44 protein-coding genes and 1 pseudogene (1 of these 45 cut by a window edge) are annotated in these 57,671 nt (G+C 42.4%); 18 read left to right on the top strand and 27 right to left on the bottom strand.

Features of this window, described 5'->3' with window-relative positions:
• Positions 1-336: 336 nt before the first annotated feature.
• The 7 genes from M472_RS45695 to M472_RS42705 all read left to right on the top strand — a co-directional run bounded on the left by M472_RS45695 (position 337) and on the right by M472_RS42705 (position 9,135).
• Positions 337-513, top strand: coding sequence for a hypothetical protein (locus M472_RS45695; RefSeq protein WP_021072095.1), 177 nt, complete (start codon positions 337-339; stop codon positions 511-513).
• An 11-nt stretch (positions 514-524) separates the two neighbouring features.
• Positions 525-2,516 (top strand): hypothetical protein, encoded by a 1,992-nt coding sequence (locus tag M472_RS42680; protein WP_144062797.1) that lies wholly within the window; start codon positions 525-527, stop codon positions 2,514-2,516.
• A 302-nt stretch (positions 2,517-2,818) separates the two neighbouring features.
• Positions 2,819-4,945 carry a catalase gene (locus M472_RS42685; RefSeq protein WP_021072097.1) on the top strand — a complete coding sequence of 709 codons (2,127 nt, stop codon included), beginning with the start codon at positions 2,819-2,821 and terminating at the stop codon, positions 4,943-4,945.
• Positions 4,946-5,473: 528 nt separating this feature from the next.
• Entirely contained in the window at positions 5,474-6,007 is a 534-nt protein-coding gene (locus tag M472_RS42690) for a GNAT family N-acetyltransferase (protein WP_021072098.1), read from the top strand.
• A 260-nt stretch (positions 6,008-6,267) separates the two neighbouring features.
• Complete coding sequence (locus tag M472_RS42695; RefSeq protein ID WP_021072099.1) at positions 6,268-7,131, top strand: COG1470 family protein; 864 nt, start codon at positions 6,268-6,270, stop codon at positions 7,129-7,131.
• Between the two features lie 32 nt (positions 7,132-7,163).
• Positions 7,164-8,180, top strand: coding sequence for an ABC transporter ATP-binding protein (locus M472_RS42700; RefSeq protein ID WP_021072100.1), 1,017 nt, complete (start codon positions 7,164-7,166; stop codon positions 8,178-8,180).
• Positions 8,125-9,135 (top strand): ABC transporter permease subunit, encoded by a 1,011-nt coding sequence (locus M472_RS42705; RefSeq protein WP_021072101.1) that lies wholly within the window; start codon positions 8,125-8,127, stop codon positions 9,133-9,135. The genes M472_RS42700 and M472_RS42705 overlap by 56 nt, the downstream gene beginning before the upstream one ends.
• A 63-nt stretch (positions 9,136-9,198) precedes the next feature.
• Here M472_RS42705 and pdeM read toward each other — a convergent pair whose 3' ends face one another.
• The 4 genes from pdeM to M472_RS42725 are packed head-to-tail and all read right to left on the bottom strand — an operon-like array spanning position 9,199 to position 14,870.
• Complete coding sequence (pdeM, locus tag M472_RS42710) at positions 9,199-9,843, bottom strand: ligase-associated DNA damage response endonuclease PdeM (protein ID WP_021072102.1); 645 nt, start codon at positions 9,841-9,843, stop codon at positions 9,199-9,201.
• Entirely contained in the window at positions 9,843-12,290 is a 2,448-nt protein-coding gene (locus M472_RS42715) for a ligase-associated DNA damage response DEXH box helicase (RefSeq protein WP_021072103.1), read from the bottom strand. The genes pdeM and M472_RS42715 overlap by 1 nt, the downstream gene beginning before the upstream one ends.
• Positions 12,274-13,875, bottom strand: a complete 1,602-nt coding sequence (locus tag M472_RS42720) for an ATP-dependent DNA ligase (protein ID WP_021072104.1) — start codon at positions 13,873-13,875, stop codon at positions 12,274-12,276. Before M472_RS42720 ends, M472_RS42715 begins: the two co-directional genes overlap by 17 nt.
• Positions 13,863-14,870, bottom strand: a complete 1,008-nt coding sequence (locus M472_RS42725) for a ligase-associated DNA damage response exonuclease (protein ID WP_021072105.1) — start codon at positions 14,868-14,870, stop codon at positions 13,863-13,865. Before M472_RS42725 ends, M472_RS42720 begins: the two co-directional genes overlap by 13 nt.
• A 196-nt stretch (positions 14,871-15,066) precedes the next feature.
• Here M472_RS42725 and M472_RS42730 point away from each other — a divergent pair, with 196 nt between their 5' ends.
• The gene (locus M472_RS42730; RefSeq protein WP_021072106.1) at positions 15,067-15,429 is read left to right on the top strand and encodes an MliC family protein; all 363 of its coding nucleotides are present in this window, start codon (positions 15,067-15,069) and stop codon (positions 15,427-15,429) included.
• Positions 15,430-15,532: 103 nt separating this feature from the next.
• On the opposite strand, the gene M472_RS42735 is transcribed toward M472_RS42730, so the two are convergent.
• Positions 15,533-16,414, bottom strand: coding sequence for a PorP/SprF family type IX secretion system membrane protein (locus M472_RS42735; RefSeq protein WP_021072107.1), 882 nt, complete (start codon positions 16,412-16,414; stop codon positions 15,533-15,535).
• Between the two features lie 175 nt (positions 16,415-16,589).
• A complete protein-coding gene (locus tag M472_RS44800) occupies positions 16,590-21,221 on the bottom strand; it encodes a BspA family leucine-rich repeat surface protein (protein ID WP_158499945.1) in 4,632 nt (1,543 codons plus the stop codon).
• Between the two features lie 433 nt (positions 21,222-21,654).
• Between M472_RS44800 and M472_RS42745 the strand changes: the two genes are divergently transcribed.
• Both M472_RS42745 and M472_RS42750 read left to right on the top strand, forming a co-directional pair.
• Positions 21,655-23,352: a BCCT family transporter gene (locus M472_RS42745; protein WP_021072109.1), complete on the top strand. Its 1,698-nt coding sequence runs from the start codon at positions 21,655-21,657 to the stop codon at positions 23,350-23,352.
• Between the two features lie 24 nt (positions 23,353-23,376).
• Positions 23,377-24,225, top strand: a complete 849-nt coding sequence (locus tag M472_RS42750) for a universal stress protein (protein WP_021072110.1) — start codon at positions 23,377-23,379, stop codon at positions 24,223-24,225.
• A 52-nt stretch (positions 24,226-24,277) separates the two neighbouring features.
• On the opposite strand, the gene asnB is transcribed toward M472_RS42750, so the two are convergent.
• The 4 genes from asnB to M472_RS44805 all read right to left on the bottom strand — a co-directional run bounded on the left by asnB (position 24,278) and on the right by M472_RS44805 (position 29,380).
• The gene (asnB, locus tag M472_RS42755) at positions 24,278-26,230 is read right to left on the bottom strand and encodes an asparagine synthase (glutamine-hydrolyzing) (protein ID WP_021072111.1); all 1,953 of its coding nucleotides are present in this window, start codon (positions 26,228-26,230) and stop codon (positions 24,278-24,280) included.
• 14 nt (positions 26,231-26,244) lie between these two features.
• A complete protein-coding gene (locus tag M472_RS42760; RefSeq protein WP_021072112.1) occupies positions 26,245-27,333 on the bottom strand; it encodes an aspartate/ornithine carbamoyltransferase family protein in 1,089 nt (362 codons plus the stop codon).
• Positions 27,334-27,516: 183 nt separating this feature from the next.
• Complete coding sequence (locus M472_RS42765) at positions 27,517-28,947, bottom strand: sodium:solute symporter family protein (RefSeq protein ID WP_021072114.1); 1,431 nt, start codon at positions 28,945-28,947, stop codon at positions 27,517-27,519.
• Between the two features lie 7 nt (positions 28,948-28,954).
• Positions 28,955-29,380, bottom strand: coding sequence for a hypothetical protein (locus M472_RS44805; RefSeq protein ID WP_021072115.1), 426 nt, complete (start codon positions 29,378-29,380; stop codon positions 28,955-28,957).
• Between the two features lie 331 nt (positions 29,381-29,711).
• Between M472_RS44805 and chrA the strand changes: the two genes are divergently transcribed.
• Positions 29,712-30,863, top strand: coding sequence for a chromate efflux transporter (gene chrA, locus M472_RS42770; protein ID WP_235049539.1), 1,152 nt, complete (start codon positions 29,712-29,714; stop codon positions 30,861-30,863).
• A gap of 30 nt (positions 30,864-30,893) precedes the next feature.
• Here the strand turns inward: chrA and M472_RS42775 are convergent, their stop codons facing one another.
• Positions 30,894-31,571 carry a potassium channel family protein gene (locus M472_RS42775; RefSeq protein WP_021072117.1) on the bottom strand — a complete coding sequence of 226 codons (678 nt, stop codon included), beginning with the start codon at positions 31,569-31,571 and terminating at the stop codon, positions 30,894-30,896.
• A 4-nt stretch (positions 31,572-31,575) separates the two neighbouring features.
• Positions 31,576-32,958: a TrkH family potassium uptake protein gene (locus M472_RS42780; protein WP_021072118.1), complete on the bottom strand. Its 1,383-nt coding sequence runs from the start codon at positions 32,956-32,958 to the stop codon at positions 31,576-31,578.
• 245 nt (positions 32,959-33,203) lie between these two features.
• Between M472_RS42780 and M472_RS42785 the strand changes: the two genes are divergently transcribed.
• The gene (locus M472_RS42785; protein ID WP_021072119.1) at positions 33,204-34,637 is read left to right on the top strand and encodes an alanine/glycine:cation symporter family protein; all 1,434 of its coding nucleotides are present in this window, start codon (positions 33,204-33,206) and stop codon (positions 34,635-34,637) included.
• Here M472_RS42785 and M472_RS42790 read toward each other — a convergent pair whose 3' ends face one another.
• The gene (locus M472_RS42790) at positions 34,638-35,891 is read right to left on the bottom strand and encodes an outer membrane protein assembly factor BamB family protein (protein WP_021072120.1); all 1,254 of its coding nucleotides are present in this window, start codon (positions 35,889-35,891) and stop codon (positions 34,638-34,640) included.
• Positions 35,892-36,049: 158 nt separating this feature from the next.
• On the opposite strand from M472_RS42790, the gene M472_RS45535 reads away from it, so the two are divergent.
• Positions 36,050-36,193 carry a hypothetical protein gene (locus M472_RS45535; protein WP_158499946.1) on the top strand — a complete coding sequence of 48 codons (144 nt, stop codon included), beginning with the start codon at positions 36,050-36,052 and terminating at the stop codon, positions 36,191-36,193.
• Positions 36,194-36,255: 62 nt separating this feature from the next.
• On the opposite strand, the gene M472_RS45840 is transcribed toward M472_RS45535, so the two are convergent.
• The 6 genes from M472_RS45840 to M472_RS44810 all read right to left on the bottom strand — a co-directional run bounded on the left by M472_RS45840 (position 36,256) and on the right by M472_RS44810 (position 44,509).
• A complete protein-coding gene (locus M472_RS45840) occupies positions 36,256-36,792 on the bottom strand; it encodes a DUF4091 domain-containing protein (RefSeq protein ID WP_021072121.1) in 537 nt (178 codons plus the stop codon).
• Between the two features lie 311 nt (positions 36,793-37,103).
• Positions 37,104-38,621: a RagB/SusD family nutrient uptake outer membrane protein gene (locus M472_RS42800; protein ID WP_021072122.1), complete on the bottom strand. Its 1,518-nt coding sequence runs from the start codon at positions 38,619-38,621 to the stop codon at positions 37,104-37,106.
• Positions 38,622-38,640: 19 nt separating this feature from the next.
• On the bottom strand, positions 38,641-41,985 hold the full coding sequence (locus M472_RS42805; protein ID WP_144062814.1) for a TonB-dependent receptor: 3,345 nt from the start codon (positions 41,983-41,985) through the stop codon (positions 38,641-38,643).
• 93 nt (positions 41,986-42,078) lie between these two features.
• Positions 42,079-43,200, bottom strand: coding sequence for a FecR family protein (locus M472_RS0123275; RefSeq protein ID WP_144062798.1), 1,122 nt, complete (start codon positions 43,198-43,200; stop codon positions 42,079-42,081).
• A gap of 91 nt (positions 43,201-43,291) precedes the next feature.
• Positions 43,292-43,837 (bottom strand): RNA polymerase sigma-70 factor, encoded by a 546-nt coding sequence (locus M472_RS42810; RefSeq protein ID WP_158499947.1) that lies wholly within the window; start codon positions 43,835-43,837, stop codon positions 43,292-43,294.
• A 321-nt stretch (positions 43,838-44,158) separates the two neighbouring features.
• Positions 44,159-44,509 carry a potassium channel family protein gene (locus tag M472_RS44810; protein ID WP_021072126.1) on the bottom strand — a complete coding sequence of 117 codons (351 nt, stop codon included), beginning with the start codon at positions 44,507-44,509 and terminating at the stop codon, positions 44,159-44,161.
• Positions 44,510-45,012: 503 nt separating this feature from the next.
• On the opposite strand from M472_RS44810, the gene M472_RS42820 reads away from it, so the two are divergent.
• On the top strand, positions 45,013-45,777 hold the full coding sequence (locus M472_RS42820; RefSeq protein ID WP_144062799.1) for a leucine-rich repeat domain-containing protein: 765 nt from the start codon (positions 45,013-45,015) through the stop codon (positions 45,775-45,777).
• A gap of 66 nt (positions 45,778-45,843) precedes the next feature.
• Here M472_RS42820 and M472_RS42825 read toward each other — a convergent pair whose 3' ends face one another.
• Both M472_RS42825 and M472_RS42830 read right to left on the bottom strand, forming a co-directional pair.
• A complete protein-coding gene (locus M472_RS42825; protein WP_021072128.1) occupies positions 45,844-46,659 on the bottom strand; it encodes an ankyrin repeat domain-containing protein in 816 nt (271 codons plus the stop codon).
• Positions 46,660-46,747: 88 nt separating this feature from the next.
• Entirely contained in the window at positions 46,748-47,941 is a 1,194-nt protein-coding gene (locus M472_RS42830) for a winged helix-turn-helix domain-containing protein (protein WP_021072129.1), read from the bottom strand.
• 314 nt (positions 47,942-48,255) lie between these two features.
• Between M472_RS42830 and M472_RS42835 the strand changes: the two genes are divergently transcribed.
• From M472_RS42835 to M472_RS42845, 3 genes are all read left to right on the top strand, one after another.
• The gene (locus tag M472_RS42835; RefSeq protein WP_021072130.1) at positions 48,256-48,621 is read left to right on the top strand and encodes a hypothetical protein; all 366 of its coding nucleotides are present in this window, start codon (positions 48,256-48,258) and stop codon (positions 48,619-48,621) included.
• Positions 48,612-49,127: a hypothetical protein gene (locus M472_RS42840; RefSeq protein WP_021072131.1), complete on the top strand. Its 516-nt coding sequence runs from the start codon at positions 48,612-48,614 to the stop codon at positions 49,125-49,127. Before M472_RS42835 ends, M472_RS42840 begins: the two co-directional genes overlap by 10 nt.
• A 124-nt stretch (positions 49,128-49,251) precedes the next feature.
• Entirely contained in the window at positions 49,252-49,863 is a 612-nt protein-coding gene (locus M472_RS42845) for a hypothetical protein (protein WP_021072132.1), read from the top strand.
• A gap of 190 nt (positions 49,864-50,053) precedes the next feature.
• Here the strand turns inward: M472_RS42845 and M472_RS42850 are convergent.
• The 5 genes and pseudogenes from M472_RS42850 to M472_RS42870 all read right to left on the bottom strand — a co-directional run.
• Positions 50,054-51,283, bottom strand: a pseudogene (locus tag M472_RS42850) (TCR/Tet family MFS transporter); the annotation flags it as partial.
• A 91-nt stretch (positions 51,284-51,374) separates the two neighbouring features.
• Entirely contained in the window at positions 51,375-52,250 is an 876-nt protein-coding gene (locus tag M472_RS42855) for a helix-turn-helix domain-containing protein (protein WP_021072134.1), read from the bottom strand.
• Positions 52,251-52,402: 152 nt separating this feature from the next.
• The gene (ltrA, locus tag M472_RS42860; protein ID WP_021072135.1) at positions 52,403-53,677 is read right to left on the bottom strand and encodes a group II intron reverse transcriptase/maturase; all 1,275 of its coding nucleotides are present in this window, start codon (positions 53,675-53,677) and stop codon (positions 52,403-52,405) included.
• Positions 53,678-54,674: 997 nt separating this feature from the next.
• On the bottom strand, positions 54,675-55,181 hold the full coding sequence (locus M472_RS42865) for a YbhB/YbcL family Raf kinase inhibitor-like protein (protein ID WP_021072136.1): 507 nt from the start codon (positions 55,179-55,181) through the stop codon (positions 54,675-54,677).
• Positions 55,182-55,272: 91 nt separating this feature from the next.
• Positions 55,273-56,145 (bottom strand): helix-turn-helix transcriptional regulator, encoded by an 873-nt coding sequence (locus tag M472_RS42870; RefSeq protein ID WP_200859648.1) that lies wholly within the window; start codon positions 56,143-56,145, stop codon positions 55,273-55,275.
• Between the two features lie 144 nt (positions 56,146-56,289).
• Between M472_RS42870 and M472_RS42875 the strand changes: the two genes are divergently transcribed.
• Positions 56,290-57,564, top strand: a complete 1,275-nt coding sequence (locus tag M472_RS42875; RefSeq protein WP_031302051.1) for a DEAD/DEAH box helicase — start codon at positions 56,290-56,292, stop codon at positions 57,562-57,564.
• Between the two features lie 8 nt (positions 57,565-57,572).
• Here the strand turns inward: M472_RS42875 and M472_RS42880 are convergent, their stop codons facing one another.
• Positions 57,573-57,671, bottom strand: partial view of a DUF1572 domain-containing protein gene (locus tag M472_RS42880; protein ID WP_031302052.1) — the end only. Its footprint extends 441 nt past the window's final position; the window shows 99 of its 540 coding nt (coding positions 442-540); its start codon lies off the right edge, out of view; the stop codon is at positions 57,573-57,575.

Below are 57,671 nucleotides of genomic sequence, written 5' to 3' on the forward strand. Positions count from 1 at the left end.
GCTTCAGCGCTACATACTGCAAATAAACTACCATGCTATAGCACCCCTAAAATCATTCCTTCCAGCTTTTAAACATCCTTTGAGTATTTTTGAGTATATAAAGAACGGTAGTTAATTAAACAACCTTCGTTATCTTCGCTAACAAACAAGTTGAATCATTTCGAGTTGAAAGTATTGTACCACTAAAGCTTTCTTCAGAAAAAGCAAAATACCTTAAAATGTATTTTGAACAGCACATACGTAATTTAAGATGCACTTTATTCGATAAAACCTATTCTATATGGATCTACCTCCTTATAGAATATAGGATATCAACTCTTAGCCGTCGCGAAAAACATGAACAAAAAAAAGAAACACTACATCCCGCCACAAATTACTACTGTAAAAATTGAATTAGAACACAGCATTGCCGCCTCATCGGTAAGAGTTAGCCCAGGTGGCGGTGGGACAAACAATCAACCTTGGATAACAGAGGAAGAGGTCGAAACAATCGAAAAAGACTGGGTTTTTTAATGAGAAATAATATGATAAAAACACAATTAGATATCAGGAGAACGGTATCTAGGATATCCTGTTCTTTAACATTAATCACTTTGGTCATTCTAGTATTTTCTTCTTGTTCAAAAGAGATGGACACAGAGGTACTGCCCGATGGTTCGACCAAACTAAGCATCACTGTGGGGAGCGTCACAGGCGAAGATCTTATTCCTGGTACAAAAGGCAGAGCTTCGTCGAGTACTGTCAGACTATCCAGCGGAGAAACTATTTTCAAAAAGGAAACCGTCAAATTGGATGATATAGAAATGGATATCACGGCTGCAGTAGGAGACGATCTTTCTTTTGGAAAAAACAACTTCCAAAAAACCCTTGATAAAGTCAAACAACAGCCGTCACCTAGCAAACAGATGGCAGTTGCAGGAATCAATCCCCTAGCGATAGATATTCCTATGGAAGTAGGGGTAAAATACTGGTTCGTACTTTTCAATACAGCAACTCAAAAGATTGATCATTCGGTACAAGCCGTATCGGGTACTAAGCTCGAACTGGATGTCGTAAAGAACCAATCGTATGAATGGTACGCCTATTCCTACGACAGCCAAGAAAACATCTCCCCTTTAAACTCGAACAATCCAGAAGTACAGACGAGAGCGGACAGGCCTTTTCTATATGCACGAGGAACGGTAACTGCTACCGCTACGGGTAATACCCCTGTAGCAATCGTGTTTAAGCACCAATTGCAACAGGTAAAAGTGCGATTGGATACCCGTGGGCTATTCGGCAACATATCTACCCTATTGGCTAAATTTGCACAGAATACGAGTATCAAGACTGGGGCTTTCAACATAAAAAACGGTACTATGGGGGCTGCACTCTCTACAGTGCCGCTTAATAATCTGACATTTACTGTGGTAGAAGATGATTCGCAGCGTCAGGTAGAAGCTCGGTATTACACAGCAGAGCTCACAGCGCGTAGTTATACACTTGACATAGATCAACTCTCCGTCATACTACCTAACGGGATCACAGAAAACTTACCGGTCGAAAACTTAAGTGTCCAAAACCGGACCTTCGCATTCAGTACAGGAGGAAAAGGAAAGGTACACTATGCCAAAATCGATATCTACAAAGTGATACCTAGAAAGACTATTCTGCATATCGAAGGTAATTCGGTATACAGCTATGCCGCATCCAACCCCGACAAAGCATCAGGAGCATTCCTACGGGATGTAAGAAACTTCAGCTCTGTCAGCGAATACTTACGGGTGGAAGGATTTACACATGATGTACAGACCTCTGGAGCAAATAAGCTACGGGATGCCTTAGCCAATCCGGCAAACTATCCTGACATTATAATAGCTGGTATGTTTTCGGGATTCACAGTGGCAGATTATGATGCTTTGGAAAAATACATCCGACGAGGAGGAGTTGTATTCTTAATGATAGAAAATGCAAATTATGGACGACCGGAAGCTTTCTTCCAACGGATATTTAACTCTTCTGCGGTAACGATGAAATTATATGATGTAAGTGGTTCTATTTACAAATTAAATAATGTAGACTCTGACGTACTGGGCTGGCCATTTGGTGACACCCGCGGAAAATACTGGGGGCAGGATGGTTCATCGACTTTCTATATAGAAAACATACCAGCGAGTGAAAAGCAGAAAATATTTGTTTATACGGAATCAGCGGTGAATAGAAACAATCAACAGCCAGGTAGTGTATCTATGTTCCGTCATAAGACATTTAATTTATTCTATGTAGGTGATACCGGATTTCTATCCAACGAAAAGCAATGGGGCCAATACAGCAGTACCACCATTGAGCCCTATGCAACCAACCAGCAGAACTTCCCCGTCGCGCATACTGCATATGGAAGAGCGGCACAGTCGAGTTCGCCAGAAGCGGGTACTTCTGCAGGAGGATGGCATGTACATAACTCAATCATATTCGGGAATGTTTTTGCTTTTCTCGTAGCCCAGGCACACTACATGGAATTGGATAGATCACCCTGAATAAACAGAAACATTAAATAAAAGAAAGCCGTCCGGAATTAAATTCGGGACGGCTTTCTTTTACAGTACAACCCGTTCTCCGAAAAGTATTCAGTTCTCACTCTCAGCTTTTTATCCGATTATAGAATTCTTAAAACTTTTCCATTTAAAACTTGTTATTCTTTTGATGCCAGGTATCTAAAACAAGGAATAAACGATCGCTATAAAATAGGGGCAATATTTCCCAAACCAAAACCTGATGAATCAAAATACCCCATTACGATTAGAGAATATACAACCAGCTTATAAATAAATATTGTGCCATGAAAAATAAAAACACAAACAAAAAAACAGAAATCATCGATAGCCATGTGATAGATAACAGCAGTAAGCGAATGACAACAAATGATGGGGTTCCTATTCATGACAACAATAACACGCTGAAAGCAGGCGAAAGAGGACCATCATTGTTGGAAGATTTTATATACCAGGATAAGCTGGCCCACTTTGATAGAGAACGGATTCCTGAACGTGTTGTACATGCTCGAGGGTCTGGTGCACACGGAATATTTGAAGCAACGGCAGATATATCGAAATATACTAAAGCTCAGTTTTTGGAGAAAGGGACTAAAACTCCTGTATTTGTACGTTTCTCTACTGTGGCCGGATTTAAGGGCTCTACAGATCTGGCTCGGGATGTCAGAGGGTTTTCGGTTAAATTTTATACGGAACAAGGTAATTATGATCTCGTAGGGAACAATATTCCAGTGTTTTTTATACAGGATGCGATGAATTTTCCCGATGTGGTCCACGCAGTAAAACCTGAGCCGAATAATGAAATGCCACAAGCGGCATCGGCCCATGATACTTTTTGGGACTTCATATCATTGATGCCTGAAGCTGCACATATGTCCCTTTGGATAATGTCCGATAGAGCGATACCGAGATCATTGCGCATGATGGAAGGCTTTGGTGTACATACTTTTAAATTGATAAACGAAAAAGGGAAAGCTACGTTTGTTAAATTTCACTGGAAGCCTAGACTGGGCGTGCATCAGGTTGCTTGGCAGGAAGCTCAGAAAATATCAGGATATGATGCGGATTTCCATCGTAGGGATCTTTGGGAGGCTATTGACAAGGGGAACTACCCGCAGTGGGATCTGGGCGTACAATTGATACCTGAAGAAGATGAAATGAAATTTTCCTTTGATATATTGGATCCTACCAAATTGATCCCTGAGGAGCTGGTTCCTGTAAAACTAATCGGGACGATGACACTGAACCGTAATCCAGAGAACTTTTTCGCGGAAACGGAACAGGTAGCGTTTGATCCGGGCCGGTTAGTCCCAGGAATCGATTTCAGTAACGATCCGCTACTACAGGGACGTATGTTTTCATACGCCGATACACAGAATTATCGCCTGGGTGGTCCTAACTTTCATGAATTGCCTATCAATAGACCCGTAGAAGGTAAGTTCAACAATCAAAAAGATGGAATCGGCAGGCAGGATATTCTGAAAGGCAAGGTGTCCTATTTTCCAAACAGCCTAGGTGGTGGTTGCCCATACCATGCGCTACTGAAGGGAGAAAAAGGATTTGAATCGCATAACGAAAAGATAGACGCAAAAAAAATAAGAGGAAGAAGTCCTTCGTTTGCAGATCATTTTACCCAAGCTAGACTTTTCTACCATTCGCAGACCACACCTGAACAAAAACATATCATAAGCGCATTTAGCTTTGAACTTTCTAAAGTAAATGATATTGACGTGCGGCGTCGAGAATTGGCTGTGTTATATCAGGTGGAACCCGAACTGGCAATTGCGGTCGGAAAGAATCTGGGCTTAGAACCGTCAAAAACCCTAGATGAGCTGACATTGCAATTCGCAAGAGCCAACCATCCCAATTACCCAATCAAAGCGCCTAAACCAGAAATCATGACTTCTGCTGCCTTAAGTATGGCTACGAAACCAGGCCAAGGAACAATAGCGACTCGTAAAATTGCGTTCCTCGTAGCTGACGGGGTCAGTAAAAGCAGTATTGATAAATTGAGAATACCTTTGCAAAAAGAAGGTGCAGAAGTAGTATTGGTAAGTACAAAAGTCGGTATGCTATCTTTTATGGAAGGAGGCCAGGAAGAAATACAGCACACTTATCTGACGGATGCTTCAGTATGCTTCGATGCATTTTATACGCCTGCAGGTGATTCTATCCATCTGTTGGCGCAGGAACCTGATTATATACAGTTTATAAATGAAGCTTTCAGACATTGCAAAGCAATAGCTTTTGCAAAACAGGCAGAAGATTTATTGAGATTGACATTGATTAGCGCAAAGAATATAGATAATGGTATTGTATTGGAATCTGATGGAGAAATCAAAGATCGTTTCATAACGATCATGAAAGGTCATCGGATATGGGAGCGCGAAAATGAACGTAAAGTCGCTGTTTAATATTCTTTTATAATATATGGTCATGTACACTGATTAGTATAGGTTTTATTTTCAGTGTGCATGACCATTACTCATTTCATTAATATGATAAGTAAAATCTGTGCAGATGATAATATCTTTAGCGCCGAAATGCTTACCCCCTTTTCGCTTCAAGAGCAACAACACTACAGGAGTTCTGATGTATACCATAGTCAATTCAAAAAATTGTATGCCCTCTACCTAATCCTGTATCGACATAAATCGTAGGATCTAATTGTACTACTACGTAACCTTGTGTTACAAAAGTCAAAGACAAATATACCCCACTATCCCCTATTCATATCGAATTTCAAAATACCGACAAAGTATATTTATGTTAAATGGTGATCATTTTGTCTCTTCCCTTTGGCAAGTTACTTACTAACCAACAGTGAAGTATAAAGCACAGCACGATCTTTAACAAATTGCTAGTAAAACACAACCCGACTCTGTACAGCGAGGTAATTTTATAATCTGTGCCTTATTTGATATATTTAAGAAAGCAAAATCATGAAGCTGATAGCAGAAACACCTCGACTTATATTAAGAGAACTAGATTTTAGTGATGAAAAAGATCTCTTTGAAATGGATTCTGATCCTGCAGTACACTTATACATTGAAAACAAACCCGTAGAATCAATTGCTGAAATTACGGCGGTAATCAAAATGCTAAAACGGCAATACAAAGAAAATGGAGTAGCGCGCTGGGCTGTGATCAATAAAGAGACGAATGAATGCATAGGCTGGGCTGGATTGAAATATTATAGGGAACCGCTGAATAATCGTATTAATTTTTATGAGTTGGGATACCGATTTAAAACAAAGCATTGGGGTAAAGGATATGCAAGCGAGTCTTCAAGAGCAATTTTAGATTATGCTTTTAAACAGTTAAGGATTGACGTCGTTTTTGCGATAACTGACCCTGATAATAAAAAATCAAAAAACGTTTTGACGAAACTAGGCTTTGAACTTACGGAGACTTTTGACTATGATGGTGACATAACAGATTGGTTTGAACTGAAGAAGAGTCAGTACCGCTCTTAAACCTTTTTGATGTTTATATTCTTAGTAACAGAATGAATACTCTCGAGAACCTTACTGAAATCCAGCATTGAACTGCTCACCATCGCTTTAGGACGGGACAAAAATATTTATTAAAAAAAGTAAGAGGCGCAATTTTTTTAAAATTATACTTGACGCAAATATCTACAAAAGCTAATTTTGGATTCTAGACCTAAAAAGGTACAATTTTATTCAAGACATTTTCTAAAAGCTATTAATATATAATTGTTAGTTATTACATCATGTTTAAAGGATTCATTATTACCGAACATCTGAAGTCGAGAATCGTATCAAAAGCTTTAATTCTCGCATGTATCCCTGCATCACTCGCTGTCCAAAATGTAGCGGCTCAGGAAGCCAACAATGCTTTAAGTCCAAATTTCAAAGTGAGATTGATCAATCTGGAGGCTCCTTCTACAGAGGTATTCCGATATAATGGTTCTATCACTAACCCAAGTGGACAGGAAAAAATATATGAGCTACAATCTAGCTTGCCCCCGGGATGGTCAGTTGCCTATAAAACCGAGGGTATGCAGGTAACGTCAATCAACGTAGAGCCAAATACCAGTAAAGAGATTAGTATAGAAATAACACCATCGTATACTGCGGATATAAAAAAACATATCATCCCAGTTAGAGCTATAAACCAAGGTGATACCGCGGTGGTCAAGCTGGAATCTGTTATAAAGGGCACCTACAAAATGGAAATCTCTACTCAAAACCAGGTACTAAGCGGTAATACGACAACTGGAAGTAAGAAAGAGATATTCCTTACGATAAAAAATACGGGGTCCATGCCTTTGGAGAATATTGAACTGACGACACAATTGCCTTCAAAATGGGAATCGAGCTTCGAAGTGGATAAAATAGACAAACTCGAACCTGGTAAGACAAAGGATGTAAAAGTCAATATTAAAGTTCCAGACAAAACTATAGCCGGTGATTATATGGTCAATGTATCGGCTAAAAACAGTAACCTCGAATCTTCTTTGGCATACCGGATGGAGATCAAAACTTCGCTCCTGACCGGTTGGCTGGGCATGTTATTGATCATTCTGGCTATTGGCTTTATTTATATATTGATTCGAAAATACGGTAGGCGGTAAGCTGGTTAAAAACAATTGAAAATCGAACAGATATGAATAATCCTATTATAAAACTAAGAGGGTTATCCAAGCATTATAAAAATAAAATTGCTGTAGACAACCTTTTCCTTGATATAAACAAGGGTGAAATATATGGCCTTTTGGGGCCAAATGGAGCTGGCAAGACGACAACAATCCTTATGCTGCTGGGGCTTAGCGAACCTACATCGGGACAAGCGCATGTATGTGGGCATGATGCTACACGTAACCCTATTGCCGTAAAACAGAAAGTCGGATACTTACCTGATAACTTAGGATTTTATGGACATATGACTGCGCTCGAGAATCTTTCTTTTATCGGTAGGCTAAACGGTCTTTCTGAAAATGAAGCCCAAATAAAGGCTATCGAATTGCTGGATATCGTTGGACTGAAAAACAATATGCACCAAAAAACTGCTACATTTTCCAGAGGCATGAAGCAGCGCTTAGGGCTCGCTGATGTGTTGATCAAAAAGCCTGAAGTGATTATCCTGGACGAACCTACGCTCGGTATTGATCCGAGCGGTGTGAAGGACTTTCTTGCTCTCATCAAAAAACTGAACGAAGAAGAACAGTTGACCGTGCTCCTATCCTCGCACCACCTCCATCATGTACAGCAGGTCTGCGATCGTGTTGGAATATTTGTGGATGGTAAGCTGTTGGCAAATGGTGATATCCCCAGTTTATCAAAACAATTATTTAATAAAAACGGATACGTCACCGTCCTGCGATTTCCAAGCGACAAACCTGTATCCGATCAATTGGAAAAGGACATGCAAGCTCTATCTGGTGTGCAGGAGGTAATTGTACACGAAGACGAACTGGAAATAATGTCTACCCATGACCAGACCGCTGAGATGGTACGATATGTAGTTCAAAAGGGATATGATTTAATAGGTGTCCAACAGAAAACCTATGGATTGGATGAAATCTATCTCGAATATTTCAAAAACGAAAAAAATCTAAGTGTTAGTAATGAAAAATCTAAAGGAGTCTTTAAAAAGACGTTTTTCAGAAAGCAACGGGGGTAACGAAGTCCGATCTCCCCTGCGTGTCTTGTTGCGCAAAGAAGTGGCCGAGCATATCAGAAGCTGGAGATTCATCATATTGTTAACATTGATTGTATTGACATTTATCGCATCAATGTACTCGTCATTAAGCAATATTAAATCCGCATTTGTAGCCACTGATAACAGCAGTACTTCATTTTTCTACCTCAAGCTATTGACATTGACAGATGATTCCATTCCTGCATTTCATATATTCCTCAGCTTCCTTGCACCTATATTAGGCATTAGCCTGGGATTCGATGCAGTCAACTCGGAAAACAATAATGGATCATTAATACGTCTAATGGCTCAGCCGCTGTATAGAGACAATCTTATCTTAGCCAAATTTCTCGCCCCTTTATTGATTGTCGCTATATTATTCTTCTCTCTGACTTTTCTAATTGTGGGTTATGCTATGTGCATCAGTGGTATCCCTATCGAATGGCAGGAAGTCGTCCGTATACTAGCTTTTAATGGGATGACTGTGCTATACGTAGGTTTTTGGCTTAGTATTGCAGTCCTGTTATCCATTCGCTTCAGGCAACCTGCCACCTCGGCATTGACAGCAATAGGTATATGGCTATTCTTCACGGTTTTTTTTCAAGTGGTTATCAATATTGCGATAAAAGCTTTTATTCCAGATCCAAATTATCTTTCTGCAGACAAAATAGCTTATTATAATGAGGTAATCCTAAATATTCTTCGGATATCTCCAAGTCAACTCTATGTGGATGCTTCTACAACGCTTCTGATGCCGATGGTCAGAAGTTTGGGTCCCGTATCTATGGAACAAATGGCCGGAGCTATACCAAGTAGTATATCGCTAAGAAATAGTTTAATGCTGGTATGGCCTCAATTGAGTGGGCTGATCGCATTTACGCTACTTCTATTCGCCGTATCCTATGCTCTTTTCATGCGACGGGAGATTAGATCCTAATGCTTTCTTCTCATATACATACGGTGGCACTTCATCATAGCGGTGCCCCCGTATAAAAGCAAACTATAACACCTCTACAATTTCGTCGCCCATAATAGCGAACAACCTATTATGGACTGTTTTTCTACATATATGCAGCCCTGTCCACTGACCGAATGCTGGAAGCGTAAGCACATTACCCTGCAGATGATAACAAGGAAGCCTAAAGCGTTGCCTTCCCTTGGCATAGATTTCCGTCCCGGGATGTACATGCCCCACAATATTCAAGATTTCGGGGGACACATGGACCGGTTCATGGGACAAGACCACTCCTTCCTCGAGCGAAAGGCTGTCTACCACGATCAGGGGAGAGTCCCGTAAAAAAGCATCGGGAAGTACATCATGGTTCCCGATGGTTAGAATAAAGTCCACCCCCTTAACTCCCTGCAAGTATTCCATAAGGTCATCCCATTCCCGATTCCAGGCCGAATGAAACAGATCACCCAGAAATACCACCTGCCGTACAGGAAGCCTTTCCAACAATCCACTCAGCCTCGCCAGCTCCCCTTGCAGTTGCATAGGCGGGACGAATATCCCCTCTTGTCTGAAGTGACCTAATTTACCCAGATGCCAATCGGACAACACCAGCATACCATACGCTGAGATATATAAGACCTTGTCCACCAGCATCTGTAATTCCAATCCCCGCCAATACAGTAGCCTTTCCATTATTCGATTTTTCCTTCCAATTGCAATTTTAAGTTTTCCAGGCGACTTTGCCAATCTTCATTACTGTACCGCTCCCGAAACGACTCCGAGAAGATAGGAAATGCAAATGGCGTCAACTTATCGGGGAAAGTCAGGACAATGCGGTGACTACTGATGCGATCAAAGGCACGCTGCATCCGTCCTTCCTCCAGCTGAAAGTCAAAAACCTCATCATAAGCCTGCCGCAATAGGAGATTCTGGGGATCGTAGTCCTCAAAAACCGAAAAGAACAGTCCCGCATTGGCCTGTAGATGCTTACTCTTCATCTGCTTTCCGGGATACCCCTGAAACACCAAACCGGCAATACCGGCAATATCCCTAAAGCGTCGCCGTGCCATTTCCTGTACATTAATACCTGCCGTAATATCCTGATGCAGGTGGCTTGGAGCAAGCAATTCGGTAATCAGCTTTTGGTCGATCGAAAACGGTGTAGCGGACAGCAGTTCAAAGCCATATTCATTACTTGCGATACTGAAAGTCACGGGTTGTATCTTTCCAAAGCGATACGCCAATACCTGCGCCACGCCCTCATGCACAAGTTTTCCTTCAAATGGGTACACAAAAAGATGATATCCATACCTGGTATGGATATACTCGACCAATAATTCATCTTCCTGAGGCAATCCCGATCGCTTCTCCTGCTCCTTAAATAAAGGTTGCAGGAATTTGATTTCGTCGCTTTTCCCCGATCTCTTATGGATATGGCTAAAGCTATGCCGGATAGCGACACCTAGATCCGGCGATATAGAAAAGCGCCCACCCATCCACGAAGGGACTACCCCCGTCTTGCGTGTACTGGGCTTGACGATCGCCTCGATATTGCGAACCTGTATCAGTTCCAGCTGTCTTCCGGAAAACCAGAACACATCCCCTGCTTTCAATCGGGAGATAAAGGACTCCTCGATACTCCCCAAGTATTTCCCAGACATAAATTTCACACGCATCATGAGATCAGATACGATAGCGCCAACACTGAGGCGATGCCGCATCGCCAACTTGCGACTTTCGACCTTATACAGTCCATCGACCAATACCAAGCGGTGAAAATCAGCGTAAGCTGACAATGATTTACCACCGTGGACCAGCATAGCCATACACTGTGCAAATTCGTCCTCCGTGATACTTTCAAAACAATGCGTCTTCTTGACCTCCTCAAAAACCACATTTGCCTCTAGACCATCCCCTACCGCCAAGGTCATCAGGTATTGCAGGAGTACATCAAAGCTGCGGATATACGGTATGCGCTGCTCGACAATATGATGTGCAACTGCGTATTTCAGCGAATCACCCTCAATAATCTCCAGCGAATTGGTAGGGACATAGTAAATATGCGAGGTTTCATAAGGGCGGTGCCCCGAGCGGCCAGCACGTTGTAAAAAGCGCGCTATCCCTTTAGGTGAGCCGATCTGTACGACACAGTCCACAGGGCGAAAATCAACACCCAGGTCCAGGCTGCTGGTACACACCACAGCTTTGAGTTTACCCTCATGCAGGGCCTGCTCGACCCACTGCCTGATCTCATCGCTCAAGGAGCCGTGGTGTATGGCCAATAGTCCTGCAAACTCCGGATAGGCCGTAATGATATGCTGATACCATATTTCAGCCTGCGATCGTGTATTGGTAAAGATCAGTGTCGTTCCATAGCGATTCACGATATCGACCACCTTATCCAAGAGTTTGATCCCCAGATGACCTGCCCAGGGAAATCGCTCCAAATTGTCCGGAAACACAGTTTCGATCGATAGTTTCTTCTGTATTTGCGCCCGTACCAATACCCCTTTATGGTCTTTCCCCAACAATATTTTCTGCGCTTCCTCGAGATTTCCGATGGTAGCCGACACGCCCCATATCTTCAGTTTGGGATTGATGGCCTTCAATCGGCTTAATGCCAACTCGACAAGTACACCACGCTTACTGCCCATCAACTCATGCCATTCATCGACCACGATAAACTCCAGGTGCTTAAAATAATCCGCTGCCCCTTTGGATGCTAAGATCAAGTGGACACTTTCTGGCGTGGTGATCAGTGCCTGCGGCGGAGATGTACGTTGCTTCTGCCGTTGCGCAGTAGTCGTATCCCCTGTACGCAATTCGATCCGATAATCCAGTTCCAGCTCGGCACTCACCGCCTGTGTGGCTTTATATATTTCCTTCGACAAGGCCCGCAGCGGTGTTATCCATAGCGCATGCAGCTTAGTTGTTTTAAATTTCTTCTGCCGTCGGCGAAAGTGTTTGTCTTCATAATAATGCTGCAGAATGCCAAACCACAGGGCAAAGGTCTTACCGAAGCCCGTCGGTGCATTCAATAGGCCGGATCTCCCCGCTGCAATAGCCTTCCAGGTCTCCTTCTGAAAACCATGCGGCTGCCACCCTTGATTAAAAAACCAAACCTCAGCTATTGGATTCATGCTTAGCGTTTATCAAATTTAACAAATCCTGCTTGGTGTTCGCTTCCGCCGCAGTCTTATCCTTGCGCCAGCGCAAGATCCGTGGAAATCGAAGGGCGATTCCCGACTTGTGCCGCGAACTCCGGCTGATTCCTTCAAACGCCAACTCAAATACCAGCACTGGCTGGACACTGCGTACAGGGCCAAATTTTTCTACCGTATGGCGTTTGATCCATTGGTCAATCTGTAACAGTTCTTTATCCGTCAGTCCCGAGTAAGCCTTCGCAAAAGGCACCAAGGCATCCCCATCCCATACCGCAAAGGTATAATCCGTGAATAAATTAGCACGTCGGCCATGCCCCGACTGCGCATATATAAGTACGCCATCTACCGTCATCGGATCCGTCTTCCACTTCCACCAATTGCCCCGTTTGCGCCCTACCTCGTAGGGACTGTCCTTACGCTTGAGCATCAGTCCCTCGGCCTGTTGCTGCCGGGCTTCGACCCGAAATAGATCTGCCGCTTCCCAACTGTCAAACGTCTTTATCTCGGATAATTTCAATCTATTTTCTACTGGGTAGGTCTGTAAGACCTGCTCCAAGAGCGCACGCCGTTCGAGCAGCGGTCGATCACGTTGATCGATACCCTTCCACTCCAGGATATCATAACAGACCATCACCAGTGGCACATCCTCCAGATGCCTTCGGCTTATCTTCTTGCGGCCGATACGGGTCTGCATCAATTGAAAATCCAATGGTCGCCCATTCTTCCAGGGAATGATCTCCCCATCCAGGACGGTACCATCGGGCAATATCGTGGTGAGTTCGTCAAACTCGACAAACTTCTCGGTCATCAAGTCCTCTCCCCGGCTCCATACAAATAGTTCGCCCTGCCGGACGATGATCTGCCCACGAATCCCATCGAGCTTAGGCTCCACGATCCAATCTTCAATCGCTGCACCATCAAAAAGAACAGGATCCACGGGATAAGCCAGAAAAAAAGGATAAGGTAAGAAGTGCTTTTCCTCCAGCAGTTGCTGATGGAACAGGGTATTAAAACTTTCTTCGAAGGGATCCCATTTGCCCATGACACGGTGCTCCACCACGGCTTCTTCCATCGCCAGATATTCCGAAAGCGCCCTGACCACTAATTTTCGCGATACCCCTACTCTGAAATTGCCGGTCAATAACTTGTTGAACAGAAACAGACTTGTACCCCCAAACTTTTTCCAATAGGCCTCTATAGCCTGTCGCTGTTGTGCAGGAGAATAGGTCGGCATCAGCATGATATCCTGCAAAATAGCCCGCAGCTCGAACACATCCGAAGCGTGATCCGCAGTGAGCAGCAGCGCAAGCGTCTCCGCCAGATCCCCTACCACATAATACGACTCCTCCAGCAGCCACAGTGGTATTTCCGTTATCTCAGCAGCCCAGAGCCGGAGTTCGGTTGTCTTGACAGGTCTTTTGGGCTTATACCCCATTAATACGGCGACTGCCAACAATTTTTCCGTTTCATCCGCAGCGTGAAGATAATCCGTTATCGCGGTTACCTTTTCCGAGGTCTTTGTCGTGCTGTCCAGATGTTCAAACAAGGTTACGAAATCCATCCCTCCTCCTCCATCTCATCGTTATAAAGCGTTTTCAATACAGCCGACTGCTTACCATATCGTTCGGCTACCCAACGTGCAAAATTACTTTCATAGCCATGCGTCAGGTAAATATGTGAAGCACCGCTCCGTTCCACAGCGCTGTTCAACTGATTCCAATCGCAATGATCCGACAGCGCAAACCCCTTGTCTACCGATCGTCTTCTCCGCGATCCCCGGAGTTGCATCCAGCCACTGCACATCCCCTCTCTATAGGGCTTTAGCTTCCTCACCCAGGGCGTATTATCAGCCGATGGCGGCGCCACGATCAACGCCCCCTCCATAGTACGCCGGTCACTATCTGTCGCTATACGCCTACCCGGGAACTGATAACCGACCTCTTCGAGCGCATCATTGACATTCGCAACTGCCCCATGGAGATAAATATCACCAATCGCCCCGTCGAGATGAGCCAATATATTCTGCGCCTTACCCAATGCATAACCGTACAGCACGGTATTATATCCCTGTTGCGCATTAGACCGCCACCAATCATTAATCTCCTGATAGAGCAGGGTCTGTGCTGGAAAACGATAGATAGGCAGGCCAAATGTACATTCAGAAATAAAGTGATCGCATGGTACCGATTCAAACGGCACACTAACGCCATCGGGTTCCATCTTATAATCCCCGGTAAATACCCATACCTCACCTTGATAGGAAAGTCGTATCTGTGCCGATCCAATAATATGTCCCGCCGGATGAAAAGAGACCGAGACGCCATTCATCTCCAATGCCTCGCCGTATTCCACTCCCTCTACCGACTGTTCTATGCCCAATCGCAATTTCAGGATAGGTACCGTGTGGTGATGGCAGATATAATGTTTCATCCCCCACCGCATGTGGTCGCTGTGTCCATGCGTGATTAACGCCACTTTTACAGGTCGCCAGGGATCGATATAAAAATCCCCCTGTTTGCAGTACAATCCATTTTCATTTACCGTAAGTAAAGACATAGGCAAGTCGTATCTGAATAATTGTTACTTTATTTAAGCTAACAAGCCATTGGCGTTATTGTTCAGTCCTTTCCTTACTTTCTCCCTATTGTTACAGATAAATTTAATTATGTTAAACAGAAGAAAAACCACATTAGTTACCTAAGCAATTAAATGCTTTTTTTTTATAACTTTGTATACAACAAATATATGTACAATGGAAAAAAGATACTGGAGCCTATTGCTCATGGGCGCTTTATTGGGTACAACCGCTTGCCAGAATGGCAATAAGCAAACTACGGAAGATCAATCTACAACCATAGAAACTCCTGTAAAGACAGAGGAAACCAAGCTTATCGTGGATTCTTTGACCGACGACAAGGGAAACAAGCTCAACTTGACGTTTGACAATACAGCTGGTACCGCTACTGTTGTTTTTGGTCAGGACACGATTCATATGACGCAAGACACTACTGCTTCGGGTATTCAGTATAGCAATGAGAACTATACCTTTACCGAACACCAGGCCGAAGCCATCCTTACAAAAAATGGCACCGTGGTATTTTTCAAAAGCAAATAATAAACCGTGTTAGATTGCACGATCTACACGCCGCTATAAAATAAAACCGTAAAGCTTCATCGCTTCACGGTTTTATCTTATCAGCTTGTACGGCCTAGTCTCCCTACAATAATCCTATTCCTCCAATGCGATAGCGGAAACCTACCTCATGTGTATTGGTCGATATCTTTTGGTTGAGCGTATGCCCATTGACACTGAACTGATAACTGTAGCCCACGCCAAAGTTGCCAAAATTGAGCTGCAGCAGTCCCGATAGATCACCCTGATTCTGTACGCCCATCCCCAGGCCGATCTTCGGCCCCGCAAAGGCCAGCACACTGATATCATATCGTGGCGACATTTCCTGCATGTGACTCACCAAGAAAGACGGGCGCAGCTTGAAGGTATCATCCAAGCGGATCAGCATCCCTCCCGTCACATAGATCACATCCCGGAATTCGTACTCCCGATCTGTATTCCGCTTGAGGGAAAAGCGCGGCATCGCCACACCGATATAAAACTTATCTTTTTGGTAGTAGGACGTACTGACACTCAGCACACCCGCCGTACCCCGTACATCTTCCCAGAAGGCGGGATCCTGATCGTCCAGTTGGCGGTAATTGCCCTCGTACAAGAGTACGCCTCCCCCCATGGACAGACTCAGGTATTCATTTTCGCTCAGCTGTACCGCCTTAGCTGCGTAGGCTGTGATTTCATTCTCCCGTACCACGCCCAGTGAAGCGTGCTTAAAATCTCCACCGATGGCCAGTCCCAAGTTTTTGATCATACCATGCCCGGTAACCCACACCGATTTGGGCGCCCCATCGACCCCTGTCCACTGGCTGCGTCCCAGCGTAGCAAGGCTTCCTCCTTCATCCATCGTACTGAGGGACGGGTTGAACGAGTTACGAAGTTGCCCAAACTGATTGTAACTCACCCCGTGCTGGGCTATCCCCGCCAAAGGAAGCAGGGACAGTATACCTAGGATTATTTTCTTTGTTATCATGTTATCAAGTTATCGTGTCTAGTGTCTTCCGATTTATCGGAATCCCGATTTTTCATCGGGATTATCTTGTTATCTTGTTATGTAGTTATCGAGTAATGAGGTTACGTAGTTATGGAAGTCATAACCTCCATAACTACGTAACCTGATAACCTAACTTTACAACCTTATCTCCATATTATCTCCTTACTACAAAATATCCTTTCTCCCTTCTCCACTTACCGTTCTCCTTGACATCCAAGTAGTAATAATAAGTACCGTCCCGGTGCCACTCGCCGGTATACTTCTTATCCTGATTGTTGTACCCGACAATTTCCGCCATTACCACACCGTTCTTGTCGAAGATCGTCACCTTATTGTCCAGATGATCTTCAATACCGTCCAGTTGGAAGAATTCATTGATACCGTCATAGTTAGGTGACACAGCCCTATGTGGACGAATGACCGTACTCTTTTCGTCATCGACAATACGGATAGTAGCTTCCACTGGAACAGCCGCCTCATAATTCTCATTGCCTGGTTGTACTGCCGTGACTACCAACGTCGCCCCCTTCAAAAGCTCTCGTATTTCCTCCTTGGTCGACATCTTGATTGGTGCTCCATTCACATGTAGAGCTACCTGTAACCCCGACGTAGCAATAGCCTCCAAAGTGATCGTCGGTGTACTTCTTTTGATCTCCTCTGGCGCATGGAAAGTAATGGTCTGCTTAGCTTTATGGATCAACAAAGTTGCTGTAAACACACCACCCTCATGATTGGCATTCGCCTTTACTTCGGCAGTCACTTTATAACTGCCCGCATTGATCTGATTATTGCCATGATACTCTACATCCAGCAGTTCAATTCCTGTTCCTTTCAACAGCAGGCTTTTTGCCGTACCATCGTAATCGAACTCAACGTCCTCTAGCAGAAGCCCCGTCAACGCAGCTTTGGTAATCTCCAAGTTGGCACCCACGTAATCAATCGTATAATTGGTTGCCTCTAGGCTGCCAAGTTCGATGGGGTAAGTTCCCACGTCTTCTCCTGGGATACGGGTCAACTTACCGGTAAGCACCGCATCGGTATCCCCGTTCTTCAGATCATTGGTATTAACCATATAACTAAGTTCCGGATCACGATCACCGTACATCTTTGTTTTCGCTTGTGCAGCAACAGTAAGCGCTGCCGGTTTGACGGTCAATTCAAAAGTAACATCCGGTGCGGCCAGGTACTTAACGCTGCCCGGTTGCTGAGCGGTAATCCTTACGACACCTACTTTTTTGATTTCGATTACTTTATTGGCGCTGTTGTACTCAGCAATACTATTATCAGCCGACACATAGCTCACTTCCAGCCCTGATGTCGCCGTAGCTCCAGGGTCAAAAGCTGGATCGCCGTATATTTTCACAATATCCGCTATCGGATCAATAGTTTGCGCTACCTGTGCGGCACAGTATTCCATTCCGGCGATATCGTCAGGGATATCCCACCCTTTATCAGAGACCAGCCTATCGTGTGCTTCCGTAGCACTAAGACCATAGGTGAGCCCTGCTCCCCCCAGAGGCAGGTCAACGGGCGTATTCAGATTCGCTGCCCAACCGTTGAGCGTACTTGAGTAATTGAAACAGTCCATACCCGAACTGTCCAAGATAAGATACAAGTCAGTAACAGCACTCAGATTCCATCCACCCAGATCCTGGTTGAATGCTTTGGCATTATACAACATCATTGTCATCGCCTGTACATTCTGGACATCCCACTTGCTCAAGTCTTGATTGAAGACTGACGCTTCCGAAAACATGCTTTCCATATTCTCTACTTGCTCGATATTCCATCCTGTTATATCCCGATTGAAAGCCGATGCACCAGAGAACATCGATCCCATCGTTGTCACCTTTTGGGTATCCCAATTATCGATATTCCCATTAAATAATGACGCATAGTTAAACATCCGCTCCATATTTTCTACACTTCCAACATTCCATTTATCAAGGTTCTGATTAAATGCTTCGGCCTCCGAAAACATAGTCGACATATCCTTTACTTTTTCAGTATTCCAGTTTCCAATATCCTGATTAAAGGACTTTGCCCACAAGAACATCGCTGACATATCCTCAACATTCTTCGTATTCCAGCTACCGATATTCTGATTAAACTGAGTAGATCCACGGAAAAGACAAGCCATTTTCGTGATATGTTCTGTATTCCATAATTCCATATTGGTTACAGAAACCAATGTTTTACAACCATCGAACATATACCACATACTCCTCACTTGCGATAAATCTGGGATATCCTTTGCCGTAACTACAGTTAGACTTTCCGCACCTGAAAAAGCCCATTCCATATTCGTCCATGTACTGGTTCCCCACTGCCTGACATCGACCAGGTGCGCTTTAACACCCCCTGAAATCGAGAAATATTTTAAATTTTGAGATTCTAGATTCAACACGACTTTACTCCCCACAGGCAGTCCTGAAATATAAACATCAGTCTGTCCGTTAGATATCGTCCCGTCTCCCGATTTTGTACCGTCCGTGGTGACCCATGTATAGCTTACCTCTCCCGAAACCTCAACTTTGAAGCGAATATAACCCGCGATTAAATTTTTACTGAGATCCCATTCCGTAATAAACAAATTGGGTGACACACAAGCCTCTATACCTGCTACATCATCTGCTATTTCCCAGCCCTTAGCTACCGTCAAGACATTGTGGGCAGCTTGGGCATTGGTACCGTAAGTCAGTCCTTCCCCACCCAGGAACAGGTCATCTGGTGTATCGGGGTTCGTAGCCCAGCCGATCAGTGTGTTCGAGTAATTGATACAATCCATACCCGAATTATCAAAAATATTGGATATACCATTTACATTGCTCAAGTTCCATCTACCAAGATTCTGATTGAATGCCTTGGCTTCATTAAACATGAAGCCCATCACCGTGACATTCTCTGTGTTCCATTGGCTAAGATCCTGATTGAATACTTTGGCATGCTGAAACATATACTCCATATTATCAGCTGCATCTATTTTCCAATTGCTGATGTTTTGGTTAAAGCTCTCTGTACTTTCAAACATCATTGACATATTGGTTACATTTCGGATATCCCAACTGCCTATATTTCCATTAAATGCCTTAGCTCCTTCGAACATACCGTGCATATCTGTCACGCTGCTGGTATTCCAACTGTCAAGATCTTGGTTAAACACTTCTGCACCACAAAACATATTCGACATGGTAGTTACATTCTTAGTATTCCAACTGTCAAGAGCGTGGTTAAAAGCTCCTGCCTGCCAAAACATGAATGACATATTCTCTACATTACTGGTCTTCCAATGGCTAATATCTTCATTGAACAATGCTGCAGAGCTGAAAAGACTTGACATATTCTTTACGTTGTCGGTATCCCATAGCCCGATATGTCTTACCGACAACAAGCTACCGCTGGAACGAAACATACCTTCCATACTTGTTACCCCTGATAAATCAGGAATATCTTCAGCACTGACATTTTCCAGGCTGGAATTGGAATAGGCATTCTCCATCGACTTCCATTTACTGGTCCCCCACTGCTTGACATCGACCAAGCGTCTGGAATCGGCATTATATAGAGCAAAATAGGTTAAATTGGAAGATCCCAGACTTAATACAAATCTACTACCTACTGGTATATTTGGGATCGTAGCTCTAGAGTTGTTCACAGCAAGGACACCAGACTCCGTTGTTCCATCCAATGTTGTCCAAATATAATCGACAGGCCCATTTGCCTCCACATTAAATGTAATAGCTGTAGGACTATTTACCGCTGAGCTCCCCGTTTTGCTCATATCCCATTCGGTGATAAAGTCTCTTCCAGATTCACAAATACCTTTACCGTCAACATCACCGTAAATCTGCCATCCGTTTTCACCAGTCAACTTCGTACGTGCAGCTTGAGCATTGGTACCGTACTCGATCCCCGTAGCGCCCAAATGGAGGCTACCGTCGGTAATGATATTCGTATTGGGATTCGCAGCCCAGCCCATCAATGTCGCTGAATAGTTCATACAATCCATACCTGAATTGTCAAACACTCCAATCAGGTTAGTAACTTCTTTCAAATTCCACGAACCAAGATTTTGATTGAAAGAAGTGGCTCCCGAAAACATATCGGACATATCTGTGCCGGAAGAAACATCCCAAGCACTGATATTCTGGTTGAAGGAGCTCGCATCTTTGAAGATGCCTGACATATAAATCATTTCGCTTATATCCCACGCGGCTATATTCTGAGGACCAGTTAAGGAACTACATCCCGTAAACATTTCCTGCACACTGCCTGTACTGCTTAAGTCAGGTATATCCACAGCATCTATATCTAGACTAATACATCCGTAGAGCATATACGCCATAGACGACCATTTAGCAGTACCCCATTGTGCTACATTCACCAGTCGCTGTTTATCGTCTGACTTATTCATATAGAACCCCGTTAAATTCGCGGGCTCGAGTTCTAACGTAATCTTACCATCTTGGGGCAGCTCACGTATCTCAAGTTTTGGCGTACTGGCAGTGATAGTCCCTGAACCACTCTCACCTGCACTACTCCTCCATGTATAGTGAACTGTACCACTGACATTCACACCAAAATTGATGCTCGTTGTCACCCCCGCACTAGGATGTCGCGGTTTACTCAAATCCCATTCTGTAATAAAATTACCTGAAACTAGGCTGTTTTTACGTTTTGCTTCTCCATCTTTTGCATAGGCCGCGCCTGTCCCAAGACCAAGACCGACAAAAAACAGCATAACAAACCTGCATACGGTCGAAATACCTTTTGTTGTTGTTTTCATATTTATGTTTTTCATAGCGTCATCCTGTAGATGAGATGACTCTTTATTTTAGTTTGGATTTATGTCTTCATACACACAGCGAATGGGCATGTATATAATGTAATACAATAAAAAAGAAAGAATTGTTTTAGTTTTTATTTTTTTCTAAAAAATAAAAATATCCATATCTGAAATTGACACTTAATTGGATATAAACATTGACAAACAGGACAAGAAGCCCTATATTTGCTGACGAACTATATTAAAATGCCTTTGGCATGCTCTTATTATGTTTAGATTCCCAGTGATCTAGACATTCTTTTTAAACCGAGTTTCATCACTGCTTTACAAAAGTGTTTTTCTGTATGCTACCATACGGGAAACTATTTTTTTTAGCCTGATCTACCTACGGTACTCGTGTTTTCTATGCCGAGAGTTTAATAAAATAAAATCTATGTCTGCAAAAAAAACATCATCTACACCCCAAAAAACATCAAGATTTGTTGTACACAAACCAGTCTTCATCCCCACGCTGATCATTATTGTGGTCAGTGTGACTCTCGCCTTATTATTCCACAAAGAATCCGAAGTCGTCTTTGCGCGCATGCAGGACTTTGTTTCTGAAAAAGGCGGATGGATCTACACCCTTTCTGTCAATTCCTTTATTCTATTCTGTCTATACCTGGCTTTTGGCAAATATGGCGATGTGCGCATCGGTGGTCCCGATGCCAAGCCCGAGTTCAAAGGAATAGCCTGGTTTGCCATGCTATTCAGTGCCGGAATCGGGAATGGACTTGTCTTATTCAGTATCGCCGATCCCGTACGGGATTTTATCGATCCACCCCGACTTGCACCAGATGCCGATCCTTCACTTATCGCTCAGGAGGCGATCAACTTCTCCTTTCTGCATCACGGTATTCATGGGTGGGCCATCTACTCTGTAATCGGTCTTGCATTGGCTTATTTTACTTACAACCGTAAGATGCCTCTTACGATACGTTCGGTTTTCTATCCTATTCTTGGCGACCGCATCTACAGTTGGATGGGCGATGCCATTGATGTCGTCGCCGTCGTGGCCACCCTATTCGGCCTTGCCACGACACTGGGTTTTGGGGTAGGCCAGATCAATGCCGGTATGAGCCACGTATTTGGCATTCCTAGCTCCTTGTTATTCCAATACGGCATTATCCTAGCCATCACTGGGATAGCTACCATATCGGTCGTCTCTGGTGTCAATAAAGGTGTCAAATTCCTCAGCGAACTCAATATCGGCATTGCCGTCGTCCTCTTTCTTCTCGTTTTATTCCTCGGCCCTACCGCCTTTATCCTGAAAGGGTATATACAGAATATCGGCAGCTACCTCCACAACTTTGTGGATATGGCCACCTGGTCCGGTAATTATGGTGAAAGCAACTGGCACAATAATGTAACCCTTATGTATTGGGGCTGGTGGGCTTCCTGGTCTCCTTTCGTAGGAACCTTTATAGCCCGTGTATCCCGAGGACGTACCATCAAGCAATTTGTCCTAGGCGTACTGCTCCTGCCTGCCTTAGTTACTTTCCTTTGGTTCTCCGCTTTCGGTGGCACCACCATGCAGGGATTGATCGGCGGGGATTATGCACTTGTAGATGCTGTCAAGGAAAACATCTCTACCGCGCTGTTTGTATTCTTCGAAAAGTTCCCTTTCGCCATTATCTTCAAGATCCTGGGCATGCTCCTGATCTGTAGTTTTATCATCACTTCTGCCGATTCAGGTGCGCTGGTTGTAGACAGCATTACCTCCGGTGGACAGCGCCGTACACCCGCGATACAGCGTGTGCTCTGGGCATCACTATCCGGGATTATTGCTGCGGCACTACTGACAGGAGGTGGCCTCAATACCTTACAGGCGGCGGTCACGATATCGGGTATGCCATTTGCCATTCTATTGGTTGTCATGTGTATATCTCTCCTTATCGGTATACGCGAAGATTATACCATGGAACAGCGGCGTGCCAAGATGAAGCAGACCGAATCGTACAAAGCTTCTATCACCAAGATTATGCGCGAAGAAGACGCCGTCACTACTGCAAAAGAGAACAATGCCGAGCTATCGAATGGAACTGCAGTGGAATCAGATACAACTCCCTCTACGGATAATGGACATAAATAATTAAAACGAACAAACGACAGAGACATGAACAAGATATTAGTAGTCGCATTAGACCTTACGGATCACGACCACACATTGATACGGTACGCCAAACAGCTGCAGTCCCATTATAATATCGGACACATCCATTTTATACACAACATCAAAGTATCCGAATTGGACGAACTCCTCACCGAGATGCTCGAAGACATACAGATCGCTCCCATTATACAGCGCAATCTAGAACACAAAGTACAGCAGATATTCCACGATGAGACCACATACACCCTTACCCTTTTAGAGGGCGACAACACCGAGTTTGGGATCAACGAATGGGTAAAAACACATAAGGAAACAGCGACGATTCTATTAGGCTGGAAGACTGCCGAAAACGGCACTGGCGCCATGGCACAGAAACTTATCCGACTATCTCAGGCCGATATTCTATTGGTACCCAAGGAGCATACTTTCGCTATCGAGCGGTTGCTTATTCCAAGCGACTTCAGTGCCACCTTTTCCAAAGTAAAGATTAAAGTCGAAAAGCTGGGCGCCCAGCAGGTGCAAGTATTGAAAGTATACAACATACCGAGTGTATTCTTCCCTTTCATCGACGATGAGGCTACACAGCTGAAAGCTGAAAAACTCGCAAAGACACAGTATGCAGAGTTCAGCAAAAAACTGAATATACCACCGACCTGGCAATTAAAAACACAATATCGAAAAGAAAAGAGTGTCGCCGATATCATTGCCCGGGAGAGCAGGCTATTTCAGGCAAACCTAGTCGTTCTAGCAGCAAAAGGCAGTAACAGTATTCCCTCTATATTTCTGGGTAGCACCACCAATGAACTGATCAATAAAGAGCCCTTTCATGCGGCCATCTATGTGGTCAAATAATTTTTTTATATATCCTTTAGCTATGTGCAGAACACATAGCTAAAGGATACCACTATTTCACAAACTGATGCCAAAGGATGTGAAGTCCAAGAATATGGTTCAATAAAGCATCCTTTCGGGTCAACGAAACCGGATTTTTATCTTTTTTGTACAGATCCACAAAAGTATTGAGCTTCTTTATATCGAATATCCCTACTTCTCTTATACTTTCTTCGTTCATATAAGTGGCCATGAGCTGTTGTAAGCCATTCTGTTTATTCGTATCAGTATGACCGGGTGGAGCCATAAAAGCAAATTTCTCCCGGGTATACAGTTCCTGCGGGATAATACGCTTCATCGCTTCACGCAGCACCCATTTTTCCGTATTTCCATTAATCCGGAGATGAGGCGGGATCTGTACAGCCATATCGACCACCTCCTGATCCAAAAAGGGAGGTCTCGACTCCATTCCATTTGCCATATCTACGCGATCACCACCCCAGTTCAATATCTGACACTCCAGCATCGTTTTACACCAGGTATACTGCGCCTTATCCAATACATGTCTATCTTCGAGTTTCTTCGTATCCAAGGAATCTGCTATTCCTGCTATAGGATCATAACCCTGCAGTTGATCTGTAAGATCGTCGTGCAGTAACGGTCTTGCCAATTCCAGTGTCTGCATCCAAGGTTGAATCCACGAAGGCGTAAAACCACATACATCGTCCATAGCTTCATGAGCAAGTACCCTATCTGATAAAATCGCTCCAGTAAATAATTTATTGGTCTGATCCATCAGCTTATGATAAGACTTAGCTTCATCGCCCTGTAGCTGGTTACTCATCCCATACCTCAACATATCTCTTTTAAAACTGGGATAACCCCCAAATAATTCGTCCGAACCTTCGCCCGTCAATGCCACGCGGCACCCCTTTCCTACTACGGTATGGCTCATCAGTTTTTTAGCAACGCCCAGTGTATTGTAAAACGTGCGTTCGGAATGCCACACCGTATCGACATAGTTAGGTCCGTACAGATCTTCGGCTGTGAGTACAATTTTAGTATGGTCAGCACCCACACTATTGGCCATCCGCTTGGCAATAGCGGCCTCGTCATAATCTGCATTGTCAAAGCTGATCGTAAAAGCTTTCAGCGGGTCCTGACTCCACGCGGATGCCATTCCCAGTATGGCGCAACTGTCTATCCCTCCCGATAGATATGCTGCTACCTCGACGTCTGCATCCATCCTTACCGCTACAGCATTCGAAAGCCTTTGCTGCACTTCTTCTATATATACCGCATCTGGAATGCCCTGTAACCTTTCTTCTTTTTTGGGAAAATCCAGATCCCAGTATTTAACTTCGTTGGCCTCGATACTACCTGTTGAAAAATCCACTATCAGCATATGGCCGGGACGTACTGCGTGAATATCCTTAAAAGCGGTAGAGCCCGATACCATGGTCTGCATCAGCTGATGCACAATCCCCTTAGCATCCAGACTACGCCTTACAGCAGGATGTGCAAAAATTGACTTTATTTCCGATCCCCAATACAGCGTTCCATCAGCGATATGATAAAACAACGGTTTGACTCCAAATCGATCTCTCGCCAAAATCATTTTTTTATTTTTCAGATCCAAAAGTGAAATCGCAAACTCTCCATTTAAATGCTCCACGAATGCCTGTCCATACTTGAGATATAGCGGAAGTATGATTTCATTATCATTTTTGGATAGAAACCGATGACCTTCAAACTGTAGCTCCAAACGGGTCCTTTTATAATCATAAAACCGTCCGTTGGCCGTTACGATGACCTCATTTTCTTTTTCAAATATTGGATTTGCGGTAGCACGATCACCATTCACATGCAGGTACTGATGCCCCATAGCTATCCCTTTCTGACTATCTGCATACCTATACGCTCCATCTGAACCGCGATGTGCTATCGCTTTGAGCATCCCGTTTAATAGGTTCTTACTATTTTCTCCAATTCCTTTAGGATTAAAAAATCCGGTTATTCCACTCATTAAATATTATACTTTTAAACAGTTTGTAATTCCAGTTCATTTTCTTTCACCACATTGATCCTATCACCAATATCTTTTACCCTATCCAGTACCGCCATATACAGGGCCTGCCGCACAAACACAGCACCATGTGCCTGATCAAAGTAAAGATTGTGTCTACTATCATCAAGGCTATGGTCCAGTTCGCCGAGACGCGCCAGCGGATGCAAGATAATCGCATCCTCTTTCAGTGGACTACCAGCGTGCAGCTTGAAGTTGCTATCCATCGCCTTGTACGAATCCCCCAAGAATGCAATTGAATTCATATAGATGACATCAAGCTCTTCAACTGTACCTTCCATATCATGAGTACACAACCATGGTATTCCAGCCTCAGATAACAGCTTATTTAATTCGTCCCCTAATGGATCTGCCAATTCCGATACGATCGTTATCTTTTGGATATTATCCTTAAATAATAGTGCCATGCGCAAAAAAGAGTTGACGGCACGCATACTTCCCGGACTCCCTAGTATACCAAGGTTTATTTTCTCTGATTCAGGCAATTCCTCATTTAAGATAGTCGGTTTCCATTTCAAGATGGCGTACCAATCTGCTAGGGCCTGCGTAGGATGTTCGCCTGAGCCATTGCCCGCATTGACAAGAGGAATCCGTAAATTCTCTCCAATCGCTGCAATCGCATCCGTTTCCGTATGCCTCAATACTACCAGATCTCCATAAGCGTTAAACATTTCACCAATATCTGATAACGACTCCCCTTTGGCCACCCCGGTATTACGGGCACCTTCAGGTATGCTTATAATCTTGGCTTCTTGGCGCAGGGCTGCACTTTCGAAAGACAAACGTGTACGCGTACTGGGTTCGAAGAATGCTGTAATAATAATATTTCCTTTCAGGGCATCGGCCAGTTCCAGCTTTTTAGATTCCAATAGGGCAGCTAACTTACACAGCGTACCGACCATCTCCCTGCTGAACTGATTCACACTGACTACAGACTGCCCGACAATTTCTCCCAACAGGGAGAAGTCTATATTGGCATTCCGAATTAAGTTTTCTGGATCAGGTTTTATCCCCTTAAACTTGTTTGTTGTTCTAGACTTCATGTTACTCTATTTATATCACCACACTTGTTTGTTGATCACATCCCTTATAAATAATACGATAAGTATCATCACACTGATTCCAATTATCACTATAGCTGTAAGAATCAGGACCTGAATAAAATTTTCAGAAAAATTCATATATACGTTGTTTAATCGTTAAAAACCGTCAATCAGCGACTGTACCTAACTCGTAGGCTCCTCATCCAATTTCTTCCAATCAAAATCTGCAGGGAATAGATACGTGCAGAGTACCACCGTAATCATGGAAACCGCTGCTCCTACCAGCGACGAGGTGTACCATCCGATGTACATATAACTCCATAATCCGGCAACAGATCCCAGTATCATCCCCCATAATGCGCCTTTAGTATTGGCTTTTTTCCAAAACAGTCCTGTTGCAATCGGCCATATCGTACTTCCCACCATAGGCCCTGCTAGAAACAGGATACTTGCGAGTGTACCGATATTGGGGAGACAGAGCATCCACGCCACAAAACCAACAAGAAGTATCATATAAGTAGCAAACTTCTTAAGCTGTCGTTCAGTAGCCTGTGGCCTAAACAATTTTCGGTACACATCCTGGGTAATCAGATCCGATATCGCCGCCAATACCGCATCGATACTGGAAGCCAGCGAACAGAACAATACAATAAACACCACAATAGCACCTACAGGTCCTAACACTTCGGCCGCTACTGTAGGGCCCACCATATCCGGACGTGTAATATTGATACCCAGCGAATCACTCGCCAAAGCGATAAACCCTGCTGCAATGGGGATCGGTATCCATAATAATCCTGCCAGGCGGAATGCTTTCTTCCCCACGCCCTTGCGTAGCGCAAACGTACGGCTCCACCATACATTGCTATGGAAAACCTCGCCCATGCTAAATAACAGGTTGTTAAAAATAGCCATCAGCGCTGCTGGGAAAAAGAGGCTCAGTAACATAGGCCTATCCTGCTCAAGGCCAGTGTATATCGTATCAAAATCGACATAACTATAGATACCTATACCGACCACCACAATACCTATCATAATTAATAACGATTGTATATAATCTGTACCAATCACAGCGTATAGCCCTCCAAACAGGGTGTATCCCACGCAGACTGCGATAATGACCGTCATTCCCATGTCGTAGGGAATACCCGCTATCGAATGCATCAATATCCCTCCTGCCATCCCCATACTGACCAACCAGATCAGACTGTAGAATACACTGATAAATAGAAACAATATCCAGGCTGTTTTGCCATATCTCAACCGTATAAAGTCGCCACTGGTATATCCTTTGGGCATCAATTGACGGATACGCTGTGCCAATGGTGCAAACAGGAGAAGGCCTATCGCTGCCGTAGCATAGGCCAACATCCCCCACGCCCCCATTTCCAAGACAAATTGAGGTGCGAGCATGGTGGTATTGGAAGTCACCCAAGTAGCCATTACTGTAGCCGTTCCCAAGGCCATGCCCACATTACGGCCAGCCAGCATATGTCCATCCAGATTCTTTGATTTACGTCCCCAATAGAGCCCGAGTCCAAGCCAAAGTATACTCAAAACAGCGAGCAGCCCCCACCCGACAGACGAAGGTACTATGTATAATATATGTATCATTTAATTACTAATTAGGCGAGTTAAGATTTAAATAATTTCTCACCACCAACACTGTGGTGAGAATAAATACCAAGGCACCGAGCATGAGTAGAGAAATTGCTAATTGGATGGGATGATGTTTGACTTCTAATTCGACTACATTAGAATAATCACCATGTTGGTTACGTAGGCGGTAATAATAGGTTCCATCATTTAGGCCTGATAAAAAGGTTCCCTGGTCAGGCCCTGAATATCTTATTTTAGGTTCATAAAAGCGTTGATCACTAGCCTCTTCGAGCTCGTACAGCTGTTTGTCGGAACTTTTCCAAGCGAGCTTAATAATGCCCTGTTGAGTCTGTGTCCCCTTGACCACTTCGAGCACAGGAATATCCGATCGTGCACAACGCACGAATAAAACAAAAAATACAGCAATCAATAAGTAATACTTAAGCATAATTCTTATTTAATTAATAAAATTTTAGATTATTGTTGACGGGAGCTTATTACGGCCGGGGTCAACACCCATGAATTTTGTAGAACGTACTACAAAGGTTGAAGTAATGATCTGGAATTCCAAAGAATAATCCGACTTTTTTCCCTAAAAAGTAAGATTATTTTTTTCAAAAAAGCGTAGAAAATAGGGTACTTTTTTTACATGACCTAGCATTGCTGATCACTTTTCTTTATAGTTGAAAAATGATTATATTGTTTGTCACTATTTCATAAAAAACCGAAACAATAACTTAACATACAATCTTTGTCTAAGGGGATGAATTTATGTAGGTTTGGCTAATCAAGAATATCTTATGCACGAACAGGTTCGTCTTTGGGACATAGCCATACTTTTTCTAAAACTTGGGATCATCGGATTTGGTGGCCCTGCTGCCCACATCGCCATGATGCGGGATGAGGTCGTACACAAAAGGAAATGGATGAACGACCAAAAGTTTGTTGATCTATTGGGAGCAACCAACCTTATTCCCGGTCCCAACAGTACAGAACTTGCAATCCATATCGGATATGATAAGGGAGGATGGCGCGGACTGATAATAGCTGGTTTATGCTTTATTCTGCCAGCAGTACTGATTACTGGTGTATTTGCCTGGTTATACAAAAAATATGGACATCTCCCCGTAGTACACCAATTCGTATACGGCATAAAGCCCGCCATAATCGCTGTTATACTGAACGCCCTGATTCCCCTGCTCAGGACATCCTTCAAAAATGCCCTATTGATAACCCTCGGCGTATCCGTTTTTATCCTTTCATTTTTAGGTATTTCTGAACTCTACCTGATGTTTGGAGCAGGTCTATTGGCTATGGTCATCCATCACTACCGCTATACGAACCGCAGTCACTTTCGGAGTATCGCACCCTTATTTCTGATGACCGGATTCCAACAAAGCTTCTTCAGTTCAAAAAACATCGAATTGTTTTGGATATTCCTTAAAATAGGCTCGATACTTTACGGCAGTGGCTACGTCCTTTTTGCCTTTCTCGACACAGAATTGGTTGCGACAGGCATGCTCTCGCGCCAAGAGCTTATTGATGCCATTGCCGTGGGACAATTTAGTCCCGGTCCGGTATTTTCATCCGTCACATTTATAGGCTATCAGATTAATGGCTTCACAGGTGCAGTCCTATCGACTATCGCTATTTTTACCCCTTCCTTTCTACTGGTGGCTCTACTCGTTCCGTTGGTCAAAAAGATGCGCAATTCCGCAGCTTTCTCTTCGTTTTTGGACGCCGTAAATGTAAGCGCTATTGCTATGATTGCTGTTATATGTTTCGAAATGGGAAAAGAAACCATCTATAACTGGCAGACATTATCTATTGCACTACTCACTATGGTCATACTTCTTCGTTTTCGAAAGACAAACAGCGCTTTTATTATTATAGGAGGCGCAGTGATGGGCTACCTCTTAACGCAATTGTAAGTTCCTATTTGTTCGGCAAAGTACTGATTACTACAAAAAAGATTTTATATGATCGTTGTAACCATAAATTGCTAAGATATCCCCTCTTTCCAGCTTGGTATCCGGTTTGGGTATACCATGCAATACTGTAGTGACCACACTTCGTCCAAAGGTAGTTTCCTTTTCCGTACTTTTTAATATCGTCAGTACCAGCAATTCATACTTTTCCCGGAAACCAATTTCCTGAATCGTCTTGCCAATATACTTTTCAGGCACCAAAGCCTCTACAATCGAGTAGTTGCTGTTCAATTCAAAAGAATCTACCAACCCCGACATGCATAAGCGTTTAGACCAGCGCTCGGCCGATTCCTCTTCTGGGTGGGCTATTTCTGAAACCCCCAAGGCACCCAAGACCTTTTCATGCAGTCTATTCACGGCTCTACTGATGAGCCGCTTTACATTGGCTTCTTTACACAATGCCGTAACCATGATATTAGCACCTTCATCCTCGCCTATTGCCACGATAAATACATCCGTATTTTTGTGAGGCAATGAATAGAAAGCAGCTTCATCTGTGGCGTCTAGGCAGACTGTATGCGTTATTTTTTCCTTGAGTGCGGTTACCTTTTCAAGGCGGCGATCCACACCGATTACCTCATTGCCCTGCATGGTCAGTTTTTCTGCCAAAGAGGCTCCAAAATTACCAAGACCTATAATTATAAATTTCATCTTCTTAATATATTGTAAGCTCTTCTGGAGCGTATCTATACTGTATATAATTCACTTTTTTTATAAATGCAATCAATACCGACAACATAGTGACCCGTCCGATAAACATAAGCATGATCAACACTATTTTGCTCCCTGTCAAAAGAGTCCCTGTAACTCCCAGGGAGAGTCCTACTGTGCTATAGGCCGAAAAACATTCAAATGCAATATCCAACAAAGGTCTCTCTGGTTCAATAAATGAAATGGCAAAAACCGCCAATCCTATCACCATCAAAGACAGGAACATAGTAGCAAAAGCACGTTGGATCGTGATCGAAGCGATCTCCCGGCGAAATACATCTGTCCTGTTCTTCCCCCTTGCCATACTCCATACATTCAGCACCGCTACAGCAAACGTACTGGTCTTGATACCACCACCTGTCGAATTCGGTGAAGCCCCAATCCACATCAACAACATCACAAATAAGATACTGGAAAAATGGAGCTGTGCGAAATCAATACTATTAAACCCTGCGGTCCTCGGTGTAGTTGCCGTTGCAAATGCAATGACCAATTTGCCCAGTCCCTCATGGCCGGAAAATACATGACCATATTCATTGAGATAGAGCACTATCGTAGCTATCACTGTAATCAGCCCCGTCGTAATCAGGTTGACCTTACTGTTCATCGTCATAATCCAAGGTCGGTAATAGTTTTCATTGAGCGTCCATTTTTTCAACAATCTATTGACCACATGCTTGAGGTATTTCAGCACATTGATTACAATGGGGAATCCCAAGCCTCCAAAAATATAAATACAGGCTATGATAAACTGAAAACCATAATTATGAATCACCATACCATCCATAAGCCCCAAGGGTAAGGTTGAAAAGCCTGCATTACAGAAAGATGAAACGGCATGAAATAGCGAAACAAAGATCTTTTCTCCTACGCCGATATAAGTCAGCCCATGGAGACTCCAATAGATTGCAGCGGCACCCACTAACTCGATACCGAATGTTATTAATATCGTACGTTTTAACAAAACAAACACTTCTCCTAGACGTTCGGTATTCGAAAAATCCCGTATAGCCAACTGATTTTCGTAGCTACTCCCCCCCTTTAAGAAATACGTAAATAATCCGGCAAACGATAAAATACCGATTCCACCTGCCTGTATCAACAATAGAATAAAGAGATGGCCCCAACCTGTAAAATGACTCGCCGTGTCTACAACGACCAAACCTGTGACACATACCGCACTAGTAGCCGTAAACAATGCATCTACCCACGAAATCGGTTCTTTCAGTGCTATAGGTACCTTTAACAAAAATGTTCCAAATAGAATCAGCCCCAAAAAACTAGATATAAATAGCTGCGCTGGATTAAATAGACGTTTTCGAATCACCGTTTTAAATTATACACAAAACTAAAAAAATATCATAAGCATCACCGCTCATATCAAAAGAAAATAACACCCTATTTTCTGTCTATCAAGCTGACAAACCTAGAAATAATTAAACATTCCTTTTCATCATAAACATTACATATATATCAAAAGACATTCCATAAACACAATCTATGCAGTAATTCAAGCAATGCCGAACTGTTTTAATTATTTTAGCAAGCTATGAACCTATGCAACTGCAATACATGGAAGATTTGATAACCAAAGTTTATAATGTGATATGGAGTGATGCGCTGGTCTATCTTTGTCTTATCACAGGTATCTATTTTACGGTCCGGTTTAAATTTCCGCAACTCACACAACTCCGAGAGATGGTACGTCTCCTTTTCAAAGGCAGTAGTTCGGACAAAGGGATATCCTCCTTTCAGGCCTTTTCACTAGCGATCTCAGGCCGGGTCGGCACGGGTAATATCGCAGGTGTCGCTACCGCCATAGGGATGGGAGGACCGGGCGCCGTATTCTGGATGTGGATCATTGCATTTCTAGGCAGTGCATCGGCTATCGTTGAGGCTACTCTGGGACAGATGTACAAGGAAGTAGACCAGGGAGAATATCGCGGAGGGCCGGCGTTCTATATCTTAAAAGGACTACGTTCCAAAATATTTGCCTGGACATTTGCCATCGTTACCATCATTAGCACAGGCTTCCTTCTTCCGAGCGTACAGAGCAATAGCATTAGTGTCGCTGTCGAGAAGGCATTCGCTATCCCTCCCCTCTTCACCGCCCTATTCCTAGCGGGTTTATTAGGCTTTATTATCATCGGTGGGGTAAAGCGTATCAGCAAGGTCGCCGAATTTGTTGTTCCTTTTATGGCCGGAGCCTACATCCTTATGGCTATCGTTATTATCGTCCTCAACCTTCAAGAGGTGCCCAGTGTTTTGGCACTCATAGTTAAATCGGCCTTTAACATGGAGGCCACTTTTGGTGCCGTGGCCGGCAGCGCCATAGCCTGGGGCGTAAAACGCGGCATCTATAGCAATGAAGCCGGTCAAGGTACTGCTCCTCACGCAGCAGCAGCGGCCGAGGTTTCGCACCCGATCAAACAAGGTCTGGTACAAGGTTTTTCGGTTTATGTAGACACTCTGTTCGTATGCACCGCCACTGCATTGATGATTCTATTCACTGGACAGTACAATGTACAGACACCCGAAGGAGGCTTTATCGTCGAACATATTCCAGGTGTAGAAATGGGTCCTGCGTTCACGCAACAGGCCGTAGCGCATCACTTCCCGGCGTTTGGGAATATCTTTGTAGCCCTGGCACTGACATTTTTCGCTTTCACCACGATCATGGCCTACTATTACATCGCCGAAAGTAATGTCAGCTTTATCAGCAAACAGGCCTCAAAACGTATTATCGTCTGGTTACTACGTATACTTATTCTTATCTCTGTCTACATGGGCTGTGTGAGCACTGCCGAATCTGCATGGACTTTGGGTGATATCGGTGTAGGAATGATGGCGTGGCTCAATCTTGTTGCGATCATACTACTCCACAACAAGGTGTATAAACTCTATAAAGATTATCAAGAACAATTGTCTCGTAAGGAAGACCCTATATTTGACAACAGTAAATTAAACTTTAGAAATATGGGCTTTTGGTCGGGAAGAAAAGAATAATTATTCTCCTGGCGCCGACGGGCTTCTAAATATGCCGTTATCCGCTATTATCAAAGGATCCGTATTACTGATACCATTCAAATCGGCGTTAATCCATTCAAGCGCACCGTTACTCGCATTCAATGCCATCAGTCCTACGGACTCACTCTGAGCCGTCAAATTATTACCATAGGCATACAATCGTCCGTTGGCATAAGTCGCAGAGGCATCCAGTCCGATATTATCATTCTGCCATAGTTTGGCACCGTCTTCCAGGTGTACCATATAAGGCCGGCCGTTGGCATTAACAGTACTTCCATTTTCGTAGATTCCGAGGACATACTTGCCATCGATTACAGTTGGCGTATAATATCCTACCATATCCCCCCCGCTATCCTTCTCCCAGACGACCTGTCCGTTATTAATGTTTATGCAAAAAAGCTTACCTCCCATACCTACACTACGGCTCCCATGTAAAAGCACTTTGCTACCCGAAATAATTGGCGTACCTGCTCCATAACTTGCATCGGGCATAGGTATCCGCCACAGCTCCTTACCGCTAGAGAGGTCTATCGCCACTAGATCATTCATAGGTACGAGCAATGTATTCCCTGAAATCTTGGCTCTACCGGTTACGGCCGTCTCGGCTGGAAGAGTAAATGTCTGTATAGGCTTGCCATTTGTTTTATCCAATAGATATAGCTTATTCCGTTCGTCGCCCCAGAATGCGGTACGACTTGACCCCACGATCACATATTTACCCTGCACGCTCAGGTAAGTCGGATAATAACTGTTGCGTGCGCCATCGAAATCAGGATCCAGGGGGCGCGACCAAAGTAACGTGCCGTCACCTTTCAGAGCAACGGCTATTCCCGAATGGCCGATGCTATAGCAAACACCATCTTTGAAGCCAGTCTGCACCTCGCTGGCTGTTATGGACTCTTCTTTAAAGAAAGACTTACGCCATAGCAGTTGTTTGCTATTCAGATCAATAGCGTTGATCGTATTGCTTTCATCTCCATTGTAAATTTTAGTTCCATCCGAATCCAGCCCCGATACATCATTTTGCCGTCCGAAATCAAATAGCATATTAGCCTTACCATCAGTAGCACTGACACGATACACCTTTCCATCACTGCTGGTAAGAATAGATTTATTGGTTCCATTGTTATCAAATATCGGTTCTTTTTCTGTATCTGTTGAACCATCCTTGCTGCAGGATATTAGAAATGGAATAAATACCATAACAAAAGGTACGGTTAAGAATTTCTTCATAAGTAAGACGTTGATCGAATAAAAGGACTACTAGTCCCCACCATTAGATATACAACGAAAACAACTGTAATATAGTATATTACAAATCAAAATTAAGGCTCAAATATTTCAGGATCGGACATCAAGAAAAACAGAAAATCTACTCAACTATCTCCAAAATGGGAAGACATAGAGAATTTATCACATCAACAAGCTATGTAGATCCTTTAGAACGGGAGATACCGACACGTACAGAATATCAGTATCGTTTTAGCGAGAGCTTTAGATATCCCCGCAACGACCTAATCCGCCTCCCTAGCTAGCGTGGCATCACTTAATCCAATAAAGCTTTTGCCTGATTAAGGTCATCATTCCATGTATCAGTTCACTTCGGATTATCCAATTTCTTAATAGCAGCATCCAGCGCCCTCAGTTTATCCTGATCTTTGGTATCGGTCCACTTCTTACGCAGCAAAGCTACTTTTTCGTAGTCTTGTATACCTTCCAGCATACGCTCAAAGCGTATTGAGCTTCTATTTTGCGGATATACAATGTAGGTATCTCCAGCAGGCCATGTCCGGAACCGGGAATCCTGCAGGGGTGTTTCGACCCAGGAATTATAGGCCCAATGCAGCACCCCATCTAAACCTGCGGCCATATATACCTCCATCATATCAAAAAGATTAACAAGGAATGGTACAATGGCCTCTCGCACATCATTTACAGCGAGGATGGCGACGGACCCCGTGTCATCTGGAAGAAGAAATAGGCTCCGAAAGGTACGACACGCAAAACAAGCCAGTCGCTCTTTGCCATGCTCAAGCAATGGGTAGCTGACGGTTATTTCAACCAGAACCGAAATGTATTGGAAATATACAAAAAGCTGAAGGTTGAAAATGTAGCATTCCGCATCAGCTAGCACAAAAATTACCTCAAGGTATTATGTGGTACAGGCAAACGGCTTTTACAAAAAGAATCTATTGACGAGGTGTTGATGTATTGGAATCCATTATGACAGACTATTTGATTTCTATATCATTTACGTAATCGGTTAGTTCTGTATACATAATTTCGGAATACATGGTCTTACAAAGTGTCCAATAAATAGGCGGAACAATATGAAGTTGAAAAATATATTTTTAACCTCTTTCGATCAGAGGCTGCCCTTTCAGGACAGCCTCTTTGATATTTTTTTCGCATTAAGAGTTTGAATTATGACTCATTGTAGAAAATCTATTTACTGAAATTTGGATTCTGAATCCACTCTGGATTCAACAAAAACTCATCGTGTGGTATAGGAAACAATTGATGCTTTGATTTCACAAAATTAGCAACATAGGGTTTATTATGAGCTTTCAATGCCTCTTCTGTAATCCCCCACCGAATCAAGTCATACCACCTCCCTCCTTCCAATGCTAATTCGCTAGGTCGCTCAATATCCTGTAGGTGTTTTAACACTTGTTCTTTTGTCAATGAAGAGGCTATTGGAATAACATTAACTCGGCCTCTGACCGTATTAATCAGATCGATAGCTGTTGTCGTTGCCCCCCTATTATTCAAACACTCGGCATAAAGAAGTAGGACATCAGCATAACGCACTAAAGGAAAATTAAATGCACTCTGCGTCCAGTGCTCGCTTAAAGAAGGATCCCAGGAAACAAATTTTTTCCAAAAGATCTCACCATCGCGGTGGTAGTCCAAAAAGCTTTTGCCATTTTCAAAATAAAAGGCATCTGACTTGGGATCATTAAAAATTATTGTTGAATATAATCGATCGCTGTACCCTCCGTTAAGAGTCTTGTCCTTTTTTAACGTTTCAAAAAGCCAGGTCGAGGGATAAGCTTCCTCGTAACCTTCGGCATTGGATGACGCCAAATGCAGGGCTATCCGATTGAATTCCCTACGACCAGCGGTGCGATCTCCTGAATACTGCACTTCAAAAATGGATTCCTTATTATTCTTGTGCAATCCATCAAAGTTGTGCTCGTAATTGTCCATAAGTTCAAACTTGCCGATGATCTTCGCAAACTCGGTTTCGGCCTTGTCTAATTGATGGACAAACATATATAACTTACCTAGAATTGCCGATGCTGCATATCTATTTATTCTCCCTGCGTCCTTGGCGGAATAAAACCCAGGCTCTGGAAGGATGGCCTGAATTTCGCTCAGTTCCTTGACAAGAAAAGCTATTATCTCTCCTGGAGCTGCTTGTTTCGGAAAAAACTCCTCATCTGTTCCTTTAATCTCTTTGGTATAGAGTGGTATGTTCTCCCCATAATTTAAGTACAATCGATAGTAATAATAGGCTCGTAAGAACCTTGCCTCGGCAATAGCCCTGGCACGGAAATCATCCGCAGCGCTAACAACTTTTGGAATATTGTCTATACATTGATTGGCATAATTAATACCTCTATACAATAATGTCCATTCGCTTTTGGAAATGCTATTAGTAGATGTATTCACAAAGGTTGCAACCTGTAACCAAGCTGTCACATCAGCTCTAAAGTCTAGTTCATCGCTTCGATAATTGTCTACAACGATATGCCTCTCAAATGGCGTTCCCCAACTCATATTGGGCTGAAGGTGTGAATAAGCACTAGTCAATCCTTTTATGATATCTCCTTCTGTCTTCCAAAAATTAGTCAACGTCAAATAATTGGGATCAGTTTCTTCCTTTAAAAAACTTTTACTACAGCTGGTCGTTCCTAGAAAGATGCTAACGAGATATACTATTATATATTTTGCTTTCATGATTTGTCCTGTTTTACTTTTAAAACCCTATTCGTAATCCCAACATGAATGTCCTACTTAATGGATAGATTGCATCATCGACTCCCATAAGTCCGTTTTCGGCTCCGGTCCCCGGATCGTATCCTTTATACTTTGTTAAGGTAAATAAGCGTGTAGCCCCTGCGTAAATTCTACAATCACTCAATTTTAGCTTATCCCTAAGTACTACTGGCAGATTGTATCCAATCTGCAGGTTATTTAATCTTAAATAATCTCCATTTTCGACAAACCTATCTGATGTACTGATATTACCGTTGGGATCGCCAATAACCGCTCGCGGAATATCCGTATTGGTATTTTCTGGCGTCCATGCAGCTAAAGCATCTTTACCATAGTTAAAATTCTTGTCCATACGTTGCAGTTGACGTTTCATGTAATTGTAACGTTTGGCCCCAAAATTACCGTAGAAATTGGCCGTCAGATCAAAAGATCTGTAACTTAAGTTGACATTGAAACCTAATACTAAATCGGGATTTCCACTACCAATAAAAACACGATCATAAGAATCCAACTTGCCATCTCCATTCTGATCAATAAAACGGATATCACCCGGTTTTGCGGCCGGTTGCAGTGGTATCCATTGTCCTGAGGCGTCTTTCGATCCATGATCCTGGTTCCAGCGATTTACTTCATCCTGATTTTGGAAAATACCGGCTGTCTGCCAGACCCAAAACTCACCTATCTCGCCCCCGACATACGTCCTCGCAGGGCCTGACTCATATCGATATCCTGGATCAGACATCTTTCTCAATACGCTCTTGTAATGAGAAAGGTTGATATCAAAATTATACTTAAAGTCGTTTGAGCTGCCTTTGTAGCTCGCCTGTAACTCCAAACCCTTGGTTTGCAGCTTTCCTTCGTTGACTATTAATGGGCCGAACCCTGTAGCTAAACTAACATTTTTTGAAGATAACATATCATATGTATCTTTAACATAAGCTTCTATGCTAACATCTAATCTGTTTTTCAAAAAGGCCATATCTAATCCTATATTTTTATACCTGGTCGTCTCCCACTTGATATTCGTGGATGGCAGCCCTGTCACGGCATAGCCAAGATTTATACCATCACCGCTTAATGGATAGTTGGTGTTATCGGTATTATACGTAAGTCTAGAGATATACATATAGTTTCCAATAGATTGATTTCCTAAATTACCAAAACTTGCTCTCAATTTTAAGGTGCTAACTTTGTCTTTGATACCTTCCCAAAAGCTTTCGTTTGCTATGTTCCATCCCAAAGAAGCTGAAGGAAAGAATCCCCATTCGTTGCCTTCTCCAAAACGAGAAGAACCGTCATAACGGGCCGACAACATAGCCATATATTTATAATCGTAGTTATAGTTCAACCGGCCAAATGCCGAGCGTAATGCTCCACGGAGATACCCTCCTTTAACAGCGGCATTTTCCTGTCCATGAATCAGATAACGCATGTCGTTATTTTCGAATCTGGAAACACTACCTGTCTGATCATCAAAAACACTTTCTTCCTGTGAAAGACCAAGTAATCCTTCAATATGATGCCTATCCCTAACCACGGTAACATAATTAGCTGTCAACTCCAATATGTCCTCCATATTTTTACTCCTGATTTCAGATAGGGAAGCGATTGTATTGACGCTGTTTGCTCCAACATAGTAGGTCGGTCTGAAGGACTTGTAATGACGGAAGTCTATATTTCTACCTGCTTGAAACTTGACAGTAAGATCTTTGATAGGGCTGTAAGAAATATAGCCTGAAGCTGAAAGATAATCATTTGCATCTTTTGTGTCTATCAATTGATTAAATGCTACTGGATTGGCGGCATCTGTCATTCCTAAACCAGGTATAGCGCCCCCAAAACCTCCTTCATTGTCGGAATTATATACATGGATAAGGGGCTGTATATTGGTAGTCTGATACATCCCTGGAAATCCCGTATCCGCTTCAGGCTTTTCGGTCTTTCTTCCATAATTGATCGACTCTCCTATTTTGAATTTACCTCGTCTGATGTCCGAATTAATACGAAATCCATATTTATCCGCCTCTGTCCCCGTCACTATGCCCTTTGTTTTGGAATAAAATCCGGAAAATGCAAGATTCATGTTCTCACCACCTGCACTATATCCCAGATTGTATTTACTATTGCTACCACTTCTATAGTATTCTTTTTGCCAATCAGTGTCCGCAAAATCCGTTGGATTGGCTTCGTAAGCTGCAATGTACTTGGGCCATCTGCTTTCCACTATTCCAGCATTCTGCAGTGCCATTTTATTAATCTTAATGTACTCTGCAGAATTAGCAACTTCCATTCGCTTAGGAAGGTCATTAATACCATAATAAACCGAAAAACTGAGTTTAGGAGGCTTATTAACACCTCGATGGGTCTCGACGAGAATAACCCCAGCGGCTGATCGGGCTCCGTAAATGGAAGCGAGAGCCGCATCCTTTAAAACACTTACAGATTTAATATCCTCCGGATTAACAAACGACATATCTCCAGGTATCCCATCTATAATTACCAGAGGATCATTACTAGACCCCCAGGTAGTCACCCCCCTAACCATCATTGTAGGCTTAGCTCCAGGAGCTCCGCTTCCCATATTAATGGATAACCCTGATGCCATACCTTGCAATGCTTCCTCTGCACCTGCTGTTGGAAGGTTAGCAAGCTTGTCGCCAGAAACGGTCGTTACAGAACCTGTTACATCAGCTTTTTTTTGCGTACCATAACCTATAACCACTACTTCATCCAAATTAGAAACATCTTCGTCCAATGTGATTTGTACATACCGTGTATCGTTCAATGATATTTCTTTAGCAAGATATCCAACGTAACTGATGACCAGTGTTGGCTTTCCGCCATACTCGATAGAAAACTCTCCCTTTTGATTAGTTGAAACCCCTAAGTTAGTCCCTTTAATCTTAATACTAACACCAGAAAGTGGCACTCCTTGCCTATCAACAACCAATCCTGATATGGTCTGTTGCATAAAGACAGCCTCTTTAATCGTCTTTTTCTTTATCACAATAGCTTTATCTGTGATAGAATAGCCTAGGGGATGATCTTTCAAAAGCTGTGGCAACGCGTCAGTCAATGCTACGTCTTTGAGGTCAACAGATACTTCGGCAATGCCTGTCAGGGCTGTACGATCTAATACTAAATCGTGTTTGCTTTGTTTACTAAATTCTACAAGTGCATCACGCAAAGTGATATTATCTCTTACCAAATTAATTTTTTGAGCATATGAAAAAGCTGTCGGAGTTAAGAACGCTAAACCGACTACTAGTGTTCGCTTTATCCAAAGGGGACTTTTAAAGAAAAGAGCATAGTCTTTCCTCTCCATGTTTTGTTCCATAATTTATAAGTTAGATGTTTAAAATAGGTTTCTACACTCGAACAATCTTGAGTATGATTTTTCGAAAGATATCGTTAAGTATTATTCTGTGACTATTACCCTCCTTCCTTCAATTTTAAAACGAACTGTTTCTGTTAATTCGATGATGGTTAGAATTTGATCAAGGCTCTTTTTCCGTGAGACAAAAACGTCAAATAGCCTGCCATCGAGGTTTCCTCTATATTCTACCTCAACATCATACCATCTTGAGATTTCCTTCATTATAGTTTTAATATCCTGGTTCTTGAACACAAAATCATTGTTCTTCCATGCGATAATTTCTTCTAAGTCGGCTCTGGACGTTTCCATCTTATCTGAAACTGAATTCACAGCGACACGTTGACCTGGTAGTACAGTCTGTTTTTTGATTGATGACTGTAGCTCTATGCTTCCTTCAATCAATGTAGTTACATTTTCGTTTTCATAGGCATTTACATTAAAAGATGTCCCTAAGACTTTAATCTGAGTCTTGCCTGTATGAACTATAAAAGGCTTATTCTTATTTTTGGCGACTTCGAAATAGGCCTCGCCTTTAATAGCGACTTCACGCGTAGAAGCGACAAAGGTATTAGGAAAAGTCAGCGTAGACGCACTATTCATCCAGACTTTGGTTCCATCAGCCAACACAACCGTCAATCGTCCACCCATCGGGGTCGTGAATGTATTCTGTATTAAATGATCCTGCTCTCCATCTTCTGCTACGCTTGAAAAAAAATAAGATATCTCACCTTCCTCATTTCTACTTATAGATATACCTCCCTGTTCAAGACTTTCGCCAACTTCAAGACTCTCCAGGTTAATACATAAGCCATTGCTCAATGTTAGTGTACCTTTTTCAGAGCCGGGTAAGATGACCTCATTTGCTATTATATCAATAGGCACATTACGTGTTGACTTTTCATATAACAACCAGGATACCGAGATAATAACGAGAATAGCCGCGGCATACTTTACTGACGATGGCAGTCGGTTGAAGATATATTTTCTTCGCTTTAATCCATTCAAACGGTATCTTAAATTGCTTTCTAGTCTTTGTCTGACCAATTGCTTTTGTCCCATAGCGTCTTCATCCCATTCCGAGCTAACTGCATGCTGGCTAAAGTAGTTCTGGACAAACTTTTCATCCTCATCAGAAGCTTGTCCGTCAATAATTTTTTTTATCAAATAGGAAATTTTTTCTTTCTCTTCCACAGAATTGGTTATTTAATACAGTGAAGAGTAAAAAAAGCAATACTATCCCCTACGCCAATAAAAATTATTTTAAAAATTGAAACAAAACTGTAGCTAATGGTACATTTGCTAGGGATTTTCTTAGTATCCGAAGTGCTTTGGTTAATTGGTTTTCTACTGTTTTTGTAGAAATATTCATCAATTGGGAAATTTCTTTATGTGACAACTGCTTTTCACGACTTAAGATATAGACCTCCTTACACCGAATAGGTAGACTCTCTACGACCTTATTTATTTGTGCCCTTAAATCCTTATATATCAAATTATCAATAAGTGACTCACTTACTGCGATCTCTAATTGATCTATAGTCTCACCTTTCTCTATAAAAATGCGTCTCCATTCTTTATAAGAAGCATACCTGACAACAGAAAACAGATATGCCTTTAATGAATGTTGAATAGCTAATTCCAAACGTTTATCCCAAATGGTGATTAATGTCTCCTGTACAATATCTTCAGCAGATGAACGATTCTTTACAATATTAAATGAAGTAAGAAATAAACTCTCCCAATAAGTATCAAATATCCTCCACATGACTTCCTCTTCACTGTTTTGCAACTGAATTATCATCTCATGGTCTGTGTAAGTTTTTGAAGCCATTTATTAAGCTTTGGTCAATTGGTATGAATTCTATAAATACAGTAATAGCCTACAATATAGGGTATTTAGCATATGTTTCCAAACTAAGATAAATTCCTAACAAGCTCGATCTGCTAGAAATTTATCTTACGTATCAGCTTTAAATAGGTATTCGTTATTCCATTTTGCTTTTTCTTCTTTTGGCTTCCCAACTAGATTTACTTAATAAATCTCCTTTTATAATGTTCACTTTAATTATTTATCGAAACTAGGAGTGCCGCAAAAACGGATAAGTCTACCATCGAATAATTCTTAAATAGTATTATCGGATTCATTTTTTGTATGTATATCTATTTCCTCTTTTGAAGACACATTAAACAAACCTTTTAATCCAAAACTATGCGTATTCCAGCTTTGTTGGTATAGAATCTGCAAAAAGGCAAAAATCATAGCAGTCGACCAGCCAATCAGCATGATTCCGTTAACTGCTTCCAAACCGGCCATAATACGCCATTCTGAATTAATAGTAACATCGCCATAACAAATTGTCGTAAAGGTAATCATGGAAAAATAAATCGCCTGATCGAAACTACTAAGGTCAGATATATAGGGGTAAAAATAGTAAGCTACAGCCCAAAGTGTACATTGAGAAGCATGCAACAAAGTAAGATACGAAAAAAATAGACAGTGGAAAAGACTTGTACAATGACATTTATGGTGATAATTATTAAGCCTGTAAAAATTGCTATCAACATAAGTTACACGAAGTAAGAACCTCTGAGACTGTTCACGTCTCTAATAGGTTATCTATTATATATAGAAATATAATTAAATATCCTTTATTTTATCAGAGTGTTAGGAGATACGCAAAATTGAATAGTACAATGAGGCGATAAACATAAACTACTATTTTTAATGAATCCACCATATCCAGTAGCCTGTTCCATGTTAAGGATTTCACTAATGCTCTCCAAGATTCTATGACCTTTATATCAATTTACTATGTAAAAATAGATTTGGCACAGCTTTTGCTATTATTTTAGTATTCATAATTTAGGTTAATAATTGGTTAGTTAAAATACCTGAAGCTCCCCGCTTCAGGTATTTTTTATATTGATTATACCTGACGAATGTTTAATGCTTATATAAAGAGGGAACTTTATCGAATGAAAGATATTGAATTTGAGGAATACTGGAATAGCTTAAGCTTGCTTTGGCAGGCTAATATCAGTCACGGATTGGGAAATGATTATTCTTTGCGAGGTAAAATACCGTCATCGTTTGAAGAGTTTGACAAGGTCAAGCAACTCGATCTAAGTCAACATGCCAACTTAGAACCTTTGTCATACTTTGCTAATCTCGAGGCGCTGTCCCTATCAGCATGGACAGATATAGATTATACAAATCTAAGTAAGTGCATAAATTTAAAGGAACTGGAATTGGCCAATACAGACATAAGTGATCTGAATTGGATCAGCCCTTTGAAGAAGTTAAAGAAACTGCGGATAAGTAAAACCAGTATCAAAAGTATTGCCCCCTTGTCCACACTGCCAGAACTTCAAAAGATAGATATATCGGAAACTGAAATCGACGACTGGAAGCCATTAGAAAGTATCCCTAAGCTGTCTGAGTTGTATGCCATACATTGTAATACAGCTATAGACCTGGACACTGTATCAAAACTCAAAAATCTTAAACTACTCGATATACGTGGTAATGAAATCGAAAGTCTAGATTTTATCGCTGCATTGAAAAAAATAAAATGCATATGGGATGTAGACTGTAACGACAGCAATTATGAAATACTAAAAACCCTTCCAAAGCTTAATCAAATAGGTTGTCGCAAAGAAGTGTTTGAAGAAATTAAAGATTGGTTTGCCGACAGAAAGATGTATTATAATGTGGAAGGAAAAGAAATTACGTTGGCCTAATTTTTCGTTGACCGAGAAAAAGCTATTGTAAATTTTGGTGCAAAAAAACGTTTAGAGGTTAACTTATCAGCTGTATTGTTCAAGCAGGTCGGCTATTTCTTCCTGTTTATTTTTTGTTGCAAAAGTAAGGGCTTTATAACCGCCTTTTTCCTCGGCGCGAACATCCGCCCCAGCTGAAATCAATAATTTGACACTTTCAATATCCCCCTTAATGGTTGCTGACATTAAAGGTGTAATTCCCTTTTTACTTTTGACATTAACATCTGCCTTACCTTTGATCAGTGCACGTATACTTTCTGCTTTTCCGTTTTGTGCTGCCCATGTCAATGCCGTAAACCCGCCTTTGTCTTTGATATTCGGATCAACCCCTGCCTCTAACAGCGCATTGATCAAGTCTACCCTCCCATTATAGGCGGGTAAAAACAAGGCTGTTTGTTTATCTTTATCTTGTACCTTTAAATCTGCCCCTGCATCGATTACCATTTTCAGGATAGCAACATTCGGCTGTGCACAAGCATAGTGCAGAGCAGCCTTTCCGTAAATATCTTGGATATCGGTCTTCGCATTTGCTTTTAACAAGCTATTAACGACATCGATATATCCTCCTCTCAACGCTCCTTTTATAGCGGTAAATCCCTGTATATTGGAAAGATCGACATCCGCTCCAGACGCTATCAATAACGACACCAAATCCAAATAACCAAAATTCGAAGCTATCATCAGGGCTGTAGTGCCAGTATGGAATGGCTCATAATTTTTCGCTTCTCCTTCTTGCAATGTGGCATTCAGGCCATCTGCGATAAGTTTCTTAATCTCAGGAATTCCTTTGTCCGTCTCGGAATAGGCATCTATCTGTGCTAACAGTTGACTTGTATGACTCACTATAATGAAATAATATGCTTGTAGGGCTAAGATAGGCAAAATATCAACTTAATTGATCATACGGAGTATTTATGCTGAAGAGAACATGTCAAAATAGCCCCTCTAACAATTTTCTCAGTGCTGATGTTCTGTTGGAAGGGCTCACCTGTGATAGCTTCAAAGAAGTACATCCGTTAAAAAGGACAAATTGCTTGATGCGTTCCGCAAAAGGCTTTGCCCATAAATCAAGGTCAACCGACTGATTTTCCACATGCAGATGGATAATTTCAAATTGCTGCTGCTTTCGGTGCGCCTTGCAGTCTACACGACCTACAAATGTATTACCAAATAAGATTGGCAAACAAAAGTAACCATACTGTCGCTTCTCTTTTGGTGCATAGCATTCCATACGATAATCAAAATCAAAGAATTGCTTGAGTCGATCGCGGTGTATGATCGCATTATCGAATGGTGATAGAAGTCTGACCTCTGGAATATTTCGTTCTGCTTTTACCTCCATCAAATCACATCGTACGAATACAGGCGGATAACATTTGATATGGATTGATTCGACCATTCGTCCTTCGAGCATGACCGACAAAACTTCTTTTACATCTTTCCTTACCCCCTCTCCGGTCTTGAGATGCATAATCTGCTTGACCGTAGTCCATCCATAGGCATTCAGATAGGTCTTGACCAGATAGTTTGCGAACTCCATTGGACTAGGCACCGTTAGGTCTAGAGTCGCAGGTAAAACCCGCTCAGGCAAATCGTAAGTCTTCTGCATACCTTCACGTCCTGAAACCATCAAATCACCTTGTAAAAAAAGGCGTTCCAAAGCAATCTTTGTTGGCTTCCAATCCCACCAACTCCCTTTTTTCTTAGCTTGATTTTCAAAGTCACGGACCCTTTTTGGTCCTTCTGCGCGAATCGTATCTATGATGTATTGCATCACCGTAGAATCGGCCTTATAATAATGAGAATCATTATCCCTAACTTCCAGCATCTGTGCTTGAGCAAAACGATAGTCTCGCATCGGAAGATAAGAAGCAGCATGAAACCAGTACTCGAAAATCTGGCGTTCTTGCACCAACTCGTCTAAGTAATCTGTCTTGTAATCAGGAATCCGCGTCCAAAGCGTGTGATGATGAGCTCTTTCGACAACCGATAGGGTATCTATTTGTAGATAACCGAGCTGTTCTAGCGCCTGGCCTACAGCAGCTTTTCCCTCTCCAAATGGAGCATCATAACGTAATCCCTGTCTTTCTAATGTAATAGACTGTAACTCCTCTATCGTCAACATTTTGTGCGCTATAATTAAGCAAAATTATTCGTAAAAGATAAGCTTCTATGAGCGTATCTCAGCTATCTCTTTACTTTTTATTTGCTTACAAGGTAGGTGTATCTGTGACAGCCCTATGGCAGGAGGATATTGAGCCATGGTCCAATGCTGGCCTGTGCAGATGACCCGAAGCTCGAAAATGACACGAGTTGCTCTTCACCAAGAGACGAATTGTAAATACTGCTCTTCGAATCGAAGATAGGTCTTGCCCCGTAGCAGTAATTGGCATAAGTTTGGTTAACTATTTTAAAACACATAACAGCAAAACAGAATATATGAGTTACGATATCGCCTTATTTAGGATAGAGACCAAAGAAAAGGAGGAAATCTCTACCAATGACGATTTTTTTGAAAGTACTGACAACCTGCTCCCATTTACAGAACAGCAGTACCTCGACCTCAAGCAGCGACTCTTGAACTACGACTATCTACTGGCTGAAGAAACGAATACAGGACTACACTTCAACCATGAGGACGAAGATTTTGGGCAAGCCCTATTGACTGCACATGCTCTTTATTTCACCGCGGCATGGGGTGAAAATTCCATCTTTGAAGTAGGCATAGTCGCTTCCGAATTTACCGATACCGGAGAATACGCTAAGTACGATTTTCAGAATGGAGGATGGGAAACATGGGACTAAGGCTACGCTATCTAAAACAGGTGCTGGCTCTGTCCTTAGCGATGCTGGCATTGCCTTTTCATTCCTGTACACAGATGAACAAACAGGCAACGAACGAGACCGAAGAACTCCTACCAGCGAATCAAGGACAGTTAAATGACTCTCTGCAAGAACTCGAAGAACAGCTGTCCCCCGACCAACCGCTACCACTCCCAACCTATACCAAACTGAAGGCTGATATGTTAGCCCGATTTAAGCTGTTATTGTCCGAAGAAATGATCACTTCCTTGGAGTACAGACACTACACAGAAACCATAACAAAAGATATTAGATTCTGCGAAACCAACACTGATACGGCAAAGGTAAAGTTACAACTGTTGGATGGTCTCCAAAAAATGGAAAATGCAGAACTCGACACCGAAGACAGAGAAGCTATTGTAGATTGTTACTTCATACTTTCAGAAAAGCATGGAATCGATATAAAACGACAGCTCCATAAATGGCTCTATGGCTCCATAATACCCTAACCATGTGCATACTGCAAGATATTTCGATATGCTATATCTTAAAGAAAAAATGTATATTAGTTGTGTATAAAAAAGTAGAATGAAGGGTTGATAATGTGGCAATTAATCAAAAAGAAGCGTATATATGAAAATACTTATTATCTTTTTAATCACACTGGCTGTGGCACCATCATTTGCACAAATGACAGTAAGTCAAAAATATGATTCATCGACTACGGAGCGAAGAGACACTGCATTTCGTGTTATAAATATGAATAACACCAAGAAACCAGTCCCAGTAGCGTTTTTTCTCAATGGAAAATTTATCGGCTCTCATTATTTCATCAAACCGGATCTTATAGAGAATATCAACATCGTAAAGCGAGACACGCTGATCGGAGCAAAAAACTATATGGCCCAAATCTACGTCAAGGTAAAAAGTGATTACACGCCCAGGCTTATCTCTCTAGCCGATATAAAAGCTAAATATACCGATTTTAAACAAACGCCCGTTGTATTTATGCTTGATGCGGATGTTATAAATTCCGAACCCGACAGCTATTTCGTAGACGAAAACATGCTTCTATCTGTAGTCGTCGACAACCTGGATACTATTGAAATAGGTGTAATAAAATTGATCACAAGGACTGAAGAAAACATAAAAAAACGTAATAACATTATCCTTCGTGGGAAAGAACTCGCGGATAATAAAGAGACAGCTGCGCTGAGCAATGACAGAACATCTAAAATACTATAAATTTGGCCTTTGAGTTGATTTAACAGATACCATCGTCCATCTTAATCCTCTGGTGAATAGGCCAGCTATCTCTTACAAAGCATAATTATCGGAATAACGAAGCTCTATAAAACACAATAAGCTTTTTCGAGAAAATACTTGGCTCTAAAGAAAACAAAGTGGCGCGAGCAGAAAACTCGCGCCAGTCCGATCACAAGGTCCTATTCTTGGCTTGAAATGCAACATATACAATAACTCCGCTAATCGCTGTCAATACGAAACCGAGAAAAAATGGGGCTCCAGCAAATTCAAAAGAGGCATCATCAAGCGTAAAGCAGTAAAATAGATTGGTCATCACGGGAGGACCTATCATCGAAGCAGCACTCATCAAACTTGTAAGTGCTCCCTGAAGCTCTCCCTGTTCGTTTGCAGGCACACTTTTAGAAATAACAGATTGAAGAGCAGATCCACAGATGCCCCCTAGACTATAGGGTATGAGAAATACGAACATCATCCAGCCCTGTGTAGCAAATGAGAACAGAAGCAACCCAAATGCATAAAATGATAATCCATAATAAATACTTGCTCGTTCGCCCAGCTTGGGAATCGTCCAGCGGATCAAGACCCCTTGGACCAAACCCAACAATAATCCCAACAGGCCTAACGAAAGACCTACGATGCGCTCTGTCCAATTAAACTGGTACATCGTAAAAAAATGCCAGTTGCTCTGGACGGCATGTAATGCGATATACGTAAGGAATAATGCGATAACCAGTCCCGATATTTGGGGATGTCGGCGTAAGAACTTAAATGAACCTATGGGATTGGCCCGCTTCCACTCAAATGGACGTCGACTCGCAGCATTCAGACTCTCGGGCAGGACAAAGTAGCCATACAGGAAGTTTAGGAAGCATAAAGCAGCAGCCATATAGAAGGGAACTCTCGCTCCATATTGTCCCAATAAGCCACCTATCACTGGTCCTATTATAAACCCCAGTCCCATTGCTGCGCCTATCATTCCAAAATTCTTAGCCCTATTTTCGTCTGTGGATATATCCGCAATATAGGCAGTAGCAGTAGACATACTGGCTCCGGTCACTCCTGCAATAATCCGTCCTAGAAACAGCCAACCTATAGAAGGTGCAAGTGCAAGGAAAATGTAATCTATGGCAAAGCCAAAGAGGGAGAGCAGAATGATGGGACGCCTGCCATATCGGTCGCTGAGATTACCTATAATGGGAGAGCATACAAACTGTGTGAATGCATATGCAAAAGCTAACCATCCGCCGTAGGTGGCGGCATCACTGATATCACTATGGATCAATTCTTTGATAAGCTTAGGTACAACGGGCAGTATGATACCCCATCCTATAATATCAAGCAACAGCGTGATAAATATGAAGCTAATGGCGGCTTCTTTTTGTGATTTTTTCATGCTGTAAAAGTAAACAGCATCTGGAAGGCTTTTTTGTCAATTCTTGGGTGACTTCATACCATTTGTAAGATGAAGGCAGTATTTTTGGTTTGATCTGCTACATTCCGTTTCTATAAGCTTTGGGAGATAATCCGGCAATCCGTTTAAAAAATCTAGAGAAGAGACTGGTGTCTCCAAAATTCAGTTCGGCGCTTATCTGCTTTATAGACAGATCAGAGGATTTGAGTAATGTTTTGGCGTGAATGATCATGATGTGATCGATCCACTGCAAGACTGATCTTCCTGTATTTTCTTTTAAAAAGGAAGTTAAGTACTGCGGAGTGAGATTTAATTTTTCGGCATAGAACTTTACACTACGTTCTTGGTGTGCATACTTTGAGATCAGCGTATAAAAATCATCGATGATCTCGTGCGTACGATTTTTGACGGTATTGTTCTTGGGTATGGAGCCTATATATTTTTCGGAAATCATACACATCAGCACCGCTACCAGATGTTGCAGCATTTCCATTTTTTTATGGCTATGGCGCTTGTTATAGAATCCCTGGAGCAATCCTACCAGCTCAGTCTGTAACTTGACTTCTTCTGGATCAAGCCTTACAACAGGTTGCCATCGAATCTGATTGTTCATGACAAAGTCGCGCAGTATGGGAAGATTGGTCAGAAAATCCAAGGAAAGTCCAATACTTACTACCTCCGCATCGTCACTCAACTCCTCTGTCTCAATCATGAGCTGAGGCTGCAATACGGCTATATCTCCTGCACTGATGGTGTACTCTAGAAAATGTATACGAGCTTTCATTGTACCCTTTACCATAAATGCCAGCAGTAGACCGTCAAATAGCCGACTGTGGGTATGGTAACTCTGTTCGGAGTCATTGGACTGATGTAAAATAACCAGTCCTTCCGTTTTACTGGATCGGTCAATACCATAAAGCTTGTGGATATTTTCCAACGTGATCAATAATGCCATATTCAAATTTCGAAAAAAACAGGCATTTATTGCAAGAAAGTAAAGAATATACCAGGTCAGGTATTACAAGCGAATCGAGTAGGAAAGTAGGGATTATTTCCCTACTTGTCCTCTCACACCACCGTACGTACCGATCGGTATACGGCGGTTTGTTAGAATAACTTCGTTTGATGTGTTGTTTTCCAGTAATAATAGTCCGCAAATCCTTCATAACCTAGTCTAGTGAAGTAGCTGTTCGTTAGGGTTGTTTCAAGTATGACACTAGTCCCTGTTCGAGTGTAGGATTTACGAGTATTCGCATGCTGGTAGGCGAGCCAGTGTTTCGTTCCTAGTTTCACTAAGTTTCTAATTCGATTATCAATTGTTTTCCATTGTTTCCACAGGAGAACACGTAAACGTCTTCGTACTAGCCTGTCCAGTGCCATCATCACGGTCTTACCCCTTGCAACACGGAAATAGTTCACCCAGCCACGGCTGATCTGTCGAAGATTACCCAGACGTTCACGCATAGGAGTCGCCGAGTTTCGTCGAGTATTTTGGCGTACCTTCTCTCGGATACGCCCGATACTCTTGGGCGAAATCCGAATCTGCCAGCGTCCCTGAGCTTTGAAGAAGCTAAAACCTAACAGACTACTCTGAGTGGGGCTACTTACTTTACTTTTCTCACGGTTTACTTTCAGCTTGAGCTTGTCTTCGATGTAACCAGTGATATTCATCATAATACGATGTGCAGATTTACTGCTCTTCGTGTAGATGCTACAATCATCAGCATAGCGTACAAAAAGGTGGCCCCGTGAGCTGAGTTCCATATCCAGTTCATCCAAAATGATGTTAGACAGAAGAGGACTTAGGGGGCTTCCCTGAGGAGTACCTTGGTGTCGTTTCTGCTCAAGACCGTTTTCCATAATACCACAGCGAAGGTATCTTCCGATCAGCTGTAACGTCCTGCGATCCTTGATCTTCTTGCTCAGAAGATGCATAAGTTTATCGTGGTTAACCTGATCGAAGAATTGCTCCAGATCAAGCTCTACGATCCAGATATAGCCCGAATTGAGGTATTCCTGTCCTTTAATGACTGCCTGATGAGCGTTCCGATTGGGACGAAAACCGTAGCTGTTGCCATGAAAATATCCCTCGTACTTTAACCCAAGCCATTGGGAAATGCTCTGCTGGATAACACGGTCAATAACCGTAGGGATACCAAGCATACGCTTACCCCCGCTTGCTTTAGGAATCTCTACTTTCCGAACAGCTTGCGGACGGTAAGTACCGGAGAGAATATCCGATCGCAGGATTTCCCAGTGCGTGTTTAGGTAGTCACGAAGTTCATCGATCTGCATACCGTCAACTCCGCTGGAACCTCCGTTGGAGATAACACGATTGACTGCGTGTTCAACGTTACGGATGTGTAATATCTCTTCCAGCATATTATTACTAAAAAAAAAAAAAAACTCAGGCATTGTGTCCATTGGCTGCACGACTCGGCTAAGCTCCTCTTACACTTTACTATCAGTTTCCGGCCTACCCTCATGTAAGCAGTTCTCTTATGTGGTTCTGCTCTTGACGCTCCGTCATAAACTTATTGGTTCCTTTGCCATTCTAACATTCAGCCCTTCCCTTGTTCGTAATAGAGAAACAGGGTACTATGGCATCTGCTGACTTCTGACTAGACCATCATCGCATTGCTGCGGGATGTTTCTTCGTAGGCATTCGCGCATACCCTTGACAGAATTTAGTCAGATCTCCCCAGGTAAGAACGATAACTTTCATCTCATATATCCGCTACATTTACCATAGTGCTTCCGTACAGTATAGGACTTCGGTTTGTTCAGCAACCTCATCCAGCACTTGCGGCCTTATATGTAGTTTCTGTTCGTCGGACCGAGATTTTGCCGCCGACTTCCTTCAGATTCCACCTCGCGGTGGACACCCTTGTCTTAAGCTAACACTTCCAACTGTAATGGCGTGTTCGGGACTTACACCCTAGAGTTATCGCCCATGCTGGGCGCACTAAAAAAGCCGCTCCAAATTTGAAGCGGCTTTCGATATCTTATTTAGCGCAGGTGCCGATATAATCCAATATTACTTGTTTCACATGCTATGAAGAAACATCCTTCGGGTATGCTATAGGGAGGTAATTTAGAATTTTAAAATAGGATGAAGTGCGAGTTCTATACCTAGAATTGCAATAAATACAAAAAAACAAACCCGGCAATAAAAAAACGTTATTAAGATTAATAGAATATGTAAGGTAGAGTCATCGCCCATGCTCGAATATTTAGTTTATTATCACAATCCAGCTTATGTCTCTAAAGTAAACAAAAAGCACCAAATACAAAAAGCATTTATTAGCTATCCTGGATAATTCGGTGACAGAAGCTGGATTGAACAATAATAGCGTGACGATATACTATACCTACGATTTTATCGCTGATAATAAACGACTATGCTTGCCTTGGCGAGTGTTTGATTCCAAAGGTTGAATCCTACAATAGCTGGATTTATATTTTCGTCAAGTCCTATTTTTTCTGTTTTCAGGGCATGGACGGTTATTATATATTGATGAAATCCGTGTCCTACTGGTGGACAGGGCCCTCCAAATCCCTTGATACCATAATCGGTCAGGCTTTGGATAGCTCCCTTTGGCGCTAAATCGAGTGTTGTATTTCCGGCGTTCGTTACCAGTTCGTTGACACTGGCCGGAATATCGAACACGACCCAATGCCAAAACCCGCTTCCCGTGGGCGCATCAGGATCGTACATGGTGACAGCAAAGCTCTTGGTTCCTTCGGGGGCATTTTCCCAAGCCAACTGAGGTGATATATTGTCTCCTGAGCCACCAAACCCGTTGAATTCCTGCGTCTTTGTTGCCTGCCCACCCACGTCTGTGCTCGTGAGGGTGAATGTGTGTTGTCCGTTTGCTTGTTTCATTTTATTACGATTTTAAATTTTAAGCAAATCTAGCTAGTGTATCGTCAACAAAACCTTGAAAACCGTTCAAAAACTATCGCAAAAAGTTCAATTATTTATGGTGTTGCTTGGGTGTAACTCCATACTTAGCTTTATAGGCGTGGATAAAGCTAGATAGATTTTCATATCCGACTTCTACATATATCTCCGACGAAATCTTTTGTTGGTGCTGAAGCAAATAATGTGCATGTTCTAGTCTTTTATTTTGAAACCATTTAATGGGCGATTCGGCGTAGTGCTTCTCAAATTCTCTTTTGAAAGTAGAAGTGCTCATATTACACAGAAAGGCCAGCTCTTTTAGTGTCAATCGGCTCAATTGATTGCTTTCTACGGTACGTATAAATCGCTGTGTCACATCGTCATTTTTTTCTACTAATGCATATAGAAAATCAGGCCCGTATAACTCGACCAGATACCACATAATCTCTCTAAACTTGATTTCAAGCAACCTGTGCTGGGTATCTTCTGAAAGCATAGCGATATCCAGTAAGCTCTGTACAAAGCGTAGGATAAATTCGTCATATTTGAAAGAAAAAACGGACGGATTGTCGCTCTGCAGAGGTTTGCTAAAACCACCATCTCTGATAAATCTCGCTAGTGATTCATTGTTGAAAAACAACAGTAAACTTCTGTAATTATTTACCTCCGAAAGTCTCTCGGTCATCAGACAATGTCCATTCCGCATGATAATGAACTTGGAATGATCTATCGATAGTGCTGAATTATTAAACAGAACTTCTTTCTTCCCCTCGATCAAAAAACTAATCGTATTTTGATTCAGCACGATCTGTTGTCTGGACATCTCTCTGGAACTGTGGTAATCGAAAATCTGAACGGGATGACCGTTTTCTATATTCAGGGCGTCAGGTAGCGTAATCGTCTTCATCAGTACCGACAAGATAAGATGATATCTTAAAAAAACCATAAAAACATTCCTAAAATCTGAAAGAATCATGCTGATCTAAAGAGTGACGAAAATGATAGTTTTTTATATAGGTACAGAAACAGCAATCGTAGCAAATATATTTTAGTTAACTTTGCTGTTTCATATTCATTTAACAATTCAACAGTGTCCTTAGATAAATTAAAGCTCAGTAAACGTCTTCATAGATCCATGAATGATCTAGGGTATTTTACAGCAAAAGAATTTCAACTACAAGCGCTATCCCGTATCATCGGTGGACATAGTATTATTGGTATCGCACCTGAAGGTGCGGGCAAAACGACCACGTATGTACTGGGGGTATTGATGCGCTTGAAATATACACGTGACGAAGCTCCTAAGGTATTGGTATTGGCACCGAACGAGGAGCGTGTCAACGAGATCGTAGATCGGTTTAAAACCGTAAGCGCAAATAAAGATCTTTATATCATGGGCCTCAAAGCAAGTGGTAGTACGGAAGATGAAATCATAGATTTGGTACGCGGGGTAGATATCGTGGTGGCCACACCTAACCGCGCACGAGCTATATACCTCAAATTAGGCCTTAATTTAAACCGTATTCAGACATTTATCATTGATGATGCTGAGGAAATCGTAAAACAGGGTATGTCGACTCCCGTAAGAGAGTTGGCACAGAGTTGTGGCAAGGTGCAATACTTGGCTTTCAGCACAGTGGAACATGATAAGCTGCATCACATGATCGATGATTTCATGTCACTAGCTACTGTCGTGGAGGTCGATGAACTGAGCGGGAAGACTGCAGAGACACACGAGCTCATGCTGTACCATGTTCCCAATTTCACGACGAAGGTCAACTTACTCAATCTCCTGATGCGCGATGAAGAGGTTTTTGATAAAGTAGTTGTATTTGTCAATAGCCGCCTGACAGCGCAAAAACTAAGTCAGAGCTTGCACGCTAAAAAAGGAGAAGTCACGGTATTGAATCCTTTTTTCCATGACGATGCTGGTATTGACAATATCGATGATTTCAAGCAGATACCGGAATGTCGGATCCTGATCGTTGCCAATGAAGGTACCACGTCTATTGATCTGAGTGGAATTCCATTTATATTCCATTTTGAGATCCCTGAAAGTGGAGATGTCTTTATGGAGCATGTCGCGAAGACCAATGAGGAAGATGTGATCGCTATCACATTTGCTACTGATCTGGAACTTCCAGAGGTCAAAAAACTGGAACAATCTCTAGGGGAGAAAATACCTGTTGTGCCGCTTCCGGATGATCTTACCATCTATAGACCATCGAACGCACCAAAGAGTAAACCCGCGATAGATGAGTCCCAGGGAGGAGCTTTTCATCAGAAAAAAGAAAGTAACAGCAAGACATACAATTATGGTGGTGGCGCAAAAGCCAAAATGACCATGAAGAACAAAAAAAGGTAGGCTTTTGCCTACCTTTTTTTGTTCCTTCCGACGCGGAACTTGTCCGCGTTATAGGATTCAGATTGTCCTTTGGGGATCGATAAGGACTGCCATCTCAAATCACAAAG

This window comes from Sphingobacterium paucimobilis HER1398 (assembly GCF_000416985.1).
Lineage (GTDB): Bacteria > Bacteroidota > Bacteroidia > Sphingobacteriales > Sphingobacteriaceae > Sphingobacterium > Sphingobacterium paucimobilis.

What these genes read in the sequence shown, in the direction of transcription:
- M472_RS42805 (WP_144062814.1), bottom strand. Translation starts at nt 41,985, where the DNA reads ATGGAGAGGAAAGACTATGCTCTTTTCTTTAAAAGTCCCCTTTGGATA.
- M472_RS42765 (WP_021072114.1), bottom strand. Translation starts at nt 28,947, where the DNA reads ATGATACATATATTATACATAGTACCTTCGTCTGTCGGGTGGGGGCTG.
- M472_RS42695 (WP_021072099.1), top strand. Translation starts at nt 6,268, where the DNA reads ATGTTTAAAGGATTCATTATTACCGAACATCTGAAGTCGAGAATCGTA.
- asnB (WP_021072111.1), bottom strand. Translation starts at nt 26,230, where the DNA reads ATGAGTGGAATAACCGGATTTTTTAATCCTAAAGGAATTGGAGAAAAT.
- M472_RS42680 (WP_144062797.1), top strand. Translation starts at nt 525, where the DNA reads ATGATAAAAACACAATTAGATATCAGGAGAACGGTATCTAGGATATCC.
- M472_RS42730 (WP_021072106.1), top strand. Translation starts at nt 15,067, where the DNA reads ATGGAAAAAAGATACTGGAGCCTATTGCTCATGGGCGCTTTATTGGGT.
- M472_RS45695 (WP_021072095.1), top strand. Translation starts at nt 337, where the DNA reads ATGAACAAAAAAAAGAAACACTACATCCCGCCACAAATTACTACTGTA.
- M472_RS42820 (WP_144062799.1), top strand. Translation starts at nt 45,013, where the DNA reads ATGAAAGATATTGAATTTGAGGAATACTGGAATAGCTTAAGCTTGCTT.
- M472_RS42720 (WP_021072104.1), bottom strand. Translation starts at nt 13,875, where the DNA reads ATGGATTTCGTAACCTTGTTTGAACATCTGGACAGCACGACAAAGACC.
- M472_RS42870 (WP_200859648.1), bottom strand. Translation starts at nt 56,145, where the DNA reads ATGGTTTTTTTAAGATATCATCTTATCTTGTCGGTACTGATGAAGACG.
- M472_RS42810 (WP_158499947.1), bottom strand. Translation starts at nt 43,837, where the DNA reads ATGATAATTCAGTTGCAAAACAGTGAAGAGGAAGTCATGTGGAGGATA.
- M472_RS42865 (WP_021072136.1), bottom strand. Translation starts at nt 55,181, where the DNA reads ATGAAACAAGCAAACGGACAACACACATTCACCCTCACGAGCACAGAC.
- M472_RS42715 (WP_021072103.1), bottom strand. Translation starts at nt 12,290, where the DNA reads ATGAATCCAATAGCTGAGGTTTGGTTTTTTAATCAAGGGTGGCAGCCG.
- M472_RS42760 (WP_021072112.1), bottom strand. Translation starts at nt 27,333, where the DNA reads ATGAAGTCTAGAACAACAAACAAGTTTAAGGGGATAAAACCTGATCCA.
- M472_RS44805 (WP_021072115.1), bottom strand. Translation starts at nt 29,380, where the DNA reads ATGCTTAAGTATTACTTATTGATTGCTGTATTTTTTGTTTTATTCGTG.
- M472_RS42700 (WP_021072100.1), top strand. Translation starts at nt 7,164, where the DNA reads ATGAATAATCCTATTATAAAACTAAGAGGGTTATCCAAGCATTATAAA.
- M472_RS42750 (WP_021072110.1), top strand. Translation starts at nt 23,377, where the DNA reads ATGAACAAGATATTAGTAGTCGCATTAGACCTTACGGATCACGACCAC.
- M472_RS42745 (WP_021072109.1), top strand. Translation starts at nt 21,655, where the DNA reads ATGTCTGCAAAAAAAACATCATCTACACCCCAAAAAACATCAAGATTT.
- M472_RS42845 (WP_021072132.1), top strand. Translation starts at nt 49,252, where the DNA reads ATGAAAATACTTATTATCTTTTTAATCACACTGGCTGTGGCACCATCA.
- M472_RS42725 (WP_021072105.1), bottom strand. Translation starts at nt 14,870, where the DNA reads ATGTCTTTACTTACGGTAAATGAAAATGGATTGTACTGCAAACAGGGG.
- M472_RS42735 (WP_021072107.1), bottom strand. Translation starts at nt 16,414, where the DNA reads ATGATAACAAAGAAAATAATCCTAGGTATACTGTCCCTGCTTCCTTTG.
- M472_RS42705 (WP_021072101.1), top strand. Translation starts at nt 8,125, where the DNA reads ATGAAAAATCTAAAGGAGTCTTTAAAAAGACGTTTTTCAGAAAGCAAC.
- M472_RS42840 (WP_021072131.1), top strand. Translation starts at nt 48,612, where the DNA reads ATGGGACTAAGGCTACGCTATCTAAAACAGGTGCTGGCTCTGTCCTTA.
- M472_RS45535 (WP_158499946.1), top strand. Translation starts at nt 36,050, where the DNA reads ATGGGAAGACATAGAGAATTTATCACATCAACAAGCTATGTAGATCCT.
- M472_RS42830 (WP_021072129.1), bottom strand. Translation starts at nt 47,941, where the DNA reads ATGTTGACGATAGAGGAGTTACAGTCTATTACATTAGAAAGACAGGGA.
- M472_RS42690 (WP_021072098.1), top strand. Translation starts at nt 5,474, where the DNA reads ATGAAGCTGATAGCAGAAACACCTCGACTTATATTAAGAGAACTAGAT.
- M472_RS42685 (WP_021072097.1), top strand. Translation starts at nt 2,819, where the DNA reads ATGAAAAATAAAAACACAAACAAAAAAACAGAAATCATCGATAGCCAT.
- ltrA (WP_021072135.1), bottom strand. Translation starts at nt 53,677, where the DNA reads ATGCTGGAAGAGATATTACACATCCGTAACGTTGAACACGCAGTCAAT.
- M472_RS42800 (WP_021072122.1), bottom strand. Translation starts at nt 38,621, where the DNA reads ATGAAAGCAAAATATATAATAGTATATCTCGTTAGCATCTTTCTAGGA.
- pdeM (WP_021072102.1), bottom strand. Translation starts at nt 9,843, where the DNA reads ATGGAAAGGCTACTGTATTGGCGGGGATTGGAATTACAGATGCTGGTG.
- M472_RS42775 (WP_021072117.1), bottom strand. Translation starts at nt 31,571, where the DNA reads ATGAAATTTATAATTATAGGTCTTGGTAATTTTGGAGCCTCTTTGGCA.
- M472_RS42790 (WP_021072120.1), bottom strand. Translation starts at nt 35,891, where the DNA reads ATGAAGAAATTCTTAACCGTACCTTTTGTTATGGTATTTATTCCATTT.
- M472_RS42785 (WP_021072119.1), top strand. Translation starts at nt 33,204, where the DNA reads ATGGAAGATTTGATAACCAAAGTTTATAATGTGATATGGAGTGATGCG.
- M472_RS42855 (WP_021072134.1), bottom strand. Translation starts at nt 52,250, where the DNA reads ATGGCATTATTGATCACGTTGGAAAATATCCACAAGCTTTATGGTATT.
- M472_RS44800 (WP_158499945.1), bottom strand. Translation starts at nt 21,221, where the DNA reads ATGAAAACAACAACAAAAGGTATTTCGACCGTATGCAGGTTTGTTATG.
- M472_RS42835 (WP_021072130.1), top strand. Translation starts at nt 48,256, where the DNA reads ATGAGTTACGATATCGCCTTATTTAGGATAGAGACCAAAGAAAAGGAG.